Annotated in this window: 50 protein-coding genes; 15 read left to right on the top strand and 35 right to left on the bottom strand. The window is 44.7% G+C overall.

What is annotated here, in order from left to right; all coding sequences use genetic code 11:
- Window positions 1-157: 157 nt before the first annotated feature.
- Together OQJ75_RS19695 and fabR are read right to left on the bottom strand one after the other, a co-directional pair.
- On the bottom strand, window positions 158-529 hold the full coding sequence (locus OQJ75_RS19695) for a YijD family membrane protein (RefSeq protein ID WP_265974620.1): 372 nt from the start codon (window positions 527-529) through the stop codon (window positions 158-160).
- Window positions 529-1170, bottom strand: a complete 642-nt coding sequence (gene fabR / locus OQJ75_RS19690; protein WP_052880525.1) for an HTH-type transcriptional repressor FabR — start codon at window positions 1168-1170, stop codon at window positions 529-531. Before fabR ends, OQJ75_RS19695 begins: the two co-directional genes overlap by 1 nt.
- A 331-nt stretch (window positions 1171-1501) precedes the next feature.
- On the opposite strand from fabR, the gene sthA reads away from it, so the two are divergent.
- Window positions 1502-2902, top strand: coding sequence for a Si-specific NAD(P)(+) transhydrogenase (gene sthA, locus OQJ75_RS19685; protein WP_248373365.1), 1401 nt, complete (start codon window positions 1502-1504; stop codon window positions 2900-2902).
- Window positions 2903-3091: 189 nt separating this feature from the next.
- On the opposite strand, the gene dinF is transcribed toward sthA, so the two are convergent.
- From dinF to OQJ75_RS19665, 4 genes are all read right to left on the bottom strand, one after another.
- A complete protein-coding gene (dinF, locus tag OQJ75_RS19680) occupies window positions 3092-4447 on the bottom strand; it encodes an MATE family efflux transporter DinF (protein ID WP_248388379.1) in 1356 nt (451 codons plus the stop codon).
- Between the two features lie 117 nt (window positions 4448-4564).
- On the bottom strand, window positions 4565-5443 hold the full coding sequence (locus tag OQJ75_RS19675; RefSeq protein WP_265974619.1) for a class I SAM-dependent methyltransferase: 879 nt from the start codon (window positions 5441-5443) through the stop codon (window positions 4565-4567).
- Window positions 5444-5540: 97 nt separating this feature from the next.
- Window positions 5541-6161 carry a transcriptional repressor LexA gene (gene lexA, locus OQJ75_RS19670; RefSeq protein ID WP_017104719.1) on the bottom strand — a complete coding sequence of 207 codons (621 nt, stop codon included), beginning with the start codon at window positions 6159-6161 and terminating at the stop codon, window positions 5541-5543.
- Window positions 6162-6255: 94 nt separating this feature from the next.
- Window positions 6256-6618, bottom strand: coding sequence for a diacylglycerol kinase (locus OQJ75_RS19665; RefSeq protein ID WP_248373371.1), 363 nt, complete (start codon window positions 6616-6618; stop codon window positions 6256-6258).
- A 221-nt stretch (window positions 6619-6839) separates the two neighbouring features.
- Between OQJ75_RS19665 and plsB the strand changes: the two genes are divergently transcribed.
- Window positions 6840-9263, top strand: a complete 2424-nt coding sequence (plsB, locus tag OQJ75_RS19660; protein ID WP_260809776.1) for a glycerol-3-phosphate 1-O-acyltransferase PlsB — start codon at window positions 6840-6842, stop codon at window positions 9261-9263.
- A 101-nt stretch (window positions 9264-9364) separates the two neighbouring features.
- On the opposite strand, the gene ubiA is transcribed toward plsB, so the two are convergent.
- Window positions 9365-10219: a 4-hydroxybenzoate octaprenyltransferase gene (gene ubiA, locus OQJ75_RS19655; protein ID WP_248388384.1), complete on the bottom strand. Its 855-nt coding sequence runs from the start codon at window positions 10217-10219 to the stop codon at window positions 9365-9367.
- Window positions 10220-10762 carry a chorismate lyase gene (locus OQJ75_RS19650; RefSeq protein WP_248388386.1) on the bottom strand — a complete coding sequence of 181 codons (543 nt, stop codon included), beginning with the start codon at window positions 10760-10762 and terminating at the stop codon, window positions 10220-10222.
- 163 nt (window positions 10763-10925) lie between these two features.
- Here OQJ75_RS19650 and OQJ75_RS19645 point away from each other — a divergent pair, with 163 nt between their 5' ends.
- Entirely contained in the window at window positions 10926-11333 is a 408-nt protein-coding gene (locus OQJ75_RS19645; RefSeq protein WP_004736708.1) for a flagellar basal body-associated protein FliL, read from the top strand.
- A gap of 89 nt (window positions 11334-11422) precedes the next feature.
- On the opposite strand, the gene glpG is transcribed toward OQJ75_RS19645, so the two are convergent.
- From glpG to ftsY, 6 genes are all read right to left on the bottom strand, one after another.
- Window positions 11423-12265 (bottom strand): rhomboid family intramembrane serine protease GlpG, encoded by an 843-nt coding sequence (glpG, locus tag OQJ75_RS19640; protein ID WP_265974618.1) that lies wholly within the window; start codon window positions 12263-12265, stop codon window positions 11423-11425.
- A gap of 41 nt (window positions 12266-12306) precedes the next feature.
- Window positions 12307-12627, bottom strand: a complete 321-nt coding sequence (gene glpE / locus OQJ75_RS19635) for a thiosulfate sulfurtransferase GlpE (RefSeq protein WP_248373383.1) — start codon at window positions 12625-12627, stop codon at window positions 12307-12309.
- 418 nt (window positions 12628-13045) lie between these two features.
- Entirely contained in the window at window positions 13046-13903 is an 858-nt protein-coding gene (gene rpoH / locus OQJ75_RS19630) for an RNA polymerase sigma factor RpoH (protein ID WP_026012297.1), read from the bottom strand.
- A 177-nt stretch (window positions 13904-14080) separates the two neighbouring features.
- Complete coding sequence (gene ftsX, locus OQJ75_RS19625; protein WP_248373385.1) at window positions 14081-15049, bottom strand: permease-like cell division protein FtsX; 969 nt, start codon at window positions 15047-15049, stop codon at window positions 14081-14083.
- Window positions 15036-15713: a cell division ATP-binding protein FtsE gene (ftsE, locus tag OQJ75_RS19620; RefSeq protein ID WP_004736585.1), complete on the bottom strand. Its 678-nt coding sequence runs from the start codon at window positions 15711-15713 to the stop codon at window positions 15036-15038. Before ftsE ends, ftsX begins: the two co-directional genes overlap by 14 nt.
- Window positions 15714-15791: 78 nt before the next feature.
- Complete coding sequence (gene ftsY / locus OQJ75_RS19615; protein WP_265974617.1) at window positions 15792-17039, bottom strand: signal recognition particle-docking protein FtsY; 1248 nt, start codon at window positions 17037-17039, stop codon at window positions 15792-15794.
- Window positions 17040-17269: 230 nt separating this feature from the next.
- Between ftsY and rsmD the strand changes: the two genes are divergently transcribed.
- Both rsmD and OQJ75_RS19605 read left to right on the top strand, forming a co-directional pair.
- Window positions 17270-17872: a 16S rRNA (guanine(966)-N(2))-methyltransferase RsmD gene (gene rsmD / locus OQJ75_RS19610; RefSeq protein WP_248373389.1), complete on the top strand. Its 603-nt coding sequence runs from the start codon at window positions 17270-17272 to the stop codon at window positions 17870-17872.
- Window positions 17873-17882: 10 nt separating this feature from the next.
- On the top strand, window positions 17883-18149 hold the full coding sequence (locus OQJ75_RS19605; RefSeq protein ID WP_016784000.1) for a DUF1145 domain-containing protein: 267 nt from the start codon (window positions 17883-17885) through the stop codon (window positions 18147-18149).
- Between the two features lie 117 nt (window positions 18150-18266).
- Here OQJ75_RS19605 and OQJ75_RS19600 read toward each other — a convergent pair whose 3' ends face one another.
- From OQJ75_RS19600 to OQJ75_RS19585, 4 genes are all read right to left on the bottom strand, one after another.
- A complete protein-coding gene (locus OQJ75_RS19600) occupies window positions 18267-18851 on the bottom strand; it encodes a YhgN family NAAT transporter (RefSeq protein ID WP_010438728.1) in 585 nt (194 codons plus the stop codon).
- Between the two features lie 215 nt (window positions 18852-19066).
- A complete protein-coding gene (locus OQJ75_RS19595; protein ID WP_248388390.1) occupies window positions 19067-19303 on the bottom strand; it encodes a YecH family metal-binding protein in 237 nt (78 codons plus the stop codon).
- A 90-nt stretch (window positions 19304-19393) separates the two neighbouring features.
- Entirely contained in the window at window positions 19394-20014 is a 621-nt protein-coding gene (locus OQJ75_RS19590) for a lysoplasmalogenase (RefSeq protein ID WP_265974615.1), read from the bottom strand.
- Between the two features lie 925 nt (window positions 20015-20939).
- The gene (locus tag OQJ75_RS19585) at window positions 20940-21314 is read right to left on the bottom strand and encodes a DUF4145 domain-containing protein (protein ID WP_248373395.1); all 375 of its coding nucleotides are present in this window, start codon (window positions 21312-21314) and stop codon (window positions 20940-20942) included.
- A 244-nt stretch (window positions 21315-21558) separates the two neighbouring features.
- Here OQJ75_RS19585 and OQJ75_RS19580 point away from each other — a divergent pair, with 244 nt between their 5' ends.
- The gene (locus tag OQJ75_RS19580) at window positions 21559-21888 is read left to right on the top strand and encodes a DUF2500 domain-containing protein (RefSeq protein ID WP_265974614.1); all 330 of its coding nucleotides are present in this window, start codon (window positions 21559-21561) and stop codon (window positions 21886-21888) included.
- 60 nt (window positions 21889-21948) lie between these two features.
- Here OQJ75_RS19580 and OQJ75_RS19575 read toward each other — a convergent pair whose 3' ends face one another.
- The 7 genes from OQJ75_RS19575 to rhtB form a co-directional block, all read right to left on the bottom strand.
- Window positions 21949-22962: an acyltransferase gene (locus OQJ75_RS19575; RefSeq protein WP_265974613.1), complete on the bottom strand. Its 1014-nt coding sequence runs from the start codon at window positions 22960-22962 to the stop codon at window positions 21949-21951.
- Window positions 22963-23086: 124 nt separating this feature from the next.
- A complete protein-coding gene (gene arsJ, locus OQJ75_RS19570) occupies window positions 23087-24307 on the bottom strand; it encodes an organoarsenical effux MFS transporter ArsJ (protein ID WP_265974612.1) in 1221 nt (406 codons plus the stop codon).
- Between the two features lie 221 nt (window positions 24308-24528).
- Window positions 24529-25020 carry a cyclin-dependent kinase inhibitor 3 family protein gene (locus OQJ75_RS19565; protein WP_265974610.1) on the bottom strand — a complete coding sequence of 164 codons (492 nt, stop codon included), beginning with the start codon at window positions 25018-25020 and terminating at the stop codon, window positions 24529-24531.
- Between the two features lie 41 nt (window positions 25021-25061).
- Entirely contained in the window at window positions 25062-26063 is a 1002-nt protein-coding gene (locus tag OQJ75_RS19560; RefSeq protein ID WP_248373401.1) for an ArsJ-associated glyceraldehyde-3-phosphate dehydrogenase, read from the bottom strand.
- 41 nt (window positions 26064-26104) lie between these two features.
- Entirely contained in the window at window positions 26105-26446 is a 342-nt protein-coding gene (locus tag OQJ75_RS19555) for a metalloregulator ArsR/SmtB family transcription factor (RefSeq protein ID WP_265974609.1), read from the bottom strand.
- Between the two features lie 99 nt (window positions 26447-26545).
- Window positions 26546-27766 carry an EAL and HDOD domain-containing protein gene (locus tag OQJ75_RS19550; RefSeq protein ID WP_265974608.1) on the bottom strand — a complete coding sequence of 407 codons (1221 nt, stop codon included), beginning with the start codon at window positions 27764-27766 and terminating at the stop codon, window positions 26546-26548.
- A gap of 45 nt (window positions 27767-27811) precedes the next feature.
- Window positions 27812-28429, bottom strand: coding sequence for a homoserine/homoserine lactone efflux protein (gene rhtB / locus OQJ75_RS19545; RefSeq protein ID WP_029405646.1), 618 nt, complete (start codon window positions 28427-28429; stop codon window positions 27812-27814).
- Window positions 28430-28510: 81 nt separating this feature from the next.
- On the opposite strand from rhtB, the gene OQJ75_RS19540 reads away from it, so the two are divergent.
- Both OQJ75_RS19540 and OQJ75_RS19535 read left to right on the top strand, forming a co-directional pair.
- Window positions 28511-29491, top strand: coding sequence for an alpha/beta fold hydrolase (locus OQJ75_RS19540; protein WP_265974607.1), 981 nt, complete (start codon window positions 28511-28513; stop codon window positions 29489-29491).
- A 190-nt stretch (window positions 29492-29681) separates the two neighbouring features.
- Window positions 29682-30509 (top strand): Cof-type HAD-IIB family hydrolase, encoded by an 828-nt coding sequence (locus OQJ75_RS19535; protein ID WP_019825195.1) that lies wholly within the window; start codon window positions 29682-29684, stop codon window positions 30507-30509.
- An 86-nt stretch (window positions 30510-30595) separates the two neighbouring features.
- On the opposite strand, the gene OQJ75_RS19530 is transcribed toward OQJ75_RS19535, so the two are convergent.
- The gene (locus tag OQJ75_RS19530; RefSeq protein ID WP_265974606.1) at window positions 30596-31063 is read right to left on the bottom strand and encodes an EVE domain-containing protein; all 468 of its coding nucleotides are present in this window, start codon (window positions 31061-31063) and stop codon (window positions 30596-30598) included.
- A 39-nt stretch (window positions 31064-31102) separates the two neighbouring features.
- Here OQJ75_RS19530 and OQJ75_RS19525 point away from each other — a divergent pair, with 39 nt between their 5' ends.
- Both OQJ75_RS19525 and OQJ75_RS19520 read left to right on the top strand, forming a co-directional pair.
- Window positions 31103-32647 (top strand): COG3650 family protein, encoded by a 1545-nt coding sequence (locus tag OQJ75_RS19525; protein WP_265974605.1) that lies wholly within the window; start codon window positions 31103-31105, stop codon window positions 32645-32647.
- A gap of 2 nt (window positions 32648-32649) precedes the next feature.
- A complete protein-coding gene (locus tag OQJ75_RS19520; protein ID WP_265974604.1) occupies window positions 32650-33246 on the top strand; it encodes a tRNA-uridine aminocarboxypropyltransferase in 597 nt (198 codons plus the stop codon).
- A gap of 138 nt (window positions 33247-33384) precedes the next feature.
- On the opposite strand, the gene OQJ75_RS19515 is transcribed toward OQJ75_RS19520, so the two are convergent.
- The 8 genes from OQJ75_RS19515 to lptM form a co-directional block, all read right to left on the bottom strand.
- Window positions 33385-35865, bottom strand: a complete 2481-nt coding sequence (locus OQJ75_RS19515) for an EAL domain-containing protein (protein WP_265974603.1) — start codon at window positions 35863-35865, stop codon at window positions 33385-33387.
- A gap of 192 nt (window positions 35866-36057) precedes the next feature.
- The gene (locus OQJ75_RS19510) at window positions 36058-38556 is read right to left on the bottom strand and encodes an EAL domain-containing protein (protein ID WP_265974602.1); all 2499 of its coding nucleotides are present in this window, start codon (window positions 38554-38556) and stop codon (window positions 36058-36060) included.
- A gap of 170 nt (window positions 38557-38726) precedes the next feature.
- The gene (yigB, locus tag OQJ75_RS19505; RefSeq protein WP_265974601.1) at window positions 38727-39443 is read right to left on the bottom strand and encodes a 5-amino-6-(5-phospho-D-ribitylamino)uracil phosphatase YigB; all 717 of its coding nucleotides are present in this window, start codon (window positions 39441-39443) and stop codon (window positions 38727-38729) included.
- A 15-nt stretch (window positions 39444-39458) separates the two neighbouring features.
- Complete coding sequence (gene xerC, locus OQJ75_RS19500) at window positions 39459-40391, bottom strand: tyrosine recombinase XerC (RefSeq protein ID WP_248398142.1); 933 nt, start codon at window positions 40389-40391, stop codon at window positions 39459-39461.
- Window positions 40360-41058, bottom strand: coding sequence for a DUF484 family protein (locus tag OQJ75_RS19495; protein WP_265974600.1), 699 nt, complete (start codon window positions 41056-41058; stop codon window positions 40360-40362). Before OQJ75_RS19495 ends, xerC begins: the two co-directional genes overlap by 32 nt.
- A gap of 44 nt (window positions 41059-41102) precedes the next feature.
- Complete coding sequence (gene dapF / locus OQJ75_RS19490; protein WP_265974599.1) at window positions 41103-41933, bottom strand: diaminopimelate epimerase; 831 nt, start codon at window positions 41931-41933, stop codon at window positions 41103-41105.
- 11 nt (window positions 41934-41944) lie between these two features.
- On the bottom strand, window positions 41945-43198 hold the full coding sequence (lysA, locus tag OQJ75_RS19485) for a diaminopimelate decarboxylase (protein WP_265974598.1): 1254 nt from the start codon (window positions 43196-43198) through the stop codon (window positions 41945-41947).
- A gap of 42 nt (window positions 43199-43240) precedes the next feature.
- Window positions 43241-43357, bottom strand: a complete 117-nt coding sequence (gene lptM / locus OQJ75_RS22590) for an LPS translocon maturation chaperone LptM (RefSeq protein WP_017068592.1) — start codon at window positions 43355-43357, stop codon at window positions 43241-43243.
- A gap of 75 nt (window positions 43358-43432) precedes the next feature.
- On the opposite strand from lptM, the gene cyaY reads away from it, so the two are divergent.
- Window positions 43433-43747: an iron donor protein CyaY gene (cyaY, locus tag OQJ75_RS19475; protein ID WP_017633314.1), complete on the top strand. Its 315-nt coding sequence runs from the start codon at window positions 43433-43435 to the stop codon at window positions 43745-43747.
- A 71-nt stretch (window positions 43748-43818) separates the two neighbouring features.
- On the opposite strand, the gene OQJ75_RS19470 is transcribed toward cyaY, so the two are convergent.
- Complete coding sequence (locus OQJ75_RS19470) at window positions 43819-46347, bottom strand: class I adenylate cyclase (protein ID WP_265974597.1); 2529 nt, start codon at window positions 46345-46347, stop codon at window positions 43819-43821.
- Window positions 46348-46691: 344 nt separating this feature from the next.
- Here OQJ75_RS19470 and hemC point away from each other — a divergent pair, with 344 nt between their 5' ends.
- Genes hemC through OQJ75_RS19450 form a run of 4 tightly spaced genes read left to right on the top strand, consistent with a single transcriptional unit; the run spans window position 46692 to window position 50788 of the window.
- On the top strand, window positions 46692-47630 hold the full coding sequence (gene hemC, locus OQJ75_RS19465; RefSeq protein ID WP_017633312.1) for a hydroxymethylbilane synthase: 939 nt from the start codon (window positions 46692-46694) through the stop codon (window positions 47628-47630).
- 2 nt (window positions 47631-47632) lie between these two features.
- Window positions 47633-48361: a uroporphyrinogen-III synthase gene (locus tag OQJ75_RS19460; RefSeq protein ID WP_265974595.1), complete on the top strand. Its 729-nt coding sequence runs from the start codon at window positions 47633-47635 to the stop codon at window positions 48359-48361.
- A gap of 19 nt (window positions 48362-48380) precedes the next feature.
- Complete coding sequence (locus OQJ75_RS19455; RefSeq protein ID WP_054548360.1) at window positions 48381-49607, top strand: uroporphyrinogen-III C-methyltransferase; 1227 nt, start codon at window positions 48381-48383, stop codon at window positions 49605-49607.
- Entirely contained in the window at window positions 49607-50788 is a 1182-nt protein-coding gene (locus OQJ75_RS19450) for a heme biosynthesis protein HemY (protein WP_265974594.1), read from the top strand. Before OQJ75_RS19455 ends, OQJ75_RS19450 begins: the two co-directional genes overlap by 1 nt.
- Window positions 50789-51923 lie beyond the last annotated feature (1135 nt).

Below are 51923 nucleotides of genomic sequence, written 5' to 3'. Positions count from 1 at the left end.
AAACAAAAACGGCCCAAAGATAGGACCGTTCGTTTTAGTAAGACTCGCTACACTGTGCTATCTAAACACCTTAAATGATAGGTGTTGGCTCTCTAGGCAGTACAACAGATACAAAAAAACGAGCCCATTGGCTCGTTTTTTTTATTTATACGTTGGTTTAAGCAGTTTTACCGATAAAGCCTAGCTTCTTACCTACCCAAGCGAGCAGTAACATAGCGACAATAATCGCAAAGAAGTTTGAACCTGCATCAGGATGTTGTGCTTTCACAAACGCCGAGTGGCCAAATGCACCCACAAAGAAACAAGCTAAACCCACTAATGGAATATCTTCAGATACTGGATTCGTTAGGTATTCTTGGTAAAGCGCTTGTACAGCCAAAACTAAAGCAATTAGCGGGAAAATAGAGAAGCCCACTTCGCTCATTGTTACCCAAGATAACAGTGCATCACCACACACACCTGCAACAACAGCAAGTACGAGTGTCTTTCTTTCAGAACCACGGTTTGCAGTATTATTTTCATTCGACATTATTCAATCCCGCCTTTTAATCGGTTACGTTCACGTTCTTTACGATACCAAAAAGCCCCTTTGGCCATCATTCGTAATTGCATGATCAAGCGTTCAGCCAATTCATCTCGCTGACGTCGATCTAAATCTAATGCTTCTGCCCCTGAGTTGAAAACCAATATGACCGAGGCTTCTGCTTGAGTAAAAGCTTCATCTCTTGTCATGCCTGTCGTTATCAGGTATTCGGTTAATTCAGCAGAAAAGTGTTGTATCTCACGAGCTACCGCTGCACGAAACTCAAATGAAGTTCCTGAGCGCTCTCGTAATAACAGTCTGAATACGTTTGGGCTGCTTTCAATGAATTCCATAAAGGTTTCAACCGATGTGCGAATCACACTGCCTTCCTTTGCTATACGCTGACGAGCTTGACGCATTAGTTGGCGTAATAATAAACCACCTTCATCAACCATGGTTAAGCCAAGCTCATCCATATCTTTAAAGTGACGATAAAAGGAAGTCGGTGCTATTCCAGCCTCACGAGCGACTTCTCTCAAGCTTAGGTTGGAAAAACTACGATCGGCGCTGAGTTGGCTAAATGCTGCATCAATTAAGCTACGACGAGTTTTTTCTTTTTGCTGTGCGCGAATGCCCATTGGTTTCATACTTTATCAATTTCTTCTTTTACAGCCTAAACAGGCATGTCTGATTCTCTGTTTAATATAACGCGAATCACTTCTTTATATAAGGCACTCTGGTTATATAAGACAGACACTAAACACACCTCTTTGTTCACGTACCGAAGTAAATACGTTCGAAGAAAAAATTTCAATATCCACACTGTCATTTGGAGACATACGACATACCAAATATTATTTTTTCGATAACACTGCGTGATCCCACCGACTCTCTGATGCCCTTTTCATGTACCCAAGAACAGAATCAGTTAAAATCTCGCTAAAGCAATGTTAATCAAATATAACAAGGAAGATATCTATGCCGCACTCCAACCACTTTGATGTAATCGTAATTGGTAGTGGCCCCGGGGGAGAGGGGGCAGCGATGGGATTAACCAAAGCCGGGTTGAACGTTGCAATCATTGAAAAAGAGAGCAGCGTTGGTGGTGGTTGTACTCACTGGGGAACCATTCCTTCAAAAGCACTGCGTCATGCCGTGAGTCGTATTATTGAATTCAACAGCAACCCGCTGTTTTGTCAGAACAACAAAAGTATTCACTCAACCTTCTCCAACATACTGGGTCATGCTAAATCAGTCATCGATAAGCAAACTCGACTGCGCCAAGGCTTCTACGATCGTAACCAATGCACACTGGTATTCGGTACGGCTCGTTTTATCGATACCAACACCATCTCGGTGATACAGAGTGATGGTACTGAAGAACACTACAGTGCAGACAAATTTGTTATCGCGACAGGCTCTCGCCCTTACCAACCAGATAACGTCGACTTCCTGCATGAACGTATCTACGACAGCGACTCAATTCTTTCTCTTAAACACGATCCGCAACACATCATCATCTATGGTGCTGGCGTTATTGGTTGTGAATACGCGTCGATTTTCCGCGGTTTGGGTGTCAAAACCGATCTTATCAATACTCGTGACCGTTTGTTGTCATTTCTAGACAATGAAACCTCGGATGCGCTTTCTTACCACTTCTGGAACAGCGGCGTGGTGATTCGGAACGACGAAACCTTTGAGAAAATCGAAGGCACGGACGATGGCGTGATCATTCACCTAGAATCAGGCAAAAAAATGCGCGCCGACTGCCTACTGTATGCCAATGGCCGAACCGGTAATACCGATAAGTTAAACCTTGGTGCGGTTGGCTTAGAAGCAGACTCTCGTGGGCAAGTATCAGTAAACACCAATTACCAAACCAATGTTGACCATGTTTACGCAGTAGGTGATGTGATTGGCTACCCTAGCCTAGCGAGTGCGGCTTATGACCAAGGTCGATTCGTTGCACAGGCGATTGTCAAAGGTGAAGCTGAACGCCACCTTATTGAAGACATCCCAACAGGTATCTACACCATCCCTGAGATCAGTTCTGTTGGTAAAACCGAGCAAGAACTAACGGCTGCGAAAGTACCGTACGAAGTGGGACGTTCTTCATTCAAACACTTAGCTCGCGCTCAAATCGCCGGTAAAGATATTGGTAGCTTGAAGATCCTATTCCACCGTGAAACCAAAGAGATTTTGGGTATCCACGTGTTTGGTGAGCGTGCTGCTGAAATCATCCATATCGGCCAAGCGATTATGGAACAGAAAGGTGAAGCAAATACCATCGAGTACTTTGTAAATACCACCTTTAATTATCCAACGATGGCAGAAGCTTATCGTGTTGCAGCACTTAACGGACTTAACCGTTTGTTCTAAATAAAGAACCAACAGGAGCATTTGACCACCTATAGGCCAAATACATAAACAGCAAGCCATGAGCTTGCTGTTTTTATTTAAGATACTGAATAATATGATAATGGTAGTAATTAGATCATGATGTTCTAAATACCCCTTTTCCTGTACAGCTTCTATTTGTTGCTCCCTGAACTGAGCTATCTAAGTAAGCTAAGCGAGAAACTCACCCTTCTTCCACTGAGAAACAAACAACACACCAAGACCAATTCCGCGCATTGCCATAAAGCTCAGCATCGCTAGCCACAGTGCATGGTTCTCTAAACCTGATGCTAAATAGAAAATCGCGAAGAAACTGCAGGTCGCAACAAACATACTATTGCGCATATCCTTGCCTTTAGTGGCCCCAACAAAAATACCATCCAACAAGAAGCACCACATAGACACCAATGGCATCGCAATCAGCCATGGCAGATACACCTCGGCTTGGCTCTTTACGTCTGGGATTGTGGTGATCATATTGATTAAGCCAGAGCCAGCGATTGCGAACGCTATGGTCAGTACTAAACAAATATTGAAGCTCCAGAAGAAAGTACCAATCAATGACTGGTTTAGTTCATCTTTGTCTTTCGCGCCTATCGCCTTACCGACCATAGCTTCCATTGCATAGGCAAAGCCATCCATCCCATAAGAGATGATCATCAAGAAACTCATCAACACGGCATTGGCCGCAACAACATCATCGCCAAAGCTTGCACCTTGGAAAGTCATGAAAGTGAAAGTCGCTTGTAGACACAATGAACGAAGAAAGATATCGCGATTCAGTTTCACGAAACGACTCAAACCTTGGCTGGTTTTCTTAAGCAGATCCCATGGCGATGGTAACTGTTTCTTCGCCCAGATTCGGTAAACACAAATCAGGCCAAATGTTAGACCAGCATAATCAGCCATTACAGATGCTAATGCAGCACCTTCCACTTGCCACCCTAAACCGATAACAAAAACGATATCCAAAACGATATTGGTGACGTTGGTTATAATCACCATCCACATGGGCGCTTTGGCATTTTGAGTCCCGAGCAGCCAGCCTAAAATAACAAAGTTAGTTAGCGCAGCAGGTGCACTCCAAGCGCGGATTGAGAAATATTGCTGACCATAGTGCTTAACTTGATCACTGGCGCTACTCAATGAGAAAACTAAATCGGCGACTAGACTGTGTAAAAGCAAAAAGACACCAGCAAACCCTAAGGCCATAGTCACGCCTTGCACAAAAACTAAGCCAAGTTGCTTGCCATCATTCGCACCATAGGATTGTGCGGCTAGCCCTGTTGTCGACATACGCAGGAAGCCAAGCAACCAAAAGGTCACACTGATCATAGTGCCGCCTAATGCCACACCACCTAAATACCAAGAATGCTCTAGATGACCAATAACCGCCGCATCGACTAAGCCCAGCAATGGAACCGTAATATTAGAGAGAACCATCGGGATTGCGAGCAACAGCACTTTTTTGTGCATCGCCTGATTGGATAGCGTTTGAAAAATAATTTGGGGATTAAATAGCTTCACGATCACCTCTTAGTTTAGAGGCGATAGTTTAACCTAGTGGGTGGGCTTTCACTATGTTGTGTACTTTGTGTATTGGTTAGCTTTTACCAAACTATGTGTTGATAGAAGAAGCTAGCGCTACCATTTAACGAGTACTAATTGAGGAGTTAAACGCTTTTTAAACTGAGAAATCTTACACAACAATCGCTGCCACAACTTCCAACGATTACATTGCTGCTCTAATGGTGAAAATGACTTAACCCATTGCGCCCATGGCAACCAATTGAGAACACTGTCTATTGGTGAAGACAACCCGTGAGCATACTTTCCAGAACCGAGCTTTTGCCCAAGAGAACTCGAGCTTTTGTCTCCAGCTAACACTAAACACGCGTGTGCATGAGTAAAGTAACGACTCAATGACTGAATAAAGTGCGCTGTCTGCTGTTCATTACAATCAAGCAGAGCGTGTTCACACACCACCATCACCGAAGCTTGTTCTGGAATGTTAAGTTCATCTAACCAAGTCAGGTCATCAACAGAGCCACACTCCAAACGATAACGTTCGTTTTTGTGGAACAGGCGTTGTCGCCAAAGCAGATTCTCGGTTACATCCAGCTCAACCCAATGACAGCGGCCATTATCTAAACGGTAGAAACGGGTATCGAGCCCTGCTCCCACATTAATAATCCAAGCATCTGGGTTATGAGATAAAAATTGTTGAACTTGAGAATCACAAAGTTGAGTCAGTGTCGCGTAAAGGAGTTGTTGTTGGTCGAGTTCACCAGTAAGACATTCTGGTGCTAATTGGCAGCGTTTGCAGGCTTGAGCTGCGATAGGGTCATAGACTAGGCCGTCATCGGCAAGGCTTTCGCGACTGCGAAACCAAAGATGTTGAACGAGATTCGTCGGAACTTGGAATTCTTGATGTGCAGACCCTTGATCAGAAGAAGCCTTTTGAACAGAGGAGCGCGGCTTACGAATAAGCGGCTTCATTTGAGGTTTGGTTGGATTTGGCATCATCATCTTCCTTGTATCTCGACAAAGAAGATGATAATGAATATCAATTACAATAACAAGTTATTGAGAATAAATATCAATAAGCTTTTTGTACTGACTACATCCAGTCGGTGTTGCGAATAATACCAACAGCCAGTCCTTCAATAGACAAGTGTTGAGACTCTAGATCGACGTGAATTGGAGAAAATTCTTCATTTTCAGCATGTAACAGAACCGTTGAACCTTTACGTTCTAGGCGTTTTACCGTTACATCATCATCAACACGAGCTACAACAACCTGACCGTCGCGTACGTCTTGTGTTTTATGAACAGCCAGTAGATCACCATCCATAATACCGATGTCTTTCATACTTTCGCCATTTACACGAAGTAAGAAGTCAGCCTGAGGCTTAAACATACCTGGGTCTACTTGGTAATGCATTTCTACATGTTCTTGAGCCAGAATAGGCTCACCAGCGGCAACCTGACCGATTAATGGTAAACCTTGTTCCTCATTTGCTGCATCTTCAAGCAAAATACGAATACCACGAGACGCACCCGGGATAATCTCAATCGCTTCTTTACGAGCAAGAGCTTTTAAATGTTCTTCTGCAGCATTAGCAGAGCGGAAGCCTAGTTCTCGTGCAATTTCTGCACGTGTCGGTGGCATACCGAAATCGTCAATCTTACTTTTGATAAGATCAAAAACTTGTTGTTGGCGGGGCGTTAACGGCTTCATGATTCACCTGTCTTTTTATACAGTTGACTGTGAGTATATCCAGTAACTGAACAAAAGCAAAGCAATTGGTTGTTTTTAGTTCATTTTTCAAGAATCACAAAAATAGGATCTCTAGCCATACGTAACCCGCTAGTACTAGGCAGATGAGAACAGCCGCTGAGCCGACATCTTTCGCCATCCCAGAAAGCTCATGATGCTCACTACCGATTCGATCAACAACTGCTTCAATCGCGGTATTGATTAACTCGACAACCATCACTAACACAACAGCTGAGATCATCAAGATTCGCTCAACTTGGCTTACATCCAAATAGAATGCTAGTGGAATCAGTATTGCTGCCATGAACACTTCTTGCCGAAATGCAGCCTCGCTTTTAAACGAACTTGTGAGGCCTTGCCATGAAAAGCCTGCTGCTTTTATGATGCGTTTTAATCCGGTGTTTGATTTTTTGGTCATTTTTAACTCTATACTCAATCAGTTGATGAATGATTTTCCACAAACTTAACGGCAATATGACTATTTCCATTAAAAGGTTAGACCAGTTTCTGGTATTCTTGCATCGATTAAATTTACGCCTAGGCTTATCCCTATTTCACTCATAGGATTTATCCTTTTTCATCATAGAAATAGAGATACGCTTGAGCACATTGAAATAACTATTGAGGCAGTGAACCTATATGTCTTCTGGACAATCTTTTTCACGTTCATTAATGAAGCTACCTTTATCCGTATTGGTAAAGGGCACATCAATTCCTTCAAACCCTGTTGAGGATTTGAACATTGATTTGAGCAAACCGATTGTATACGCCTTACCGTTTCGCTCAAGTGTCGACATTCTTACATTGCAAAAGCATGCACTTGAATTAGGTCTACCTGATCCATTAAGCAAGCTTGAAATCAACGGCAAATCACTGCAACGCTATGTTTTTATCTCTTCTCGCAAAACTCTGCTTCAAGACGATGATTATGTACCAAGCTCTTCAATTGAAGTTTTCTCTGAGTTGCTTTCACTGCATGCTGAAGACTCTGAGCTCGATGTTCAAGTTATCCCTGCCACTGTGCTTTGGGGACGTAAACCTGGTAAAGAGAATAATCAGAAGCCTTACCTCCAGGCAATGAATGGCTTAGAGAAATCAAAAGCGGTATTGCTAGCAGGCCGTGATTGTCTGGTGCGTTTCAGCCCAGTGGTTTCTCTACGTTACATGGCTAACTCACATGGCACCGACAGCACCATCGCGCACAAATTAGCGCGAGTGGCACGTATTCACTTCTCTCGCCAAAAGCTTGCTGCATCAGGCCCTAACCTGCCAAGCCGCCAAGCTCTGTTTGATCGCCTACTCAAATCAGAAGCAATCAAGAAGGCGATAGAAGACGAAGCTGAAGCAAAAAATATTTCCATAGAGAAAGCGAGCAAAGAAGCTCAGGACATCATGGATGAGATCGCAGCTAACTTCTCCTACTCGTTAATTAAACGCGGTGAGAAAATTCTGGGTTGGTTGTGGAATAAGTTGTACCAAGGCCTGCATATCAGCAACGCTTCAACGGTTCGTAAATTGGCTCAAGATGGTCACGAGATTGTTTACGTCCCTTGTCACCGTAGCCACATGGATTACTTGTTGCTTTCTTATGTGCTTTATCATGAAGGCATGGTGCCTCCGCACATCGCTGCAGGTATCAACCTCAACTTCTTCCCTGCCGGTCCTATTTTCCGTCATGGTGGTGCGTTCTTTATTCGCCGTAGCTTCAAAGGCAACAAGCTTTACTCGACGATTTTCCGTGAATACCTAGCGGAATTGTTCGCTAAAGGTTACTCAGTAGAGTACTTCAGTGAAGGTGGTCGTTCTCGTACGGGTCGTCTTCTGCAAGCGAAAACGGGCATGCTAGCGATGACCATTCAGGCAATGCTGCGTGGTATGAACCGTCCTGTTACTTTGGTTCCTGTGTACATTGGTTATGAACACGTGATGGAAGTGGCAACTTACGCGAAAGAACTTCGTGGCAAGCGTAAAGAGAAAGAAAACGCGAGCTTAGTGATTCGTACCATTCGTAAGCTGCGTAACTTTGGTAAAGGCTACGTTAACTTCGGTGAGCCGATTCAACTGAACCAATACCTGAACGAGCACGCGCCAGAATGGACCAAAGACATCGACCCAATGGGCACCAGTAAACCACAATGGATGAACCCGGTGGTTAATGACTTGGCGACCAAAATGATGACGCACATTAACGATGCCGCGGCGACCAACGCATTGACCCTTTGTGCAACGGCGCTATTGGCCTCAAGACAGCGTGCATTGTCTCGTGACTCTTTGGTTTCTCAGATCAATTGCTACCTATCACTGCTTAAGAACGTTCCATATTCAGCAACGTTCACTGTGCCAAAAGACAGCGCTGAAGATTTGGTAAAACATGCTGAATCACTGAACAAGTTCTTGATTGAATCAGACTCAATGGGCGACATTATTTCGCTAGACCGTCACCAGTCAATTCTGATGACCTACTACCGAAACAACATCATTCACTTGTTCGCTCTGCCATCTTTAATTGCCCAGATGACCATTCGTCAACGCGGTTTATCGATTGAAGCGATTCAAAAGAATGTTGCAGCAATTTATCCGTTCTTGAAGAAAGAACTATTCTTAAGCTACGACGAATCACAGCTTGAAGGCGTAGTATCAAACATCATTGATGAGCTTGTTAGCCAAGGCATGATTGTTGTGTCTGACAATGAAGTGACTATCAACCAATCGAACAGCCAAGCTCTTATGCTGTTAGGCCGTACGATTTCAGAAACGCTACAGCGCTACTCTATTGCTCTAAACTTGCTGGCAGAGAATCCTGAACTGGACAAATCTGACCTTGAGCAGAAGAGCCAAGACATCGCACAGCGACTTGGTCGACTGCATGGTATCAATGCTCCCGAATTCTTCGATAAAGGCGTGTTTGCTTCTATGTTCGCAACGTTGAAGCAGCAACAGTACCTAGATAACGACGGCAACTGCGATTTAGAGAAGACTCAGCAATTCGCTAAGCTTCTTTACTCGATGCTTTACCCTGAAGTTCGTCTGACGATTCAAGAGAGTATTCACCAAGCCGAGTAATTCCTGTATATAGCAGGGCTCTGATAGCAAATTCAACGCGATCAAAAAAGGCACCCACTGGGTGCCTTTTTCTTGAATATTCGTTTGATAAAAACTGATGCTTACCAGAAGGTAACGAACAAACCGACCGTTACGGCCATGCCAACATAGTTGTTATTGAGAAAAGCTTGAAAACATAAGTCTCGGTCACGATGACGCATCAAATGTTGTTGGTACACAAACAAGCTGCCTGCAACTAACAATGCCCAATAGAAAGTATCACCCAATTGGTAGTGCATACCTAACACAATCAGCATCGCTAGAGTAACAAGTTGCAAAGAGCCGACGATAAGCTTATCGAAGCGACCAAATAAAATAGCCGTCGATTTAATACCAATCTTCAGGTCATCATCTCGGTCTACCATCGCATATTGCGTGTCGTAAGCAACCGTCCACAAAGCATTAATAACGAAGATAAACCAAACAATACTTGGTAGTTCGTTGGTTTGTGCAGCCCATGCCATTGGTATCGCCCAACTAAACGCTAAGCCGAGGAACAACTGTGGAAGATGTGTAAAACGCTTCATGAAAGGGTAAATGAACGCCAGACCCACACCAATAAATGAGAGCTTAATGGTCAGTGGATTCATGGTGAGTACTAGCAAAAATGAAACTACGGCTAGCACTAAAAAGAGCAGAATCGCTTCCTTACTGGAAACCAAACCTGAGGGTAATGGACGCTGCTTGGTGCGTTTAACATGACCATCCACTTTACGGTCCGCAAAGTCATTGATCACACAGCCAGCTGAACGCATCAACACGACGCCGAGTACGAAAACAACCAAGACATCAAAATCAGGCATACCTTGTGCGGCGATAATCAGCGACCACAAAGTCGGCCAAAGGAGTAACAGAGTACCAATCGGGCGATTCATTCGCGTTAATTGCCAGTACGCCTTCGCTTTGGTGGCAAACATTTACACACTCTCCTTAGAGTAAATGGGTGACGTAGGTAAAAACAGTTCTGCCACAAGCATCGGTTTATGGTTCATCCATAATCGAGAACGACGTGCGAGTAATCGCTCATCACCTGCGATAACCCAACCGACTTGCAGCGCATCTCGCTCCACGTTCTCAGCACTGAAAACGGTTAATCCAAGCGGGACATTACCTTGTTGAGAAAGGTCGGAGTGCTGATGATCTTCTAATGTGACTCGGGGAATCAAGGTTCGACCTAATACCCACGGGTCATCATCACCCTTTAAAATCACTTTACGCAGTAAGCAATCAAACGATGATAAAAGATGTTCCTCGTCCTGTTGCAACATTGAGCGTTCTACAACTTGATTATGAAGCAACTCAACAGACAGGTGCTGACAACACTTCCCCAACTTGCGGGAAAGAGAACCTTGCTCCATAAGCCACTCTTTGGTGGTTTTATTAGGAAAATCAAATGTTTCTGTACTTTGCCAATCTACATTCATTAACGAATTAAGATACAGCGATATTGGCTGATTCATACTAGTATTCAATAGGTGACTTTACACGTACAATAAAGCTTCAACTTTCGAACAAAATTAAAGCGTTCTTCGAAATTGTAAACGTATTTAGATTTAGACCGCTCATTGTAACAAGACTAATGCGTTTCGAATATCGCGAATAAACTAAAGAAAAGTCACAAATATGCACAAACGTTATGTAGCCCAAATATTTCTTGCGATTACCCTACTCTTTTCAGCATCAAGTTTCGCTGAAGAGGAATCGGCACCAAAACTAGCCTACTTCACGCTAGAGCCTGACCTGACCACCAATTTTTACACTAAAGGTAAAAAACTGGGCTACATTCAGGTTCGTCTCGATATTATGGTTGCGAATAGTAACGACTTAGCAGCCATTGAGCACCACCAGCCACTGATTCGTGATGCTGTGATTGAATTGCTCGGCAAACAAAACGAAGAAACAATTAAATCTCTATCTGGTCGTGAAGATTTAAGAAAAACTTTAGTCGAGCATCTCAACAAGGTCTTGCTTCCTGAAACAGGCAAAACACTCATTGCTGACCTACTGTTTACCAAATACCTTTATCAGTAATAATGATGTAAAAACGAATCCAAATAAAAAGCGGCTCATCTGGCCGCTTTTTTGTCTCTACCGTTTGGCTACTCACTAGAAGAGATGAATTAACTTCTTGCCGAGCTTGGTGCTTTCATTGCATCGATAAAGCCAATAATCACACCAGCGGCTAGGCCAGCTAAATGCGCAGTATTGGCGATAGTCATAAATGGTTGCATGTACCCAAGTATCAACCACACCAACATAAAGCCGACAATCTGTCTTGGGATGCCTAAACCAAGTTGCGGCGCCTTCGCACCGATAACCCATAAGTAGCCAACCAGAGCATAAACAACACCTGACAAGCCGCCGAAGTTTGCTCCTTCAACCCAATACTGCCCAGCGCCAGAAAGCGCAGAAGATATAGCAAAGATCTGAAGTAACTTGAGGCTACCTAGCTTTTTCTCGATGTCTCCACCTAACTGCCACCACCACAAGATATTAAATGCGATGTGCATAACAGAGAAATGCAGAACGGCATGACTCAACCAACGCCACAATTGCCATTGCTGTCCATCCACCGCTGGGAAATGCAGGGCATTGAAAATAGCTTGGCCAAAACCGATCTGTTGTAGCGCAAAAATCACCACACACACCAACATCAGGCTTAGTGTCACAGGGCCTGCTTTGGCTTTGATCATGCCCATGAAACTTGGCGTGTGGTAATGGAAGTTGCTCTTTCTGGTCTCTGCCATGTCCCAAGACGCCGCTTGATAGCGTTTATGATTGGGCTCCGCAAGAAAGCGATTCAGCTCAGCTTCAGTTTCAACCTGAAATTGGCCATCAAGAAGCCAAAGAGCAAAACGCCCCTCACCTTCAGGAGACATTTGAATAGGGATCTGGCGAGAAGCCATGTAATCAATAAATGCTTGAGCAAGACGCGGGTTATCTAACACCATCAGTCTAATCATTATCACTTCCTATTCATTATACTGAGAAACGTTTAACGCAACTAACCAGCGTTCACTGGAAGTTCTGCGCGATGCCAGGCTTCAAACCCACCATCAACACTATATACCTCTTCAAAGCCTTGGTTCACTAAATATTGTGCAGCACCTTGGCTACTAATACCGTGGTAACACATCACTAAAATAGGTTGTTCGAACTCTACCTCATCCATGAACGACACCATCGTATCATTGGTAAGGTGATAAGCTGTTTTTGAGTGAGCCACCGCGAAAGACTGCGGGTCACGAATATCGACAAGTCTTGCTTCGCCTTGTTCTAAAAGGGCTTGAGCGCTTTTAACATCGATATGTTTAAACTGGTCCATGACTTTCTCTTTTATGCTGATTTACTTTGCTGCCATTGTAACCTATCCCAAGGCTAACAATCACATCCACTTAATAAGGTTATCCACCAGCGATCACTTTTACACCGTTTGTGGATAAATCTGTGGATTGCGTGAATAAAGTGTTTTTTTTAAAATAGATCCACAACATGTAGTGATGATCCTGATCTAACTGTGGGTGTTATGAAAAATATCCCCACATCAAAAACCCTCACAAAGCCTTACTACACCCTGCTTTTAGACAACTGACGAATAAACTTCTCACAGAGTTATCCACAAAATCATTTTGCAAATTTCGATCGCAAAAGTTGAGAAATCGATCGAAAATAAAAAGGCCGAGATCTCTCGATCTCGGCCTTTTCAAATTCAGCTTATTTTATCGCTTCTGGCTTATCTGCCTTTAGAAGTCACCAACAGCTTGCTTCAACTTCTTCATCGCATTCTTTTCTAACTGACGAACACGTTCTGCAGAAATGCTGTAAGTATCGGCAAGGTCTTGCAGTGTCGATTTGTTGTCATCTAACCAACGTGAGCGAACAATGTGTTGGCTACGCTCGTCTAAGCTCTTCAATGCGAGGCCTAAACGATTATTGGTATGAGATTCCCAGTTAGCGGCTTCAACCGTCTCAGCAACGTCTGATGCCTTGTCTTCAAGGTAATAAACTGGTGCAGTGTAAGCAGAGCCACCGTCATCATCATCCATAGGCGCTTCAAACGTCGCATCTTGTGCTGCTAAGCGAGATTCCATCTCACGAACTTCTGAAGGCTCAACACCCAGTTCACGAGCGACCGTCTCAACTTCACCGTTATTGAACCAACCTAAACGCTTTTTAGACTTACGAAGGTTAAAGAACAGTTTACGCTGTGCTTTAGTGGTCGCAATTTTAACGATACGCCAGTTACGTAGAACGTATTCATGGATTTCAGCTTTGATCCAGTGAACAGCAAACGAGACGAGACGAACACCAACTTCTGGATTGAAGCGCTTAACAGCCTTCATCAAGCCGATGTTACCTTCTTGGACGAGATCAGCCATTGGCAGCCCGTAGCCAGAGTAGCCTCTTGCAACGTGCACCACGAATCGTAGGTGGGAAAGGATCAAGCCTTTCGCAGCATCGATCTCACCTTTGTAATGTAATCGCTCTGCAAGTCCACGTTCCTCTTCAGGTGTCAGCATTGGGTAGCTGTTCGCTGAACGGATATAGCTATCTAAACTATCTTGTGTGACTAAAGCCATTTGATACGCTTGGTTTGCCATTCGGTTCCTCATCAATCTCTGATCTGGAGTAATACATCTATTAAAACCCGACAATCTTGAACCTAAAATGAACAGGTTTCAAGGAGGGGGAAGTAATTATGCATAATCAATTCATCTATACAAGGCAAAAACTGGTTAAGAAGTGCCTATTTTTCGTCTAAATATGACTCTATTCACCTAAATTGGTTCAATTTCTTTTAGGTGACGCTGTGCAGAAAGCTTCGCAGCCACACTACCAAGCAGGGTTCCGACGATCAAAAGCAGTAAAGATTCATCCCAACTCAGGCCAATTAAACGAAAGTGGCTGTCGTATAGCTGAGCCAAATCATCCACTGCGCTGTTCAGTAATACGGTAATCAATGCCGTCATTACCCAAGCGCTAATCGAACCTAAAACACCAAACCACATCCCAGAATAAAGGTATGGTCGAAGAATGTAGCTGTCGGTCGCACCAATCAACTTCATGGTTTGAATCTCTTCTTTATGCGCCAACACATTAAATCGTAGTGTATTGCCGATAATCAGAAATACCGCGCCCAACATCAATACCGTTAAGGTAATCACGATGACAGCCGCTAATGCTTTGATCGCATCTAATCGCGCTAACCAATCTTCGTCTAGACGAACATCGGTCACTAATTCTTGTTGTTTAACTGTGCCTGCCAGTTCTTTAATTAGGGTATCGCTGTGTACGCTTGGTGTAATCACCAACACACCTGGCAGTGAATAATCGTCGAGGATGGTTAGGGCATCTTCAAAACCAGAATACTGGCTGAGGTCTGCAAGCCCTTGTTGCGGAGAGATGTACTCCACCAGCTCAACTTGATCCCAACTTTCGATTTCATCCTTAAGCACCATAACTCTAGGCTCAGGAATGCCATCCTCTATATAAGCACTTATTTGTGACGGGCTAGTGACATCTTGCGCCACTTCCCCAACATTTTTACCCAATAGGTACAAACAAGCTGGCATCGCCAACGCCATAGAGATCACTGCAAGAGTCAGCAAGTTGCCTAACGGGCGCTGCCACATTTGCGAGAACGATGACTTGGCTTGTTTCCAGTGAACAACAAAGAAGCCGTCGCTTGAAGCGCGGGTTGCTGCTCGATTAGATTGAGGTTTCTTGATGCGCTTATTCGCGGCCATAGTCTTCAACCTCACTCAAAAATCCTTGGTTTAATTCAAGATGGCGGTATTGAGGACGAGTGTTCACTAAACCGATATCGTGCGTCGCTAGGATGATCGTCACACCTGCGCGGTTGAACTCTTCAAACAATCGCAATACGCGGTTAGATAATTCAGGGTCTAAGTTACCGGTCGGCTCATCGGCTAAAAGCAAAGTTGGGCGGTTAACCACGGCGCGAGCAATACCCACGCGTTGTTGTTCACCACCCGAAAGCTGGCTTGGCAAACAACGGGCTTTATCAAGTAATCCAGTTTTATCCAACGCAGCACTGACTCGACGTTTTATTTCGTTTTCAGAAATAGATTCAATACGCATAGGCAGAGCGACGTTATCGAAAATCGAACGGTCCATCAGCAAGCGATGGTCTTGAAAAACAATCCCAATATTACGGCGTAAGAAAGGAATATCTTTGGCTGGGATACGAGTGATATCGTGATCGTTGAACCAAACACGTCCATCGGTTGGACGCTCTATCGCGCAGATCAACTTCAGCAAGGTACTTTTACCAGCTCCAGAGTGCCCACCCAAAAAAGCCATCTCTCCACGTTTCAGGTGAAAGTCCACTTTTTGGAGCGCTTGTCTTCCACCTCGGTAGGCTTTACTCACTTGCTGAAATTTGATCACCGAAAATTCCTCTTACGATCACTCATATCAAATTTAAAAACGGTAGCAGGTTAAGGATAAACCACTTTGCTACGCGCGTTACTCTTCGCGGCTAAATAGTGCTTCAATGAAGTCTTTAGATTCAAATGGACGCAGGTCATCAATACCTTCACCCACACCAATGTAGCGGATTGGTATCTGGAACTGGTCTGCAATTGAGAAAATTACACCACCTTTCGCCGTACCATCTAGCTTAGTCAGTGTAATACCCGTTACTGGAGCCACTTCACTGAATAGTTTCGCTTGGCTGATAGCATTCTGGCCAGTACCTGCATCGAGCGTTAGCATGATTTCGTGTGGTGCAGAGTCATCAATCTTCTTCATTACACGAACGATCTTGCGTAGCTCTTCCATCAAGTTGCTTTTGTTCTGCAAACGACCTGCCGTATCGGCAATCACGACATCAACACCACGCGCTTTAGCGGCTTCAATGGCATCGTAGATAACAGAAGCACTGTCCGCACCAGTGTGTTGAGCGATAACCGGCACATTGTTACGCTGACCCCAAACCTGAAGCTGTTCAACAGCTGCAGCACGGAAGGTATCACCTGCCGCCAACATCACTTTTTTGCCTTCGCCTTGGAATTGTTTCGCCAGCTTACCGATAGTGGTCGTCTTACCCACACCGTTCACACCGACCATTAAGATAACGTAAGGTGTTTTAGTGGTATCAACCACAAGAGGCTGTTCAACTTGGCTTAGGATATCGGCCATCTCTTCTTTGAGCAGACCATATAGAGCTTCACCATCTTTTAGGTCATTGCGAGATGCTTTTTCTGTTAGGTTTTCAATGATTTTTACGGTGGTATTCATACCCACGTCAGCAATCAGAAGTTGCTCTTCTAGCTCTTCAAACAGGTCTTCATCGATTTGCTTACCTTTGAACAGACCAAAGAAACCTGCACCGATGTTTGCTTTAGTGCGGCTTAGGCTGCGCTTAAGGCGAGCAAAGAAGCTTTCTGTCGGCTTCTCTTGTACTTCTTCAACCTTAGCTTGAGGAGCTGACACTTCTTCCTGCTCTGCTTCTGCTTCTGCTTCTGCTTCTGCTGCGACAGGTTGCTGCTCTTGTTGAGTCTCTTCAAGCGCTTGCTCAGGTTCAACTGACTTAGATTCAATTGGCTTAGCTTGTTCAGCTTCAGGCGCGACCTGTTCAGCCTCAACTTGTGATTCAACTTCAGTTTGATCTTCAACGTTTTCTACGTTCGCTTCATTCTGAGTTTTTGGGCTTTGTTCTTCTTCACCAAAACCAAGCCACGATAATAATCCGCGCTTCTTTTTTTCCGTCATCAGAGGAGTTTCCTAGATCTACTAATTAGCTGTATTGACTTAATACACGTCGACTCTTTGCTATTGTTATACAATACAAGCTTGTACAAACGAATAGTAAAGAAAAATGACAAAGCAGTGATAAGTTTGCTTTTAGCTTGATACACTTTGTCATTGTAAATTTATTTAATACACGAACCCACTTAAATTGGGCTCGGTATAGTATCACTTTATTAGCGGTCAAAAAATCTATGGTAAGACGTCGCCAGCAAAACACATCACAAAAAAAGCCATCCGGAGGCTTTGTTCGAATTATTAGTGGCTCATGGAGAGGTAGAAAGCTGCCCGTTCATGATTTAGAAGGATTACGCCCAACCATTGACCGAGTAAAAGAGACACTCTTTAACTGGGTGGCTCAAGATATCCCACATTCAACTTGCTTGGATGTATTTGCCGGTTCTGGCGGTCTAGGTTTTGAAGCCGCTTCTCGCCAAGCAAAAATGGTGACACTGCTCGAAATGAACCAAAAGGCGGCTAAACAGCTTTCTGATAATGCGAAAGAGCTCAAGGCAGACAACATTAATGTCGTGAATACTGATGCTATCTCTTTCCTTAAGAAACCGGGCACTCCTTACGATATGGTTTTCCTTGATCCTCCATTTCGTAAAGGCTTACTGGCAGAAACAGTACAACTGCTTGAGAGTAACGGTTGGCTTGCAGACAATGCCATCATTTACGTCGAGACAGAGAAAGAACTGAAACTTGAAGCTATGCCAGAGAACTGGGAATTGCATCGCGATAAGACCACCGGACAGTCAAGCTACCGACTGTTCAATCGAATCAGTGAAGAATAGGAGTTATTGAATGAAGTTCTTGCTTCCACTAGCAAAAGCAGCCATCGCCTTTGTTTGGTTTATCTTAATCGTAAATATTTTCTACCCGTTCCCGGGTAATGCTGCAATTGCGCTTTATATCATGACAGCATTCTTGTTCTTCATGCACGGCCTGCAGATGCTGATCTTTATCGGTGCTTTCGGCGATAAGATCGAGATGTCACGTTGGGAGAAGTGGTCAATATTGATTTTCGGAGTCTTTGCCCTACTCGATATCCGACGCAAACACATGATGTAATCGAGCTTAAGCTCAGATATAAGACGCTTAGCTGCAGAAAACATCATGACAGAAACAGTAAAGACAAAAACGCCGCTCATTTGAGCGGCGTTTTTTTATTCATCGTTGATACTGATGTTAGCCCATGTAGCCCTTTACACCATCTAGGAACATTTGCGTCGACAGCATAACCAGCAACAAGCCCATCAAGCGCTCGATGGCTTTAAGACCTCTCTCTCCCAGTACTCGCAGGAAGAAGCCATTAAACATCAGAATAAAGAAGGTCGCGCCCCAAGCCAGCATCACAGCAGCTGAGAGCTCTAGCATGTTGTCAGGATGCTGGGTCGACAACAGAATCAATGCCGCAATCACTGACGGGCCTGCAATCATCGGAATCGCCATAGGCACAATAAACGGCTCTTCACCTGCCGCGAGGCCTGTAATACTACCTGCGCTTGGGAAAATCATCTTAATCGCGATGATAAACAAAATAATACCACCTGAGATACTCAAGGTTTCAGGTTGTACGTGCAGGAAGTTCATAATGCTTTGTCCAGCAAACAAGAACAACAGCAAGATAATCAGTGCAAACATCAGTTCACGAACAAGAACAATACGGCGACGCTTCGGATCGAGATGCTTAAGGATAGAGAGCACAATTGGTAGATTACCAAGCGGGTCCATAATAAGAAACAGCATGGTTGCTGCAGATAAGATTTCCATAAGTTGGTCTCGAAAAGCGAAGGTGCGCGGAGTATAACAGCCTCACATTGATTTTCGAACACAGTAGTTAGCATCGTTAAGAGGGAATTTACAGAGGGAAGTGATACGAAAATAAATATAGGAGTGGAGTCAAAACCTCTCATCCACTCGCCCAATATCTGAAGATCAAAAGGCTCTGAAACCAAAAATATCTAAAACTCAGTGCCTACTAAAGATCAATGATTACACACGCGCTCGCGATTGGTACAAAGCTTGTCATCAAGAACCACGACCTTTTCCATCTTCAGGAAAAACTTCAGCAATCCATCTAAATCCAGACCGTTCAGTTTACACGTATGAAAACGCGCTTCTGCGCCATATTTTTGAGCGAGCTCTTGCGTCAACTCTTCACGAGTCAGTGGCTTTTCACTCAGTAGGTTTAAAATGTTGTGTGCATGAATTTCGGTAGTCATAACTCTATCTCATGTTTAATGAACTAGACGTAGAGTACCCACTTTCATCTGAGCTGCTTTGATGTAGCTCAGAGTTAAGTGAGCTCTCCCCTAAATGGTAAGGGAAGCAACAATGAGAGCGTGCGCCAGAAAGTAACTGCCCGTCACCCAAAAGTAGGCACCCTTAATTGGGCTACGATAGAAATTTAGCGCGTATGCCAATGCCGAAAGCAGCAACACGGCACAACCAGTAAAACCGACCGCATGCGACAGTTGAGGATCAAGCAACCAGAGCTCACCAGAAGCCCATGCAAGCTGAATAAGCACGATACCCATGATAACCACAGGAAAGACGAGTTTGTCTAAGCGAGGCAGTAATAAGAAAAAAGCAACGACACAAGCCGCCAACAGGAGTGCGAACAACCACCAGACCATTTCCCCTGATAGCTGTAGCCAAAATGCTTTGCTGTAACAGAGCTGAGCCAGCAAGAAGCAAACAAAATGCAGAGGACGTCTTTGAGTAATAGTATGCAAGACATCTGCGATCGCAGAGACCGCCAACCCAGCAACGACCCAATAGGTAAAATCAGCAACGACAGATTGAGTTAAAGCAATGGTCGCTAATAATACAAAGGTAAAAACCTTATACGATAAGGCCTGACCGATATGTCCATGTTTCGTTCCTGCTATTGCTCCGATACCAGACAAGGAAACCGCCAACCAACTCCACATACCATTTGCCCTATTGCTTTAAATCGTCGCCAGTCTAGGCACACGAGTGTTGATGTAAAGCCTCAGCCCCTCAAAATTGGATCTTGATTACGCTTCCACTAAAAAGAGTCTCTTTCAGTTGAAGCCATGACAATTACGCGGAGATAACGATGATTCGTTTAAAACTAGAGCGATTCTTCGTTAAACTCATCGAAAATCACCTTACAGCGCCCATCTTTTCATTTTGGTCATTTCTAACCTAGACAAATCGCAAAAATCCATCAAAAACAGCCAAAAACCACACTTTAAAATTAGAAAAACAAACAACAAAAACCAACAAATACATTAACTTAAATGTTTAAAATGAAAATTAAACATGAATTAAAAACCTCAAATACACCTAGCTTTGTAAAGTAAGCAACTTGCGTTAATTCAGCTCCTATTTGTCAGGATTTTCCTAGCTCCTTGTCAAATCAGCCACCAGAACCAAGAAAAAAACGCACAAACAAAACCAAATCCAACCTAGAAGCCACCAGACCCCATTAATACAGTTTAACAACCTTTAACAATATAAATCACACATAACAACCATTATAAAACAGCAACTTAAATCAAATAAGAACAAACATGAATCACAACGAACAAAATAAGAACACACTGAAAAATACAGTTAAACAGCCTCAAACAAGTCAATATCCAATAGTTTTCTACCACTTTTAGGGCTTTCGAAAGTAATTCTTGATCTAAACCTATAAGTGGGCTATTCTTTAAAACATAGCGAGAGACAACCAAATTTAGGAGTAGTGTTATGATTTCATCTTCGCAAAGACAAGGACTTGTAATGATCGCGGTAGTTGTAGGTCTAATGACACTACCGATGATGTACTAAGCAAGTTACAGATAAAAAAAGGGACGCCATAAGCGTCCCTTTTTTTGTTCAATTTTTTCACTTCGAAAACAGATGCAGTGTTAGCACATCCCAGTTTGCATAATAGAAACCAGCGGCAGCTAAAGTCATTGCCATCATCAGTAAGATCGCAACTCGCCAGATAAAACGACCACTACGTGGAGTCAGCTCCTTCTCACAGTCGTTACACATCACGATGAACTTATGTTGGTCTTCCAACTTAGCCTCATGTTCATTGACTACCTTGTTACGACACGTTGCGATATAGCGCAGCTTGCTCACCATATCGTGCGGTAGCCTTTCTTCACAGCTTGTTACAAGCTCATGCAATCCTTCGCCTTCGGCATGATATTGAAGCCTCAATAATTTCTCTATATTGCGAGTTCTTGTCACCACTTTTTCAATATCGGTCATCTTGGCCCTCCCACTCCACACTATAATTCTAGTCGAGCATTTCCCTATTCTTATACAAAATCACTGTTATTTACGAGAGAAAGAGACAATAAATAACAATGCTTTATCCCAAGCTGGCCATTAAATGTGATGTCTGCCGAAAAATAATCAGCTTGGCTTACAACAGTTCACGAATAACGGCTTTAAACACATATCCCTATTGCCTGAAAGACTAGAATAACCATCACGACTACATGGAGGTTATATGCCTAACTCACTCTTTTTTGCCATCTTTGCACTCGCTGCTCTTGCGGCTTGGGTATTTATTGGTTTCTATCGAAAACACTCGCAAGGTGAAAATGCGCCAGAGAAGAAAGTGAATGTCACGGTGTTAGACAAACAATCCATCGACCTTCCTGACGCAGAATCTGGCCAAGAAGATCAAGAGTACTGGATTTACGTTCAACGTGGTGTGGTTGGTCCGAAGCGAGAATTCCAAGTCGGAATCCACTACTTCCACGCCCTTAACCCTGGCGACAAAGGAACCTTAACCTACCAAGGCGATAAGTTCTTACACTTTGCGTTGAAGCGCTAAACGTCAGCCGCCTCAACTGTATCTTCTAAGCAATCCATCAGAAAGCCTTAGCACTCACCGCTAAGGCAATAACCAACGCGTTTTCTCTGATTTAGACACCAACCAGCTCATCCATAACGCGCCAGCTCCGCTGATCACAATCCATAATGGAATAACCCACGCAGGGTGTCCTTGGTACCAACCGAATTCTTTCATTGGCCATAAGAAAATCGGGTGCAGCAGATAAATACCTAAGCTGTGTTTACTGATAAAACCAACCACTTGATTGCTCTTCTCAGACAACCCTTCACCATAGTAACGGCACACCATGAACACCATGCTCGCCGCTAATACGGTATTCAACGTCTTGTAAGATAACCAACGCCCTACTGTGTACTCTTCTGCTACCAAGCTTGCATCAACCACCATGTAAACCGTAGTCAGTAACGCTAACCCACCAAGTAACACACTCACGCCAACTGTCATCTTGTTAAGTGGCACAATCTTATACAGCAAGTAACCCAATGGTAAGTACCCGGTGTACAACCACAATTCGTGGCTCCAAGGGCCATCGATTTTCAGTAAGAACAGTAATGTTGTGAACAACCATACCGCCGTAAAGGCATAGACCGATTTATCACCGTACTTTCTGACCATGATCTGCAAGAACGGAATAACAAAGTAGAGTGGGATAAAGTAATAAAAGAAGCCAAGGTGATAGTAGGTATAGTGATGATAGCTATTGAGTAGCACATCCCAACTAACGTCAGCATCAAAGCCCATCGCAGACCAACCCGATAGGTAGGTATAGAAAAGCGACCAGACAATGAAAGGGATCAGCACCTTACCCAGACGACGCTTGAGGTAGTACTTGGCGTCAAACGGGCGCTGATCACTCAGCATCAGAGCACCAGTAATCAATATGAACACCGGCACCGCCCAACGACTAAAACCGTTCACCGTAATGGCGGTCAGCCATTCACCGAAAGGAATGGTGCCTAATTCATTCCGATAAGGCGCCAAAACATGAATCGCGATAACTGCTATGGCCGCGACACATCGTGCTAAATCAAAAAAGAGAATTCGCTGCTTCATGTAAATGCCTGATTAATATTCAATCATTCTACTATAGCAATAAAAAAGCTGACCGGAATAAATACCAAGTCAGCTTAGTGTTAAAGGAGAGGCTTATCGCGAATTTAGCTCATGCGGCTGAAGCTTATGCCGCTGAGATTTGCGGCACTTTAGGTAAACGCAGAGAGATCACCGTCGTTATCGCTAAGAACGCAAAAGATACCCACAGACACGCAGACAAACCGGCCATTTGGAATACCAACCCTGACAAGATAGTGCCAATCAAACGGCCCATTGCATTTGCCATGTAATAGAAACCGACATCAAGAGAAACGCCATCGCCTTTCGCATAACTCACAATCAAATATGAGTGAAGTGATGAGTTCACCGCAAAGATGGCACCAAATACCATCAAACCACCCACGATAACGAGCTCTGGTTGCCAACCAATCTGTACCGCATAAGCAATACCAGCGGTCACAATAGCCAACGCACCCGCCCATAATAGCGCTGCATGTCCATCAGGCACCTTGCCTTGAGCTTTACCAGTAATCTTAGGTGCAATGCCCTGCACAAAGCCATATGCGATAGTCCAAGCCGCTAAGAAACCACCAACCCATGAGTGATCCCAACCAAACACACTGCCTAGGTAAATCGGCAAAGCAATCACAAACCACACATCACGAGCACCAAACAGGAACATACGCGCAGCCGACAAAATATTGATGGATTCAGACTTAGAGAAAATCTGTTTGAACTTGGGTTTGGTTTTCGCTTTACCCATGTCCGCTTCTAAGCTCACCAAACTGCCAATGAAGACCAATGTCAGCACAGCAGCCATCGCTAGCACTGCGTATTGGAAACCAATCGTCGAAAGCAGTAAGCCACCGATAAAGAATCCAGCACCTTTCAGTGCATTTTTAGATCCGGTTAGAATCGCAATCCACTTATAAAGCGCGCCTTGCTGTTCATCAGGGACTAAAGTTTTGATTGAGCTCTTGGCACTCATCTTATTGAGATCTTTAGCGATACCAGACAACGCCTGCGCAGCCATCACCCAAGGGATGGTCAACATTGCGCTTGGCACCGCGAGCATACCCAAGGCGACAACTTGCATGCCTAAGCCGATGTTCATGGTCTTATTGAGGCCAAGACGAGCCCCTAACCAGCCACCAATTAGGTTAGTCACCACACCAAAGAATTCATAGAAAAGGAACAGTGAGGCGATTTCTAACGAACTGTAACCAAGGTCGTAAAAATACAGAACCACCAGCATGCGAAGTGCACCATCAGTAATGGTGAAGTTCCAGTAGTTAAAAGTCACCAACATGTATTGGCGAACGCTCTTACTTAGATTTGAAAACATAACGCTATCTCTGCAATCTAAACAAAAAGAGCTTTTAGATCATAGGTATCCAAAAGCTCTAATTCTTACTTTCCACTTAACTTATACTCAAAATAATTGGAGTTGCAGCTAGGCAACAAGCAAGTTCAGCCCTATGAGCATAGGTGTTCTATGTGATTAGGACGGCCGGCGTTCCGGTGAACTTGCGCAGTTAACAACGCTGCAGGTTCAAGTATGAAGAGCTACGCAGAAGCTACGCCATTAATGTACTCAACCTGAATGGCTTTAGTAAATGCGCCCGGACGAAGTGATTGTACTTCTTGAACAATCTTGCTCAGATCCCAGTTCTTTTCTAGCAATAGGTGTGCAGCGAGTAAACCAGTGCGACCAGAGCCGCCCATGCAGTGCATCGCAACCTTGCCGCCGTTATCAACGATGTTATGTAGCTCAGGGCTAGCCGCTTGCCACTTCGCAGCAAAATCAGCACCCGGCGCACAATCGTCTTCGATCTCGATCTGGAACCATTGCATGCCTAGCGCACGTGTCTTTTCGCCAAGTGCCGCCACGTCTTTGCTTGCAAGCTCATGGTCATCAAGTGCTGTCACGATAGCTTTAACGCCTTGCTCTTTTAGCTGAGCCAGTGATGCATCAAGCGTTGCTTCTTTTGTACCTGGGCATGGAGTCAGGATTAGCGCACCTTGCTCTAGGTCTAGTTGCCATGTTGGATGTGTCATTGTGTAATCTCCAGATTCTACTATTTCTTAAGTACGCAGGCTTATGCTAAACCGACAGTGCGAACTAACTCAGCGGTACGTGTCGCGTAACCCATCTCGTTATCGTACCAAGCGTAGATCTTAACCATGCGCTTACCTACCAACATCGTTGATAGTGCATCCACGATGGTTGAGCGTTGGTCACCTTTGTAATCGATAGAAACCAGCGGACGCTCTTCAAAGCCAAGAATACCTTTTAGTTCATTCTCAGACGCTTCTTTTAGCATCGCGTTAACTTCTTCTACTGTTGTGTCTTGCTTCACTTCGAAGATGATGTCAGTCAGAGAAGCGTTCGCTAGTGGAACACGAACCGCGTGGCCGTTAATGCGGTTTTCAAGCTCTGGGAAGATCTCAACAATCGCTTTAGCACTACCCGTTGTTGTTGGGATAAGGCTCATGCCACATGCACGTGCACGGCGTAAGTCTTTGTGGGGCGCATCAAGGATCGTTTGCGTGTTGGTTAGATCGTGAATCGTGGTAAAGGCTGCATTCTCGATACCGAGCTTCTCGTTGATAACTTTAACCACTGGCGCGAGACAGTTGGTTGTACAAGAAGCTGCCGTTACGATTTTGTGTACTGCCGGGTCGAAGATAGCGTCATTCACACCAACAACGATGTTTGCGATGCCTTCTTCTTTCACTGGCGCCGATACCACAACACGTTTCACGCCCTGCTCTAGATATTTGTTTAAGAAAGATGTCTTACGGTGAACACCCGTCGCTTCAATCACCACATCACAGCCAGACCAATCGATCGCATCGATGTCGCGCTCTTGTGTGGTCTTGATGCGCTGGCCATTGATGATCATCTCATCGCCTTCTGCAGTTACTTCGTGGTGAAAGCGACCTTGAACTGAATCGAACTCTAGAAGATGTGCTAACGTTGCGGTATCGCCCGCTACATCATTAATTTGTACAAACTCTAGCTCTGCCCAATCGAATGCTGCGCGAAGTGCTAGACGGCCAATACGACCAAAACCATTGATACCTACTTTAACTGTCATTGTGTGTTCTCTCAGTCAGTGGTGAATCTAAAAATATTCAATTAAACGCAACATTGAGGGCGTAAAGTTATTGCTTCTAAACGCTCAGTGTCTTGTTGATATTCAGTTTTCAAACAGTTCGATGCGATAAGGTCATCAATTAACTGTAGCATCCAACCCGGTAAATCTTGTGACAGGCGATAAAACACCCACTGCCCTTGGCGAACATCCGTCAAAATGCCATTTGAGCGCAACTGCGCTAGGTGACGGGAAATCTTTGGCTGACTTTCTTGTAATGCTTGAGTCAACTCACCAACAGAAAGGCATTCATTGCGCACAATCAGCATTAAGCAACGCACTCGCGTTTCATCAGACAGTAATTTAAAAAATTGGTGAGGAAGCATAACTACATACTCATATATGGATATGCGTATATTTTAACTGTAAAAAAACGCACGTCAAGGCGTGCGTTTCAATTGTCATTAAAGTTTAACAAAAGGAAATCAGAGCTGGTTAGTAACGGTATGGCTCCAGCGCCGAGCTTCAGTAAGCTCCGTTTTGACCTGATCCACGCTTAATCCTAAATCAGCGCAGTGCTCATCAATTTGTTGCCAATCGGCATGCTCAAAACTCTCTTCAAGCGCGAGCAAGGTACCATATGGCCCTTCTCGACGAAGCAGAGCCACCTTGATACTTTTACACAAAGGCAGTTGCTCAACTAAATTCTCTAACGATAGGTCGAGCAATGCATCCAGCAACGAGAACAAACCAATCATAAAGGCTTGCTCGGTATGTCCTTCAAATGCCTGATAACGAGACATACGCTGGCAAAACTGTGCACGCTGCAAAGACAAACCATACAACTCTTTCGGTTTTTTATCCGAGACGTAAGACGCCACCGCCAGCGAGACAAACATTTTCAGTTTCTCTTGCCCTAGATACACCAAAGCCTGACGGAATGAAGAGATGGTCACCTCTAGACGAGGCGACATGGTGTTCACAAAGCGCAGTAGTTTATAAGACAAGGCGACATCTTTCGCGACGATGCTCTCGACACGTTGAAAGTCGACATCTGGCTTGCACACTTCCTGGAACAGTTCCATGGCAATCACTTGCTCTGGGCTGATGTACTTAGTCTTGATGATTTCCGGCTTGCTAAAGAAATAGCCTTGGAAGAACTTAAAGCCCGCCTCTTTTGCTTGCTGGTACTCTTGTTCGGTTTCGACTCGTTCAGCAAGAAAGCTAAATTTCTTCCCTTGATGCGCCCTAACCAAATCACACGCCTCATCTAAGCCCATCTGCATGATATCGAGCTTAACAATATGCGTATATCTGAGGAAACGTTCCCATTCTGGCGTCGAAGTAAAGTCATCTAGGGCGATCATGTAGCCCGCTTGGTAGAGATCTTTAACGGCTTCTAATAACTCGTCGGTCGGTTGGCAGGTTTCAAGGATCTCAACCACCACCTTGTCTTTCGGCAAGCTCAAGGGCAACCGACGAATTAGGCTTTGATATGGGAAGTTAATAAAGCAGCGTGAAGAAGGGATCGAAGGGTTAAGCCCAACCGACAAGAAGTTCTCAACAATCAGACGATACGTTGCTCTGTTAGACTCAATATGCGCTGGATAGGCATTCCTTTCTCCGTCACGAAACAGCAACTCATAACCAAGCGTGTTCTTGTTACGATTTAAGATAGGTTGTCGAGCAACGTAGGTAGCGGTCATTTCTTGATAACTCTAATTGGTTTAACTATAACTCTATTGCTTTGATTAGGCTTTGGCGGCAGCGAGCAATGCGCCGCAGCCCATGAACATACCACCAAAGATTTTATTTATCTTACCCATTATGCGATCTGAACGAATAAAACGTCCCATTTGTGAAGCTAATGAGGTATAGCCCAACATAACAACGCTATCAATGAATACCGTTGTAACACCGAGCACTAACAGTTGCGGTGCTTGCGGCTGTGTTGGATCGATAAATTGAGGGAACAGAGCCACCAAAAACACGATAGATTTTGGGTTAGTCAGGTTAATCAGCACCGCATTTCTAAGCAGCTTACCACTCGATAACATCGAGTTTTCTTGTGAAGCCACTAAGCTAGAGTTGTCACGCCACTTTTGAATACCCAACCAAAGAAGGTAAACCACGCCCACCCATTTGATGATGGTGAACGCCAACGCGGATTGAGCCACTAATGCACCAATGCCCGCCCCCACCAGCATGATGTGGAATGCAAGACCGAGCTGTAAGCCTGCGATCGACGCGAGTGACTTCTTAGTGCCATAACTTAGCCCATTACTAATTGAGTTAACGGTGCCTGAACCCGGAGCCAAACTAAACAATATCGCCGTGACGACATAAGCAAGCCAAACATGAGTATCCATTTGCATTTCCTTACTAGTTCTTTAATCTAACAACATTAGTAGCAATAAAGCTCTCACACGCATCAGTTCAGGTAATTTCCCATGGAAAACCACAGCGGCGCCCCGATTTCGTACACGCAAGAACCTCAATTCGAGCAAGCGATTAAACACCCGATCCCCACCCTTTGGCAACAACGAAAAGATGGGTATGTAACAACATCCGGTAAAAAGAAGCTGTACTGGTGTGGCCTGACTTCAGAGACACACAACAAGGCGATTGTTATTTCAAATGGCCGCATTGAGTGCTGCCAAAAATACCAAGAACTCTTTTATGATTTCTATCAACAAGGCTATGACGTTTATTCATTTGACCACCAAGGTCAAGGCCAGTCTGAACGTATGGTAACAGACTCTGACATTGGTCACATTCATGAGTTTGATGATTATGCATCTGACATGTCTGACGTCATTGCCAGTTTTGATCTCAGTAAGTATTCCAATCGCTACCTGCTCGCGCATTCAATGGGCAGCACCATCGCGACTCGCTACCTACAGACTCATCCGGAGCACCCCTTTGATAAGGTAACCCTGTGTGCGCCGATGTTTGGCATCAACACTGAATGGTATCTAAAACCTATCGCGATGGTTGTCGGACAGGTGCTTACCGCGTATCACGCCACACCAACTTATGCGCCGGGCCAACAAGCGTATTACTCGAAGCCTTTCGAAAACAACTTACTGAGCCACAGCAAGGTTCGCTATCAGTGGTTCCGCCGTTTGTATGAAGAGTCACCCTCTTTGCAGGTAGGTGGACCGAGCACACGCTGGGTGTGGCAAGGGTTAATGGCAGCCAAGCAAGCTATCCAGCAAACTCGCCAAATCAAAATCCCACTGCTTTTGATTCAAGCAGGGGAAGAGAAGATTGTCAGTAACGATGCTCAAGTGAAGTTCATCAACAAGCTGAAGAAAACCAACTCGGATTGCCAGTTTAAAGTCATCGAAGGTTCTAGGCATGAAGTGTTGTTTGAGAAAGATGAGTATCGCAATCCAACATTGGATGCCATTGCTCAGTTTTTTGCTTAGCGTTGGCGTGCTAACAAGAAAAGTAACGGACAAAAGAGAAAGGCGCTAAAGAGGAAGAGAAGTAAGTGAGCTTTGCCCTCTTTTCTTGCATGAATTTGGCATACAATTTCTACCTAGAGATATTGTAGTTAAAACGATTCTAGCGCTGGCTAGCGTCAATATTGGTTAAGCATTTTGCAATGAGGGTTAAATGAGTATTCCTGCACTAAAAGATTCCGTGAAAATTGTTGCCTCTGATCTAGATGGTACGCTTTTGGCTCCCAACCATCAGTTAAGCGATTTTACCAAGCAAACACTCACGAAGTTACACGGACAAGGTTATACCTTTATCTTCGCAACAGGTCGTCACCATGTTGATGTTGCTGGTATTCGCAAACAAACGGGCATTCCTGCTTACATGATCACCTCGAATGGTGCTCGCGTGCATGACCAAGACGACAATCTGATGTATGCCAAGAACATCCCTGCGGAATTAGTGCAAAGTGTTGTGGATGTGTTTAAGAAAGACCCGGAGATCTTCATCCATATCTATATGAACGATGAGTGGTTACTGAATCGTGATGACGAAACAATGAAGAAGTTTCACGATCAAACAGGCTTCACATACCGACTGTACGATGCAGATACCGCACCGAGTGAAGGCATTGCTAAAATCTTCTGTACTCACCCAAATAAATCACATGAACACCTTGTGCCATTTGAAGATGAGCTCAACGCTCTGTTTGGTGAAAAATTGAATGTCGCTTTCTCAACACCTTGGTGCTTGGAAGTGATGGCTGCAGAAGTCTCTAAAGGTGATGCGCTACAAGCCGTGGCTCAATCTATCGACCTTGAGCTAGAAAACTGTATTGCTTTTGGTGATGGCATGAATGATGTCGAACTACTATCAATGGCAGGTAAAGGCTTAGTGATGGGCACATCCCATGAAAAAGTACTTAAAGCGCTGCCTGACAATGAAGTGATTGGCAGCAACGCCGACGATGCCGTTGCGCACTACTTAGAAAAGCACCTGCTTTAATCTAATCTAGTAAAAAATCCGAATAAATAAAAAGGCAGCCAACTGGCTGTCTTTTTTGAACCTTACGCAAAAAGCTCTCTCTAAGGCTATCGAGAACCTAACACTTCTTTGCTTAAGATAGTCTGCCACTCCTGTTCAGTAACCGGCATGATGGATAAGCGGTTGCCCCGTTTTACCAGTGGCATTTCGGAGAGTTCAGGCATGGCTTTAAGCGTAGCTAAAGGAATCAAGCGCTCAGTCACTCGCACAAACTCGACATCAACCATTATCCAGCGTGGGTTATCGGGTGAAGACTTAGGATCGTAGTAATCACTCTCAGGGTCGAACTGAAAGTGGTCTGGGTAGGCTTCTCTGGTTACTTTAGCGATCCCCGCTACGCCAACTTTTTTACATGATGAGTGGTATATCATCACCAAATCTCCAAGCTTGACGTCATCACGCATCATATTTCGAGCCTGATAATTGCGTACACCCTCCCAACAAGAGGTTTTTTGTACTCTCAGAGTCTGAATAGAGAAGGTGTCGGGTTCTGTTTTAAATAACCAATATGCCATAATAAATCCAATTAACGGTTGCTCCGAGGAAGATATAACATGAAGGTAATGAAAAACCCAGTGACATGGCTAGTCGCGTTCGCTCTACAAGGCTGTGTTACGGCACCTGATACGCCGCAACAACCTGAACAGCCCCCAGCAACCTTGGATGAGCCACTGAGCATTCAACCACAAACCTTCATCATGCGTGGTCAGGTGGTAGTTGGTCACGAAAGCCGAACCTTCACTCCGTGCGGCAGCCAGCAACAATACTGGTTAGACTTATCGCCAGAGTTAGCACTAGAAGCACAAGGGCTCTCCACGAGGCCTTACCAAGCTTTATATGGCGAGCTGATTGGACACCTAACCGTGCCAAGCCAAACGGGTTACAACGCAGATTTCACGGCACGTTTCGTGGTTGACCAAGTAAACATCCTAACCGCAGAGAACCCAGAGCGCTGCGATCAACCACTGCGTTCTACTCGTGTGTTCGGTAATGAACCCTTCTGGTCAGCAACCTTTGATAAAGACCAGCTGAAATACACCAAAATGGGCGAAGAGCCACAGATCCTCGATATTGAATCTAGCCGCACCACTCCAAGCACTCGTGACTACAAGCTACAAGAACAATCAGCGCAAGGCGAACTCAACCTCACGAAAGAGAGTTGTAGCGACGGCATGAGCGATTCGATCTATGGTTGGGAAGCGAAACTCAACCTTAATGACAGCAAGTACAACGGCTGTGCAACAGTATCTAACCAAGACTCTACTCTGGACTGGAGCGGACTCTATTTCGCTAGCTCAACGCAAAACTCAGGGTTCTCTATCAACCTTGAACTCAACGATGACCACAGTGCTATCACGACTTATTCATACAGCAATGGAGACCCTTCTATTGTTGAGCAGGGCTTCTGGCAACAACTGAACCAAAATCAGGTACAAGTGGTGATGACTCGCCACCAGCAACAGTATTTGATCTCCGAGCGCATCTTCACACTCGATAATGGCAAGCTGATCGCTGAAAAAGAGAAAGTCGGCAACGTTGTCTATCCGATTGCCAACGGCGGTCTGGTGCTATTCGAAGCTAAGGGTGCACAAGCGCAAGTAAACACCACTGCTAACGTTGATCTAACCGCAAAGCAGGTCAACTCCAGTGATCAACTTGATCCAAAAGTCGACCAAGCGATCCGCGAGTATTTTAAGATCAACAACAGCTCACCTGACGACACCAAATACCGTTGGTTAACCTACGACCTCAACGGCGACGGCAAAGAAGAGCTGTTTGCCCAACTCGATTGGTGTGGTTCTGGCGGCTGTACACTGCTGATTTTCGAAAACCATCAAGATAACTGGCGCTTCAATAGCCGAGTGACACTGGTTAAGGGCGACATACGCTTAGGTAAATCGCAAAACCACGGCTGGCAAGATCTGATCTTCAATGTCAGTGGCGGCGGTGCAACACCTGCAAAACACACACTGTCATACTCTGGTGTCAGCTACCCGCTAAACCCAAGTGTCGCTCCAGTTGCAGATGATGCAGATATCAGCGACGTGGTTTTGTTTGCTGATGGTATCTCACCCGCACAAAGTGGAGTGAAGCTGTAAACATGAGTAACCAACAAGCTTGCCCTGGTTGTGGCTTCACTCACCAATGTATTTGTCACCTAATACCTAGTGTCGAAAGCCAAATCGATCTTGTACTGCTCACTCATGAGAATGAACTGTCGCGTGATACCAATACCGGAAAGCTGCTTGAGCAATCTATTCAACAGTGTCAATCCTTTGTGTGGCAAAGAAAAACACCGCCAAAAGAGCTGATTGCCTTACTCGAAGACGAAGCATTGCAGCCTTTTTTGCTGTTTCCAAGTGACAACAGTATTGAGTGCCAGCAGGCCGTGTCATCTATAGCCGGAGATCGTAAGCCGTTATTTATCATCTTGGATGGCACATGGCAGGAAGCGAAGAAAATGCTCAACAAGAGCGCGTGGTTAAACACCATTCCTCAAATCCATCTCGATATCACGACGGAATCGTCATACACCTTGCGCCGCAATCAAGACAGCGGCCACTTGTGTACTTGTGAAGTAGGCATTGAGCTACTCAAGTCTTTAGGTGAAAGCGAACCTGCCAAACTGATTGATGACTACTACCAACAGTATCTAAAAGTTTTCCACGCCGACAAGTGTGGCCATACTCTCAAATAGACCAAGCAGGCATGCGCGAAGGCAATAAGCACATTTCAGGATGGGACAGATACTGAAAACAACAAGGGTGAGCCATAAGCTCACCCTTTTTACATCGTTATTTAACCAACCAGTGTTTCACGTGAAACGCTCGCTCCATCAAAACAAACGTTGAGGTTGACCAAAGTAATACCCTTGCAGGTAATCGACACCCATGTCTTCAGCAATACGACACACCTGCTCGTTATGAACGAACTCCGCCACCGTCTTAGCATTCAAAATCTGACATAAGCTCACCAGCTGCTGGGCTATCTTTCGTTGTTTTTTATCCTTATCAATATTACGAATTAAACTGCCATCAAGCTTTATCACTTGTGGTTCCAGTTTCAATATCTCATCAATGTTCGAGTAGCCCGAACCAAAGTCATCGACAATAATATTCACACCAAGATCTCGGAAGTGATTGCACACCTCGATTAAGCGACCGTAATCCTGAATTTGTTCGGTTTCCAACACCTCTAAACCAATACGCTGTGGGTGGCTGATTTTTTTGATGGCTTGCTCAAGGTGGAGAATGGTTTTCTCATTGCTAAAATCTTGTGGCGCCAAGTTAATTGAGAACGAATCGGTTCGCTGACTCATAAAATCAAAGGTGCGCGTTATCATCTGACGACTGAGGCGTGTATAGAGATGGGTTCCTTCAATGATTGGCAAGAACTTACCCGGTGCAATCAGCTGACCGTCCTCTTCAATTCGAACCAAACACTCGTAGCTTTCTACCTGATGACTGTGTGCTGAGACAATCGGTTGAGAACACGCCACAATATTCTGATTAAGCACCGCGCGACTCACGCACGACAGCCAACCAAGTTGCTCTTGGCGATGCTTCTCCAATTGAATGAGTGCCTTGGCGCTCACTAGGTGTTTGTTTTGGCTGACTGCGCTACGCCTCGCATCAATCGCCTTCAACAATAAGTCATCAATAGAGGTAGTCGGGAAATCTCGACGGCTGGCAACACCCGCACAAATAGACACCGACAAATAATCAATATCAGGTAAACCGGTAGGCTCAAAATTCACATGCTCGGTTTGATCAGCAAATTCCGAGAATCGCTGATGAATATGTTCTTGGCTCGCCCAGCTATCAAACACCACCGCCCACTCACCAATACCGATACTGTAGAGCTGGCAACCCTTATCAAAAAACTGCCACAGTGCCTTTTGAAAGTACTCACTCAAATCATGCAGAAGCTTGTCACCCACTCGATAACCATACTTCTCATTGATCTGACCAAAGGTCGTGACCTTCAAAGCTAACAAGTGGCTATCACTGCTCATTTTCGACAACTTCTCACGCAACACACTTCGATTGGGTAAACCGGTACGACGATCAATTCGATAGCTCGCCGTCAATGCGGTGGCTTGCTGCTGAATCTTACTCGCCATGCTGTTGTTCATATCATCGACATCAAGCAATGCATTTCGGATCAATGAAAACAGAGGGGATATATTGGTCGCAGGTTGTGTCTCTAATGGCAACACAGCCTTACCCTCGCCTTCTCTAAGCGCGAGGTAAGTAAGGCTATGGTGCAAGATTCGTTGTTGGTCATTCTCATGATAGAGCTCTCCCATGCAGTAAACGCCATAGCTGTCTGCCAATTTTTGGAAAACCTCAACTTCTTGGTTGCCATCAATAAAGTCGATGCGAGAGGTGCAGTTGTAAATAAAGAACTGTTCTGGTCTATGAGAGGCGATCTGCTGAACACCCAGTCGGATTTGTTCTAAGGTCAATGATGGATGGTCGTAACAAAACCGAACCTCATCGCCTACTTGGAACTGACCACTGAATTCAATCTCTCCACTTTCTACTACCTTTAGTGGTAAGTGAATGTTTTGCTCTTTCGGGTCACCGACCATCAAGGGAAAGTTATGCAGTTGTTCAAAAGGCACTTCAAGGCCATCAGCGAGGTAACGATTATAGAGTTGGCGAACGGGAATACCGTCCAATTCCAGCAAGCGGTTATCTTGAGCACCAGTCACTCGAAAAGTCCGGCCAATAGGGTTCCATTCAGTGTAGTAACCCTTGGTGATTGATAACTCAACGCTGTGCAGAGCTAACATCACATAGGCATTCTCATAGCAAATGCCGTCTAGCATCACCCAACGCCCATTATCTGTGATTGTCGATGCACCGCCACAAATCGGCAATGAATATCTCGACTGCTCAAACGCTGAAAATAGATCTCGGTCATTTATCTGCAAGCGATCTGCGAAACAGATGATGTTGTGAGTAGTATCATTGCACTCAAGTTGTTGCCACATGGCGTGGCTATCAAGCAATGGTTGTTCGCTATATTCGACAACGCCACAGGTGTAAGACGTCGCCTCAAAGCGAGTGACAATGAGATAGAGACCTTGATGGAGAATGACACCTTGGCTGATGTAGTGGTTAGCACTACAACCAATCAGCTTGGCATTAGGAAAAGTCGATTGAATCACTTGGCAAGCAGCCAAAACCGCACCTTTCTCGAAAGACGAAAACACCTGAATCAGTAGCTTTTCATGTTGATGAAAATCTATCTTTTCCAATTCACGTTGGGTTTGTTCTATGTCTTGTATCAGGAGAGAGGTCGACTGCATATTCACATTAGTCGTTGCGTTAATGATTTGTTATTGTGCTTATTATAGATAAGGCTTGCACGGAATATTTACGATCATCTTATGAATAATGTGAGGTTAGCTAGACATCATTCACTCCCCTGAAAATCAGTCATTAATAGCGGCTGAGCGCTTTTGTATCCAGTAGTTTTAGAATACTGAAAGCTTTAACAACTAAAACAGTCGCTTAGGCTCACCAAAGTAATAACCTTGTAGATAATCGACACCCATCTGTTCTGCTATCTCACAAACCTGTTGGTTATGGACAAACTCAGCAACCGTTTTGGCGTTAAACACTTGGCACAAGCGCACCAACTGAGAAGCGATATTTCTCTGCTTTTGGTCTTTATCGATATTACGAATCAAGCTGCCATCGAGTTTAATGATCTGCGGCTCTAGCTTAATGATTTCATCGATGTTGGAATAACCAGAGCCAAAGTCATCAACAATGATTCTAGCCCCGAGTGCGCGGAAGTGATCACACACCTCAATCATGCGGCCATAATCTTTGATCTGCTCAGATTCCAAAACCTCTAAGCCCAGTCGAGTGGGATCGTTCATACCACTTATCGCAGCCTCAAGAACCTCGAGCGTCTTATCGCTCAATAAATCTTGTGGGGATAGATTGATAGAAAACGAGCTCTGCTTATCCGCCATGTAGCCGATCGTGCTCTTAATCATGTGTCGACTAAGACGCGTGTATAGATGCGTATCAGCAATGATAGGTAAGAACTTTCCTGGAGGCACAATGGTACCGTCCGACTCCATGATTCTGACCAAACACTCTTGGCCAATCATTTCGTGTGTACCCGATTCCACAATCGGTTGTGAGTAGGTGATGATGTTCTGATCTAAAATCGCACGACTTACACAGCTCAACCAACCAAGCTGTTCCTTGCGATCTTCCTCGCTCACCTGAATGTCTTTAGCGTTAGTAATATGGGTGTTATTACGCACTCCATAACGTCGAGCTTCGATCGCTTTCAATAAGATCTCGTCACCGCTGTCGGTTAAGAAGTCACAACGACTAGCAAAGCCTCCACACAGAGAAACTGACAGGTAATCAATATCAGCCAAACCATACGGCTCAAAATTAATGTGTTCGATGTCATCTGCAAACTCAACGAACCCTTCTTTTATTTTCGCACTACCTACACTGGCATTGAAGATAATCGCCCACTCTCCGACACCAATACTGAATAGCTCCACTTTCACGCAAGGCTCTTTCACGACACGAAGCTGCAATCGCTCAATAAAGTGATTAGACAGATCGAGTAGTAGCTGATCCCCTACTTGATAACCATACTTCTCGTTAACCTGATGGAAGTTGGTTAGCTTTAAGGTCAGCAGATGTTCACTGAACAGAATCGTATTAAGGCGCTCCTTCAATACGATACGGTTCGGTAAGGCAGTACGCGAGTCAATACGATAGCTCTCGGTTAAGCGGCGCGCTTGTTGATGGAGCTTCTTCTCCATCTGAGTATTCATACTGTCGAGATCAGCGACTGCATTTCTAACAAGGTTAAGCAATGGCGACACTGTAGAGCCACACTGAAAATCTTCACAACGAAACTCTTTAATCTCGTCAGACTCGCGCATAGCGATATAAGTCAGGCTGTGGTGCAGTATCTCTTGGCGGTCTTCATTGCGGTATAGCTCACCCATGCAGTAAGCACCGCACGTGTTCACTATCCCTTCAAATGGTTTCAGCTCGACCTTACTATCAATAAACTCAAGGCGAGAGACACAGTTATAGATGATCACCGATTCCGGTTGATGCATGGCTAGCATCTCGGCACCGTGGCGCACCTTTTCCGCTGTCAAAGAGGGGTGGTTATAACAAAACTGCGCCTCTTCACCGACATGCCATGGGCTATCAAACTCGATACTGCCATCATCATTAATACGTAGCGGCGTCGAGATACCCTTCTTTCTACCAAGTTCTCGATAAAGCGGAAAGCTCATCAACTGGCTAAAAGGAAGGTCTTTGCCATCCGCAAGGTAATGTTTGAATACTTCAATAGCCGACTTGTCATTCAACGCGTATAAGCGATTTCCAACTGCATGTGTGACTCGTAGCTTCATCCCGATCGGGTTCCACTCAGAATAGGCATCTGACCAAACCTTCAATCTGGGGTTAGTCAGAGCCACCGCCACACAAGCGTGTTGGTAGGTCTGTTCATTATGCATAACCCAACGCCCGTATTCATTCTCATGACACAAGCCACCAGCAACAGGCAATGTATAGGGTAGGTTTTCAAAGGCGCTATAGATAGGGTAATCACGACCTTCAACCTGATCGCATAGGCTGATGACCGTTTTCGCATCTTTCGAGAGATCTAGTTGAGAAGCGAGCTCTTGGCTGTCTTGGTTTGGGTTGCCTGTAAAAGGCTGAACCGCGGAGGTTAAACGGGTTTCATTAAACTCACTGATAATGATTAAGGTACAACGACTCTCAAGACAATTGTCACAGATAACATGACGAGCACTCTGGCCAATTAAGGTGGCATTTCTTAGGCGATTGAGAGCAACACTCGCGATTCGACGAGCCATATCAGAAGATTGGGTAGAGAAAAGTTGAATAAGATATTGTTTGCTGTCACACCACTCTCGCTGATCAAATTGAGATTTAAATAGCTCCTCAGTATTTGCGAGAAATGTAAATGTTTGCATGCCAACCCTTGATCGAAATAGAGTGAAGTGAAGAACCCGCAACCACTGCTATGACTGAAATGAATCGATAAAAAGTAGTCGCCAATTATCCTAGCCTAAACAGGCATTTAATTGCGACTAATGTAACAATTCAATATCATAAATGCGACACAATAAGCTTACAGAGGTCTTTAAATTAGTCGCATGAGATCGCTAAGTTGCTCTATTTCAACATCAGGCAGCACACTCGCCTTCGAAGAGAGGTATAAATTGGAACCAATGTCATTAAACCAGCATGCTTGGAAGCCATTTTGCTTAGCTCCGTAAACATCCGTTCTAAGGTGATCGCCGACATGAAGAATGTTGATGGCATCAACATCTAAGTATTGTTGCGCTTTATCAAACATATCTGGGTAAGGTTTTGCTCTACCGTTTGGGCCAGCTTTAAGGATTAGTTGAAAATACTGCCCTAAACCAATTTTATGTGGATCGACATTGCCATTGGTAATCGCAACCAAAGGAATGCGTTGGCTAAGTTCTGCCATCACTCGATGCGTTTCTTGAGGCACATCGACTTGATTACGCAACCACAAGGCATGCTCAATACCTTCTCGAGCTGCTTGTTCTGCTTGCTGCAGAGAGTAATCCAGTTGCAGCAAACCGCTTTTAATCTGAGTTTCACGCCACACGGTGACATCATGTTTTAAAGCTGGGTTTTCAGAGGCGACTTGCTGCTTAATGCCCTGCCACTCTTCGAGCGATAAAGAAGCCGACACTGGGTGCTTTTGATATAGCCACTGTGCCATCTCTTTCTCAACCTTCATGATCACAGGCCAGTTGTCATACAGGGTGTCATCCAAGTCAAAGGTCATGGCTTTGATAGGCTTTAACCCTCGATAAATTCGCATAATAACCCCTTAAATCTAATCTTTATTCTTCTTACGAGCTCTCGGGTGAGCCTGATCATAAGCTTGTGCTAAGTGTTGGAAATCTAAGTGGGTATACACTTGGGTCGTCGAGATGTTTTCATGACCAAGCAACTCTTGAACAGCACGAAGGTTTTGGCTTGATTCAAGCACATGCGTTGCAAACGAGTGACGCAGTTTATGCGGGCTGATGTGGCTCGCGACTGCTTGCTTCTTGCCCCACTCTTCCATACGCTTTTGCACACTACGGTGAGAGATACGAGTCCCAAGCTTAGAGACAAACAGCGCGCTTTCACCCGGTGAAGCCAATTCACCACGGACTTTGAGCCATTTATCGACCCACTCTTTGGCTAAACCAGAAAAAGGCGCTTTGCGTTCTTTGTCACCCTTACCAATCACTCGAATTTCGCCTTGTCGAGCCAACACATCTCTCAGGTTGATACCGACCAGTTCGGCCAATCGTAATCCCGCGCCATACATAACTTCCATCATCGCTCGGTCACGAATCGATAATGGATCGTCCTCATTCACATCAAGCAGTTGACCCACTTCATCGACATCGAGATTTTTAGGCAAAGGACGTTGTTTGCGAGGTGCTGAGACACCTTTGGCTGGATTGGCGGTCATTTCTCCACGCAACACAAGAAAATCAAAGAAGCTGCGCAGTGAAGATAAGCGCGTTGCAATGCTGCTCGCCTTCATTCCCTCACGCATGCCTTTACTGGCCAGCTGTCTGACCCACGCCGCATCGACTTGACCCCAGTCTTTCAGCCCTAGCGTGACTAAATGACCGGCCATGGTTTCAAGTTGTTGTTTGTAATTACGTTGGGTGTGTAGGCTGAGTCCCTTCTCGCTTCGGAGATATTCATAGAAGCGAGAAAGTGGCTTTTGAAGGCTGTTAGGAAGAGGTATTTTGGGCTCTAGGCTCATTATTTATCTGCCAAGGTAAGGTGTCCGCCAAATGAGCGACAACAAGTGCTAAATGGCGTAAAAAGAGCGTATCCATATGGGGTTGGAAATGTCCGCCATCTTCACTAGAAAAGGCGAGCAACCCCAATGGAGACTGCTTAGCAAGTGGTAGTACTACATAAGAGCCTAGCTCTGGAACTGGATAATCACCAAACAAATCGTGTCTGTCGGCTTTTCTCAAGCGTCCAAGATAAGCATCTTTGCCGTTGAAGTGGTTAAGCGAAAACTTAGAGTAACCCTCAGCACTCAACTGATAAAAGCCAGATTGCGAAAGAATTCGAACCTGAGCCTTAAGCCCAAGATCTAACGCTTTTTGTTCAACGGCTTTTATCACCTGCATGAAATCACTGCATTTCAGCACTTGCGCTTGCAGGTCCATAAACTCATAGAAGGTTTTATCGTTATTTGCCGCCAACGACATCAAGCCAGTGATCTCTTCTTCAAGCTCTTCGATTCGATGACGCTGGCGTTTAAGCTGAACCTCAACCAGAGAAACAGCGCCCTGCTCAACGTTATTGATAGCAAGGCGATCAACCAAATCTTTTCGGTCTTGGAAAAAATCTGGGTTATCACGTAAATATTCCGCGACCACTTCTGCGGTGAGTGCGTCGGCTTCAACGTAAGACAAAACCTATCCTTTATTTTTATGAATCTATTTGTTTTGGATCGTTATTAGCAAGAAAGTTGCCCATCAAACACATGCGTTGCAGGGCCAGTCATGAACAGTGGTTTACCCGGGCCTTGCCAGCTAATGTGTAAGTCACCGCCTGGTAGACGAACCTTCACATTCTCAGCCAGTAAGCCTTGAGTGATACCCACTGCAACTGCGCCACACGCTCCGCTGCCACATGCCTGAGTTTCACCCGCGCCGCGTTCGTAAACACGCAAGCGAACTTCTTCACGGTTAACGACCTGCATAAAGCCAGCATTAACATGCTCAGGGAAACGTTCATGTGATTCAAGTAGTGGGCCCAAGGTGTCCACATCAGCCGTGTCGACATCATCAACCACGGTAACCACATGTGGGTTACCCATGCTTACCGCACCACAGAATAAGGTGTGTACATCCGTTCTTAGGATATACGTCTTCTCTGGCTGCTTGGCCTTGAATGGAATCTTACCGGGTTCGAACTCAGGAATACCCATGTTCACGGTGATCAGGTCATTCTCTTCAATCTTGAGAACCATTTTACCTTTCTTGGTGCTGACGTTAATGCTGTACTTATTCGTTAAGCCTTTCATGCGAACGAATCGTGCAAAACAACGTGCACCATTGCCACACTGCTCCACTTCACTGCCATCCGCATTGAATATGCGGTAATGGAAATCAGTTTCTGGATCATAGGGAGCCTCAACCACAAGTAGCTGATCAAAGCCCACGCCAGTGTGACGATCCGCCAAACGACGGATCAAATCTGGAGAAAAGAAAATATTTTGAGTAATGCAGTCCACGACCATGAAATCATTGCCCAAACCATGCATTTTAGAAAAGTGGAAGTGCATAACGCTTAAAATTACTCCGGAAGAATGTTTTCAAGTTCCCACAGACTCGTAAGCTCTTCACGCTGACGAACCAAGTGAGTTTTATCGCCATCAACCATAACTTCAGCCGCACGCGAACGAGTGTTGTAGTTAGATGACATAGCAAAGCCATAAGCACCAGCAGAACGAACGGCCAGTAGATCGCCTTCTTCAAGAACAAGGTCGCGATCCTTACCTAGGAAGTCACCCGTCTCACAGATAGGGCCAACCAAGTCGTAAGTCACCGCTTCACCCTGACGTGGGCTTACTGGAACAATATCTTGCCAAGCTTGGTAAAGCGCTGGACGCATTAGGTCGTTCATCGCGGCATCGATGATGGCAAAGTTCTTGTGCTCAGTTGGCTTCAGGAACTCGACTTTCGTTAATAATACACCAGCGTTAGCAGCAATCGCTCTTCCAGGTTCGAAAATCAGCTCTAGATCAGAATGATTGTCTAAGCGAGCCAACAAAGCTTTCGCGTAATCTGAAGGTTGTGGTGGTAATTCATCACGGTAAACCACGCCCAAACCGCCACCGACATCAAGGTGTTTGATGTTGATGTCGTTAGCACGTAGTTGGTCGATTAGTGCAAGCAGACGATCGGTTGCATCGATGAAAGGTTCAATATCCGTTAGCTGAGAGCCGATGTGGCAATCAATACCGTGGATAGACAAGTTATCGAGTGTTTGTGCAAACGCATAAACAGCTGGAGCACGGTCGAAGGCAATACCAAATTTGTTATCACGCAGACCAGTAGAGATATAAGGGTGAGTGTTGGCATCAACGTCTGGGTTGATACGCAGTGAAATCGGCGCTTTAACACCAAGCTCACCAGCCACTTTATTTAGTCGCTCTAGTTCTGGTTCAGACTCTACGTTGAAACACTTAATGTTCAACTCAAGCGCACGCTTCATTTCAGCGGCTGTTTTGCCGACACCAGAGAACACAACTTTCGCTGGATCGCCACCTGCAGCAACCACGCGCTCTAGCTCACCGCCAGAAACGATGTCAAAACCTGAGCCCAAACGAGCCAAAGTGTTCAATACGCCGAGGTTCGAGTTAGCTTTAACGGCATAACACACCAAGTGTGGATGCTCACCAACCGATGAATCAAACGCATTCCAGTGGCGTTCTAATGTTGCACGAGAATATACATACAGCGGTGTACCATATTGCTCTGCTAGTTGTGAAAGTGCGACGTCCTCAGCCCAAAGCTGGCCATCTTCCTGATAGTTGAAGTAATCCAAAGTTCTTATCCCTTATAAATAACGATTTCTGCGTGTTTTCACTTATTGTGATTGTTCAGTCTGCTGAACTTCATCAGGATCGTATAAAGGACCCGTTTGACCACAACCAGAAAGTCCAATAACGGACATCATAAATAGAGCAGTAATTAATTTTTTCATTTTGCATATCGTGATTATTAACTCAATGCCCCCTATAATCGCACCACACTCAGGAAAAGCAATAGGATAGAAAGGATGAACGAGACTGAATTTCATCAGCTGGTCGATATACAGATGCAAAATATCGAAGAAGCTATCGATGAATCAGAGGCAGATATTGATTACGAAGTGACTGGTAACGTGATGACGCTGGAGTTTGAGAACCGCAGCCAAATCATCATTAACCGCCAAGAACCAATGAAAGAAATCTGGTTGGCGTCTAAATCTGGTGGTTTCCACTTTAAATTAATCGACGACAAGTGGACATGTTCTAAGACGGGCATGGAGCTGTTTGAGATGGTGAAAGAAGAATGCGTGAAGCACGCAGGTGAAGAGATCGATTGGGTCTAATCATTTGTAAGCAAAACTAAAAAGGAGTGAATCAATCACTCCTTTTTTAATATCAATCAGTCTTAATAAGCCTAGATGTTCACTATCTTTGAACTCCGAGAAGCTAACGTCGCATCGTTACGGTAAGGCACTACGTAAGAGTTGCCCTCTTCAGGATGAACGATCTGGTAGTACTGAGGTAGATTAAAGTTAATCAACTTAGACGACATCTTCGACTCATCTTTTACCGACGTGTAGAAAGAGTTCACACTCGCGATCATCTCATCTTTTTCACCGCTGTACTGGTGATACACCTCAACCTGATTCGACTCGTCTAATACATAAATATTGAAACCTTTGTCGGTATCTTCAAAGAAGAACTGAATTAAGCCCTCACTCGCAAAACCATCCACCACTTCTGGCAATTGATACTCTTGCTCTTTGTCGAGCATCAGTAAAGGTGACCCCTTCAACTTGTTAGTTGAGATACTACGATAAAAGTCGACCGAGTTTTCCAACATCTGTACCGACACACCACGACGCTCGAAGAACAAACCAAACATCTTGTTAGCTAGGCGGATAGCCTTAAAGCGACGACGTTTCTCTGGTTCAATCGGTTTTAGTCGTAAGTCGATACACTCAGCGAGCAGCTGATACACCATGTTACGCATCACACCGCGCAGGTTTTTGCTGTAACAGAACACATCAACCGACTCTGGCGGCAACGCATCTTGGTGCATTTTGCCAAGTACTGTCTTAAGTGCATCTAGCATTGCCGTATCACCTTGGAAATGCAGCGTACGTACTTCATGCCAAGAGTTACGGTAAACCAAATCGACACTGCCGACTAAGCTCTTACCTTCTTCTCCAAAACTGAAGATATCTGCATTCTTCAGATCAACCTTCAAGGCACGACCACTCAACTCAGAAGTCGGGTCGTTTTCGAAGTTAATGAACATCGCCAGTTGGCTTATCTCACATGGGCTCGCCAGTGCCTGCATACTTGGGCGGCGCTTACGTAAAGAGAAGGTATTACGCAGATCGCTCACCATTTGATAGAACTTATCGATATCAATGTGAGCGTCACGAACCACAGAGTGCAAACGTGTCGATTCAGTAATCAATCCATTAAAGAATGACCAAGCAACCAGCTTACTTAAGTACTCATGGTGCTCAAGCGAAGGTTGGCCAAGAATACGGTGCGCAATCAATGGTTGTTTGTACAAGTACCAACCCGCTTTATTGGATTGCCCTTGGCGAACCTCAATAAAGCTCAAGTCAGGTTCATGCAGATCCGGAGATATTTGCGGGTTCAGTAACGTCACTTTACCCGGCAACACCTCAAACGCAGCATAAAGCTTACGAGCCAAGATACTGATATCTTGTGGACTGATTGCCGATGTGATGTCGTTACGACGTGCAAATTGAATCAGGTTTCGATAGCTCAGCATCAAGGCATCAAGCAGCGCATGGTGCACCACTTTAACTTGCTCAACCTTCCAGTTACGGCGGTTATCGAGCTCAGCAATGGTTTCCTGTCCCCAATTCCAAGACTTAGTCATCTCGGTTAAGGCTTCACGACGCCATGCAACAGAACCGATACCGGCTTCACGCGACAACTTCTCGTGGGTCTTAAGATAAAAACAACGTCTCACCAAATCCAAACGAGTGTGGTCGTTAATACGCTCTAGGTAGCGAGTTACCTTCTCTAGCATCAGATAGTAGCTATCCATGCCATACAGATCAGGTTCATCCGCAAAGAAGCGGCGCTTAGTATCGATACTCAAGAGTTGGGTGTTTGGATATTCCCACGAATAAGCTTCTAGCAAGATCGCCTTTAACACCGACTTATACGGTGAGTCGATACTCTTATAAAGCTGCCACAGGTTTGAACCGAAGTACTCTTCCGCGGGAATGCGATTCAGCTTGCCGAAATCGATCCACTGCGAACAATCAAGATAACCATCCTGACATAGGCCTTGAACGTATTGGTCATAACACTCTTCCATTTCTGGCGGAATGATTTGCCACAACAAGCGTTGGCCAGCTAAACGAACGGCAGAACGATAGAACTCATCAAGCAATAACAGGTGCTGTGAAGAACCACAGTTATCACCGGTCATCTCTTCAGAATGGTTCGAGCGGAAGCGCTGTTCATCCATCAAGAAAAAGTTAGCTTCAACACCTAAGGTTTCAGCCCAGTCGGTAATCAGCAGGCACTTGTTCGTCAAGCTATCGCGCGCTGGACCATCCATATCAGGAGAAACACATACCCAGATATCCAGATCACTTGAGGTGCTTTGACCGATAGAAGAGGTACTACCCATGGTGTACAGACCAAGGATTGCAGGTTCAGCAGCCTTGGTAAGTTTTCCGCCAAGCGTTAATTCGGTATCAGACACAAATTGCTTTTGGAATTCATTAAACGTGAAGCTACGAATTCCAAAAGGAACTTGTTGGTCATAGTAACCAGGCATCATTGGGTGATTGAAATGAAGAAGTGCGGGGATTAGGTTAAAAACTCGCTGGCCTTGGACATTCATCAACGCCAACGCACGATCAATGCGCTGCTGATTTAGATTGTCTAATCGTTGAATCAAAGTCTGAGTGTAAGCCTGCAAGGTAAGTCCTTGGTTTGAGATTAAATGCACTTCTGTTTAGTTACTGAACGAAAGCAGCAACAAAACGTGATCAATTTAACACTTTTACCCCTGATGGTAAAGCAAAGGAACCCGTCATACTAGCCAATTCCTTGATGACAGAAAGTTAAACTCACGGCGCCGTAGTGTCCTCTTTATTGACTATTTCTAATAATAGCCCATGTTTCAAATGAGATACCAATCACACTATTTTGGTGAACTCATGAAAATCTCTCAGCTATCAAAGCATGGAATGATCAAACAGTAAGAATTTTCGCCTCACAATGGTAGGATTAGGCTATTACAGAACCTATATCGGAAACACCATGACAAATTCAGCACCAATCCGTATCGCAACCAGAAAAAGCCCTCTTGCCCTTTGGCAGGCATACTTTGTAAGGGATGCACTGCAAGCTGCTCACCCTGGTTTAGAGGTTGAGTTGGTAACTATGGTGACCAAAGGTGACATCATCCTAGACACACCACTTGCTAAAGTTGGCGGTAAAGGACTGTTCGTTAAAGAACTCGAAGTGGCAATGCTAGAAGGTCGTGCTGACCTTGCGGTTCACTCAATGAAAGATGTACCTGTCGACTTCCCTGAAGGTCTAGGTCTGGTAACGATCTGTGAACGCGAAGATCCTCGTGATGCCTTCGTATCAAACACTTACAACAACATTGATGAGCTACCACAAGGTGCTGTCGTGGGAACATGTAGCCTACGTCGTCAATGTCAGCTATTAGAATACCGCCCTGACTTAATCATCAAGGAACTACGTGGCAACGTTGGTACTCGTCTAGGCAAACTCGATGACGGCCAATACGATGCTATCGTCCTAGCGGCAGCTGGCCTTAAGCGTCTAGAACTTGAAGAGCGTATCCGTAGCTTTATCGAACCAGAACAGTCTCTACCGGCTGTAGGCCAAGGTGCTGTGGGCATTGAATGTCGTCTTGATGATGAACGTCTGATTAAGCTTCTTGAACCACTAAACCACCAAGACACAGCCGATCGCGTGCTTTGCGAACGTGCAATGAACCTAACTCTAGAAGGCGGTTGTCAGGTACCTATCGGTAGCTACTCACTGTTAGATGGCGACAACATCTGGCTGCGCGCACTTGTTGGAGAACCTGACGGTTCTAAAATGGTTCGCGGCGAGATCTCTGGCCCTCGTAAAGATGCGGAAGCACTGGGTGTTACTCTGGCTAATCAACTGCTGGATGACGGTGCGAGAGAAATCTTAACCAAGCTTTACGCAGACCAAGAATAATCATGACAGTGTTGGTAACTCGTCCCGGCTCAGAGGGACAATCGCTTTGCCAACAACTAGCGGATGAAGGGATTCAAGCAATCCATCATCCGCTTATTCGTATCGTTGATAATCCAGACTCTGCGGATTTAAGCAGTCAGCTCAATAACAGCGATATCATTATTGCAGTCAGTCACCATGCTGTGACCGCGGCTCAAAGCATCCTTTCCAAAACCTCATCTATTTGGCCTACTTCGCCGCTTTATCTTGGCGTTGGTCAAAAAACTGCGCACGTTTTAAGCAAAGTCTGTAAACAAAAAGTAAACTATCCTCAAGTGAGTGATAGTGAACATCTTCTTAAACTTACTGAACTTAATGGTGTCGATAATAAATCCATTTTGATACTACGTGGCAATGGTGGGCGTGAGCTCATTAGAGATTCTTTACTCAATCAAGGTGCACAAGTCTCTTATTGTGAGACCTACCGTAGAGAATATATTCCCATTAACGACCACAATACCTATCAAACATGGGTAAACCAAAATACATCAAAAGTTGTCATCACTAGTCAGGAACAATTGGAGTATCTCTGCTCAATAACCCCTGACGAGTATTTGGCTTGGCTTTCAACAAGACAACTATTTGTCCCAAGCCAGCGCATAGTAGAACGAGCACAACAACTCGGTTTCTCGAACGTAACCAATACTCACAGTGCTACGAACCAAATATTACTGGCTGCTCTCCGGCCCTAGCTAGAAACAGGAAATAAGCATGACAAGCAAAAAAAATAATGAGCATATTGAACCTGAAAAAAAACAAGACACTCAGCCAGTAGTTGTTGAAAACGAAAAAGCTGAATCTACAGAGACAAAACAGCCTGAAAGAAAACTTGATGCCTCTGCGTCAAATACGGTTCAAAGTGAACAGCCTCAAGCTGAGCATAAAGAGCAAATCGAGAAAGCAGAAAAGCAAGGTAAGCGCGGTGTCAAACTAGGCGCTATTGCGATCGCTATTTCTATTATTTTCAGTGGCGGTATCGCATTTCAAATGCAGCAAAAGAGCGCTGAGTACTCGGCTCAAATCTCGGCTCTTCAAACACAACTGCAAAATACCCAATCTGCAGTAAATAAAGACCTGCAAACCATCAAGCAAGAGACTATCCAAGAAGCTTCTCACGCCGTGGAGAAAACTCAGGTCGTACAATCCCAGCAACAAAAGAGTATTCAAAGTCTGCAGTTAGCAGTAGCTGACGTTAAAGGCCGTCGACCAAATGACTGGTTGCTTGCTGAAGCCGATTACCTAGTAAAACTAGCAGGTCGTAAATTGTTCCTTGAGCATGATGCCGTTAGCGCAACTAAACTAATGGAAAGCGCCGATCAACGTATCGCAGCACTAAATGACCCAAGCTTAGTATCACTGCGCCAATCAATGACCAATGACATTACTAAGCTTCGCACTATCCCTCTTATCGACCGCGATGGCTTAGTTCTACGCATCACAAGTCTACAACAGCAAGTCGATACGCTACCGCTTGCCAATGCAATTCTTCCAGAAGCTGCAGTTGTTGAGAAAAAAGCGGTATCGAAAGATATTAATGATTGGCAGAACAACCTGATGACGTCGATGAAAGACTTCTCAGAAAACTTCATCACCTTCCGTAGTCGTGATGGCGAAGTCATCCCTCTACTCTCTCCTGAGCAACACTTCTACCTACGTGAGAATATCAAGGGCAAATTAGAGACCGCAATTCGCGCTGTCTACAAAGAGCAAGGTGATGTCTACAGTGCAGCACTTAATACCGCTAGCGAGTGGTCGAAAGCGTACCTAAACCAAGATAACAACTCAGTGATTGAATTTGAGAAGGCGATTAAACAGTTAAGTGAGCAGAATATCTCTGTGAAATACCCTGTAAAACTTGAGTCTCAAAATGAGTTGTCAGATGTTATACGTGAGCGCCTGCGTCGTGAAGTGACCGTTATGACCACGGAGGAGAAATAATGATTCGCTGGATTTTTCTTTTTCTCGTTCTAGGTGCCGGACTAGTTGTCGGTACCCAGTTCTCAGGTCAACAAGGTTATGTCCTGATTTCGATAGCAAATAAGACCATTGAGATGAGTGTGACAACACTGGTTATATTTGTCATTGCTCTTCTAGCTGCTCTATTCGGCTTGGAGTACCTATTCAAAAAGCTTATGTACGCAAGCTCAACGACTTGGAACTGGTTCAGTGTTCGTAAACTAAAACGCTCTCGTCGTTATACCAATGAAGGCATCATCAAGCTTCTTGAAGGTGATTGGAAAGGCGCAGAGAGGAAAGTAACTCGTTGGGCTAATCATCACGACATGCCTCTGCTTTGTTATTTAGTCGCTTCTCAAGCTGCTCATGAACAAGGTAATACGAGTGAGCGTGATAAGTACATCGAGCTCGCTAGCCAACAAGAGAACTCTCTACTGGCCGTTGAGCTAACTAAAGCAAAACAACAGATCAGTGAGTCGAACTACGAAGCCGCATTCGACACACTTTCGACCTTAAAAGGTACATATCCTAATAACACCGCTGTACTTGGCCTATTAAAAGCCACCTACATTCAGCTTAAACTCTGGCAGCCATTACTAGAGTTAACGCCTAAGCTAGCTAAAAACAAGCTTCTTACGGCTGATGAGCAAGTTGAGTTAGAACAAAAAGCACAATGCGGCTTGCTTCACGATGTGGCACAGCAGCAAGGTAGCGAAGGTTTAATCAGCCATTGGAACAAGCTTTCAAGAAAGCAGAAACAAAGCTCTCACCTTGTTTCATGCTTTGTGAAGCAACTGATCGCTCGCAAAGCTGACTCAGAAGCCTTCACAGTGATCAAAGAGAACATTGCGAAGAGTGGTTCAAATGAGCTCTACATGTTGCTTCCTGAGCTTAACCTTGCCGATCACCACCCAGTCGTTGTGATGCTAGAGCGCGCCATCAGTAAAGATGGTGGCAATGCCGAAGCACACAGCGCATTGGCTCAGTTCTACTTAAGAGAACAGAAGTGGGCAGAAGCACAAACCCACTTCGAGAAAGCACTAGCACTTCGCTCAAACGTATCAGATTACGGATACCTATCTGATGCACTAGAAAAGCAAAACTTAACGAAGGCAGCGCACGAAGTATCTCGTAAGGCACTCGCTCTCGTTCAACCAGCTTAAACTGATACAACTAACATGAAGCCGATGCCTAGCATCGGCTTTTTTGTATCTACTGTTTACCTTAAGTAACTTGCTCAGTACGAATAAGCAAACACTAGGGACGATGGTAAAAGTGTTCAATCCAAATCCATTCTCCACACCCAGCTTATTGCTGACCGAAGCACCTTCCATTTTTAATAAGACCTACCTAGTTTGGAACAATCCATAAGTCACACATCTTGATCATGGGTTTTCAAATGCTATTAATGCTTTATAAGTACTGATTTTAAGTCATGAGGTTAAATCTTCATGAAATCCCCCGCAAGGTTTCCTAAAAAACACTGAGGGATACGTTAGATCTATCCGTATGTAGTTTTAGCAAACTATAAAACAAGCTGTTTAGAATCCATTTGAGCTGACTGACAACCTTTATATAGATTTTTGAAGGCATAACGATCAGATAACTTGGTTGGATTTGTACCGAAAGAAAAGACGTTTCGCAGTAGTTGTCATTTGATAGAGATTAGCTCTAGATTACAGTGGACTTAGCAACTGGAATCATTAGATGAAAATTACATTTCAGTAATGTACCTCAAAGCGTTGGATATCGTAAACCCGACCTACCTCCGTAACCAACCTATTGGTTTAAGATTGAAGAAGTAAATGTATTCAGACTCTAGACGAAATCAATTCTGAGACACAGCAAAACTCCGAAGTTTAAAGCGCGGCTTAATCATCACTCAACAGAAGTAATTAAGAAGCCACAGCTACTTAGAAAACTCCTGCTAACTTATTTATTAAGATCAATTTGTCATGTTAGAGCCCATAATCGCAAAGCTCTGCTATTGCTAACACAGCTTTCTAATCAATCGTCGATTCAACGATTACTAGCCAAAACAACCTTTTACGGAAGTCAAAACCAAGAGTTAAAACTCATACCCCAGAAACGACGAAAGCCTAGTCGTCAGACTAGGCTTTCTAATAAGTAGCGGAATGGACGGGATTGCGGACTTTAGGCAAACCCTTTGTAGGACTCATTCGGCCGAAGGGCAAAACACTTTTCTTGAAATGTAAAAAAGCCCTGCTATTTCTAGCAGGGCTTTTCTAATAAGTGGCGGAGTGGACGGGACTCGAACCCGCGACCCCCGGCGTGACA

The sequence above is a fragment of the Vibrio sp. 14G-20 genome (assembly GCF_026241515.1).
Taxonomy (GTDB): Bacteria; Pseudomonadota; Gammaproteobacteria; order Enterobacterales; family Vibrionaceae; genus Vibrio.
Note: the sequence above shows the minus strand (reverse complement) of the source record. Positions and strands in the feature narration are given on the sequence as shown.

What these genes read in the sequence shown, in the direction of transcription:
- OQJ75_RS19695 (WP_265974620.1), bottom strand. Translation starts at nt 529, where the DNA reads ATGTCGAATGAAAATAATACTGCAAACCGTGGTTCTGAAAGAAAGACA.
- fabR (WP_052880525.1), bottom strand. Translation starts at nt 1,170, where the DNA reads ATGAAACCAATGGGCATTCGCGCACAGCAAAAAGAAAAAACTCGTCGT.
- sthA (WP_248373365.1), top strand. Translation starts at nt 1,502, where the DNA reads ATGCCGCACTCCAACCACTTTGATGTAATCGTAATTGGTAGTGGCCCC.
- OQJ75_RS19675 (WP_265974619.1), bottom strand. Translation starts at nt 5,443, where the DNA reads ATGCCAAATCCAACCAAACCTCAAATGAAGCCGCTTATTCGTAAGCCG.
- lexA (WP_017104719.1), bottom strand. Translation starts at nt 6,161, where the DNA reads ATGAAGCCGTTAACGCCCCGCCAACAACAAGTTTTTGATCTTATCAAA.
- OQJ75_RS19665 (WP_248373371.1), bottom strand. Translation starts at nt 6,618, where the DNA reads ATGACCAAAAAATCAAACACCGGATTAAAACGCATCATAAAAGCAGCA.
- plsB (WP_260809776.1), top strand. Translation starts at nt 6,840, where the DNA reads ATGTCTTCTGGACAATCTTTTTCACGTTCATTAATGAAGCTACCTTTA.
- ubiA (WP_248388384.1), bottom strand. Translation starts at nt 10,219, where the DNA reads ATGTTTGCCACCAAAGCGAAGGCGTACTGGCAATTAACGCGAATGAAT.
- OQJ75_RS19650 (WP_248388386.1), bottom strand. Translation starts at nt 10,762, where the DNA reads ATGAATCAGCCAATATCGCTGTATCTTAATTCGTTAATGAATGTAGAT.
- OQJ75_RS19645 (WP_004736708.1), top strand. Translation starts at nt 10,926, where the DNA reads ATGCACAAACGTTATGTAGCCCAAATATTTCTTGCGATTACCCTACTC.
- glpG (WP_265974618.1), bottom strand. Translation starts at nt 12,265, where the DNA reads ATGATTAGACTGATGGTGTTAGATAACCCGCGTCTTGCTCAAGCATTT.
- glpE (WP_248373383.1), bottom strand. Translation starts at nt 12,627, where the DNA reads ATGGACCAGTTTAAACATATCGATGTTAAAAGCGCTCAAGCCCTTTTA.
- rpoH (WP_026012297.1), bottom strand. Translation starts at nt 13,903, where the DNA reads ATGGCAAACCAAGCGTATCAAATGGCTTTAGTCACACAAGATAGTTTA.
- ftsX (WP_248373385.1), bottom strand. Translation starts at nt 15,049, where the DNA reads ATGGCCGCGAATAAGCGCATCAAGAAACCTCAATCTAATCGAGCAGCA.
- ftsY (WP_265974617.1), bottom strand. Translation starts at nt 17,039, where the DNA reads ATGACGGAAAAAAAGAAGCGCGGATTATTATCGTGGCTTGGTTTTGGT.
- rsmD (WP_248373389.1), top strand. Translation starts at nt 17,270, where the DNA reads ATGGTAAGACGTCGCCAGCAAAACACATCACAAAAAAAGCCATCCGGA.
- OQJ75_RS19605 (WP_016784000.1), top strand. Translation starts at nt 17,883, where the DNA reads ATGAAGTTCTTGCTTCCACTAGCAAAAGCAGCCATCGCCTTTGTTTGG.
- OQJ75_RS19600 (WP_010438728.1), bottom strand. Translation starts at nt 18,851, where the DNA reads ATGGAAATCTTATCTGCAGCAACCATGCTGTTTCTTATTATGGACCCG.
- OQJ75_RS19595 (WP_248388390.1), bottom strand. Translation starts at nt 19,303, where the DNA reads ATGACTACCGAAATTCATGCACACAACATTTTAAACCTACTGAGTGAA.
- OQJ75_RS19590 (WP_265974615.1), bottom strand. Translation starts at nt 20,014, where the DNA reads ATGTGGAGTTGGTTGGCGGTTTCCTTGTCTGGTATCGGAGCAATAGCA.
- OQJ75_RS19585 (WP_248373395.1), bottom strand. Translation starts at nt 21,314, where the DNA reads ATGACCGATATTGAAAAAGTGGTGACAAGAACTCGCAATATAGAGAAA.
- OQJ75_RS19580 (WP_265974614.1), top strand. Translation starts at nt 21,559, where the DNA reads ATGCCTAACTCACTCTTTTTTGCCATCTTTGCACTCGCTGCTCTTGCG.
- OQJ75_RS19575 (WP_265974613.1), bottom strand. Translation starts at nt 22,962, where the DNA reads ATGAAGCAGCGAATTCTCTTTTTTGATTTAGCACGATGTGTCGCGGCC.
- arsJ (WP_265974612.1), bottom strand. Translation starts at nt 24,307, where the DNA reads ATGTTTTCAAATCTAAGTAAGAGCGTTCGCCAATACATGTTGGTGACT.
- OQJ75_RS19565 (WP_265974610.1), bottom strand. Translation starts at nt 25,020, where the DNA reads ATGACACATCCAACATGGCAACTAGACCTAGAGCAAGGTGCGCTAATC.
- OQJ75_RS19560 (WP_248373401.1), bottom strand. Translation starts at nt 26,063, where the DNA reads ATGACAGTTAAAGTAGGTATCAATGGTTTTGGTCGTATTGGCCGTCTA.
- OQJ75_RS19555 (WP_265974609.1), bottom strand. Translation starts at nt 26,446, where the DNA reads ATGCTTCCTCACCAATTTTTTAAATTACTGTCTGATGAAACGCGAGTG.
- OQJ75_RS19550 (WP_265974608.1), bottom strand. Translation starts at nt 27,766, where the DNA reads ATGACCGCTACCTACGTTGCTCGACAACCTATCTTAAATCGTAACAAG.
- rhtB (WP_029405646.1), bottom strand. Translation starts at nt 28,429, where the DNA reads ATGGATACTCATGTTTGGCTTGCTTATGTCGTCACGGCGATATTGTTT.
- OQJ75_RS19540 (WP_265974607.1), top strand. Translation starts at nt 28,511, where the DNA reads ATGGAAAACCACAGCGGCGCCCCGATTTCGTACACGCAAGAACCTCAA.
- OQJ75_RS19535 (WP_019825195.1), top strand. Translation starts at nt 29,682, where the DNA reads ATGAGTATTCCTGCACTAAAAGATTCCGTGAAAATTGTTGCCTCTGAT.
- OQJ75_RS19530 (WP_265974606.1), bottom strand. Translation starts at nt 31,063, where the DNA reads ATGGCATATTGGTTATTTAAAACAGAACCCGACACCTTCTCTATTCAG.
- OQJ75_RS19525 (WP_265974605.1), top strand. Translation starts at nt 31,103, where the DNA reads ATGAAGGTAATGAAAAACCCAGTGACATGGCTAGTCGCGTTCGCTCTA.
- OQJ75_RS19520 (WP_265974604.1), top strand. Translation starts at nt 32,650, where the DNA reads ATGAGTAACCAACAAGCTTGCCCTGGTTGTGGCTTCACTCACCAATGT.
- OQJ75_RS19515 (WP_265974603.1), bottom strand. Translation starts at nt 35,865, where the DNA reads ATGCAGTCGACCTCTCTCCTGATACAAGACATAGAACAAACCCAACGT.
- OQJ75_RS19510 (WP_265974602.1), bottom strand. Translation starts at nt 38,556, where the DNA reads ATGCAAACATTTACATTTCTCGCAAATACTGAGGAGCTATTTAAATCT.
- yigB (WP_265974601.1), bottom strand. Translation starts at nt 39,443, where the DNA reads ATGCGAATTTATCGAGGGTTAAAGCCTATCAAAGCCATGACCTTTGAC.
- xerC (WP_248398142.1), bottom strand. Translation starts at nt 40,391, where the DNA reads ATGAGCCTAGAGCCCAAAATACCTCTTCCTAACAGCCTTCAAAAGCCA.
- dapF (WP_265974599.1), bottom strand. Translation starts at nt 41,933, where the DNA reads ATGCACTTCCACTTTTCTAAAATGCATGGTTTGGGCAATGATTTCATG.
- lptM (WP_017068592.1), bottom strand. Translation starts at nt 43,357, where the DNA reads ATGAAAAAATTAATTACTGCTCTATTTATGATGTCCGTTATTGGACTT.
- cyaY (WP_017633314.1), top strand. Translation starts at nt 43,433, where the DNA reads ATGAACGAGACTGAATTTCATCAGCTGGTCGATATACAGATGCAAAAT.
- hemC (WP_017633312.1), top strand. Translation starts at nt 46,692, where the DNA reads ATGACAAATTCAGCACCAATCCGTATCGCAACCAGAAAAAGCCCTCTT.
- OQJ75_RS19460 (WP_265974595.1), top strand. Translation starts at nt 47,633, where the DNA reads ATGACAGTGTTGGTAACTCGTCCCGGCTCAGAGGGACAATCGCTTTGC.
- OQJ75_RS19455 (WP_054548360.1), top strand. Translation starts at nt 48,381, where the DNA reads ATGACAAGCAAAAAAAATAATGAGCATATTGAACCTGAAAAAAAACAA.
- OQJ75_RS19450 (WP_265974594.1), top strand. Translation starts at nt 49,607, where the DNA reads ATGATTCGCTGGATTTTTCTTTTTCTCGTTCTAGGTGCCGGACTAGTT.